Below are 53,357 nucleotides of genomic sequence, written 5' to 3' on the forward strand. Positions count from 1 at the left end.
TCTCAAACAAGTCACGTGATAGATCCGGCAATGCCATCAACTGCTGCAGTCGGGCTTTAATCAGCCCCTGGCGCGCATCATCCAGCCGTGCAAACTGGATCAGCGGGGTGATCAGCCGTGACGCCACCTGAGGATTGCTCTTGTTAAGCTGCATAAGTACCGATACCAGCAAGTCATAACCCGCCCCGTCCAGTCGATGAAACTGCAACGGATTCCCCATGATGAAGGCGCCCACGACCGCCCGCACTCTATTGGGATTATTCATGCTGAAAGTGGGGTGTGCCATCAGCTGTTCGATGCGTGCCAGGGTATCATCACCCGGCGCAGTGGCTTGCAGGCGGAACCAGTTGTCCAGCACCAGACCATCTTGTTGCCATTTGCCTTCAAAGTCCGCCAGCATGGCGCCCGCTTCTCCAAGCTCGGCCTTGACCGCGGCTTTCATGGCCGCCAGGGTATCGGTCATGTTATCGGCAGCCTGATACTGCTGCTGCACCCGATGCGCCTCGCCGGCCAGCGCCAGATATCCCAGCGCGACATTTTTCATGGCGCGTCTGGCAATATCCTGATGATCGATACGATATTCGCCCGTCTGGTTCTGTTCATAGATCTGCAACCATAATGGCTGCAAGGCCATGGCCAGCTCTTTATGCAAGAGTTCGTGCACCTGGCCCAGCAAGTCGATATCCACCTGCTCAAACAGCTCCAGCAAACTGCCGATATCAGGCAGAGTCAGCATTTGAGCCTGCAAGGCCTTATCGAGAGTCGGGTCTTCCAGTGTAGTGCGAAACACGTCCAGCAGCGGCCTGGGGATCACTGCCTGCTCCTGGCGTTGCAAGCGCAAAACATTATCACGCACCGCCTTGTTAATTAGCATTTGTACTGCGTCCCAGCGCACGAACTCGTCAATGCTGTGTTTGGCCAGCAAGGTGAGCTGTTCGTCGCTGTAGGGATAATCCAGCTTCACCGGCGCAGAAAAGCCCTGCAGCAAGGCGGGTGTCGGCTTAGACGGCACCTGTTCAAACACAAACTGCTGCTCGTCTTCCTGCACGTCCAGCACAGGCCCGACAAGCTCGCCAGCCATCATCAGTGTGAGCGGCTCGCCCTGCTCGGTATACAGAGCCAGACTCAGGGGAATATGCAGCGGCAGCTTTTGCGGCTGGTCAGCCGTGGCCGGGGTGTGCTGGCGAACGGTCAAGGTATAGCGCTGCCGTGCGGCATCGTACTCATCGGTAACGGTCAACACCGGCGTGCCTGCCTGACTATACCAGCGGGAAAAACGAGCAAGATCACGGCCACTGGCTTCACTCATGGCCGCCACAAAATCGTCACAGGTCGCCGCCTGACCGTCAAAACGCTGTAAATACAGCGCCAGTCCGCGCTGAAATGCCTGCTCACCCAACAGGGTATGCAGCATGCGGATCACTTCAGCGCCCTTTTCATACACGGTCAGGGTATAGAAATTGTTCATTTCTATCACCGCATCGGGGCGTATGGGGTGCGCCATGGGGCCGGCATCTTCGGCAAACTGGGGACCACGCATGATACGCACATTCTGAATGCGGTTGACGGTACGCGAGCCCAGATCGGACGAGAATTCCTGATCACGGAACACCGTCAGCCCTTCTTTCAGTGACAACTGAAACCAGTCACGACAGGTAACGCGATTACCAGTCCAGTTATGAAAGTATTCATGGCCGATCACCCGTTCAACATCCAGGTAATCGTTATCGGTGGCGGTCTTGGGATCGGCCAGCACGAACTTGGCGTTAAAGACATTCAGGCCCTTGTTTTCCATGGCGCCCATATTGAAAAAATCCACCGCCACTATCATGTAGATATCGAGATCGTATTCCAGATGGCAGCGCTGCTCATCCCAGGCCATGGACGCTTTCAGGCTGTCCATGGCGTGTCCGGCGCGGTGCAGATTGCCCTGATCGACAAAAATTTCCAAGGCCACTTCTCGGCCACTCAGGGTGGTGTAGCTATCGCGTAATACATCAAAGTCACCGGCTACCAGGGCAAATAAATAGGCAGGTTTGGGAAATGGGTCTTGCCACTGTACCCAATGACGACCATCGTCCAGACTACCCTGATCGATTCGGTTACCGTTGGACAGCAGATAAGGATACGCCTCGGCATCGGCGGTAATACGGGTACTAAAGCGCGCCAGTACATCGGGGCGGTCCAGATAAAAAGTAATGCGCCGAAAGCCCTGAGCCTCGCACTGGGTACAAAAGGCCGAGCCTGACTTGTACAGCCCTTCAAGCGCCGTATTGGCGGCCGGATCGATCAGGGTTTTAATGGTCAGAACAAAGGTTTCCGGCAGCTGAGACAAAATAAGGCTGTTGTCGGTCTGCTGGTATTGAGTAATGTCTACGCCATTGACGGCCACCTGCAACAGCTCAAGCTGTTCGCCATCCAGCACCAGGGGCTCATCGTGCTCACCATTGCGCCGCACCCGACTGATGGCCACCACTTCGGTGGCATGGTCGTGCAGCTGAATGTCCAGATCCAGAGTATCAATCCAGTAATGAGGGGGCTGATAATCTTCGCGATATTGTACTTGCGGTTTTATTTGAGTCATGGCGGAGATCTCGTCAAAGTCGTAGCAGGGGCTTTAAATAGGAAGCCCAGCCGGCAAGGTACCGGCTGGGCAAAGGGGATTAGCCAAGCAGTTGTGAAAGATCGGCGGTAATACGGGCCGCTTCTTTCAGATAGCTGTCTTCTGGCTCAAAGTCACTGGGAGTGTCATCCAAAGAAGTGACCGTATCCAACCCGGCACGTCGTAACCGATCATTCAGGCGAGCCAGGGCTTTGGCATCCTGCTCTTCCATTTCGGTTTTGCGTTCAGCCAGGTTAAGCGATACCGAATTTTTATCTTTGAGTTTTTTGTACTCTTTAATGTCTTCGAACACATAAACAAACTCGGGATCCTGCTCTATTCTTGCCTGATGGCGCTGACGCAACTGCCCCAACAGCGGCGTTAGATCATGAATAGTATTGAAATCCAGGCTGTCTACCTGATCCCAGGGCAGCGCGTTTTTCTCCAGGCTTTCACCGGTTTCGTCGGCCACTATCGGCGTTGGGAACGGGATATCCGGTTTGACACCCTTGTTTTGAGTACTGCCGCCGTTAATGCGGTAGAACTTGGCAATGGTAAACTGCACAAACCCCATGGGATGTTCATACAAATCGTAAATACGCGACAAACTGCGATGCTGTTGTACTGTGCCTTTACCAAAGGTGTTTTCACCCAGAATAACGGCGCGACCATAGTCTTTCAGCGCGGCGGCAAAAATTTCGGACGCCGAGGCGGAATAACGGTCTATCAATACCGTCATGGGGCCATCGTAGGCGAGCAGACCATCATCGTCCCCGTTCACAGAGATACGACCCATGCCATCACGAATCTGTACCACGGGGCCGCTGTCGATAAACAGCCCGGTCAGGCTGGAGGCTTCGGTCAAGGCACCACCGCCATTACCGCGTAAATCGATCACCAAGCCCTGAATATTGTCTTTTTTGAGCTTGTTGATTTCTTCGGCAACATCAACGCTCAAGTTGACATAAAAACTCGGTATTTCAATCACGCCGACGTTTTCACCGTCAACCTCTATCACCTTGCCGCTGGCCGCTCTGTCTTCGAGCCTGACCGTATCCCGGGTGAGCTGAATCACTTTGGGGGTCGCCGTCACCGCCTTGCCCCGTTGAATTTGCAGCCAAACGTCTGTGCCTTTACGGCCCTTGATCAGATCAACCACTTCGTCGAGGCGCCAGCCGATCACATCGGTAATTTTGTCGGCATCCTGCCCCACCCCTATGATGCGATCATCGGGTTGCAGCTCCCCGGATTTGGCCGCCGGCCCGCCCGGTACCAAAGAGCGGATCACCGTATAATCATCTTCCGCCTGTAATACCGCGCCTATCCCTTCGAGAGACAGGTTCATTTCGGTTTCGAAACGCTCGGCATTACGAGGGCTTAAATAACTGGTGTGGGGCTCTATGGTACGGGCGAAGGCATTGGCAAAGCTCTGGAACGCATCTTCGCTTTCACTTTGTGCCAGACGCTTGATGGCATTATTGTAGCGTTTGGCCAGTGTTTCGCTGATTTCATCCCAGTCTTTGTCGGTCAGTGCCAGGCTCAAGGCATCGTACTTCACTCTTTGATACCAGAGTTTGTCGAGCTCGGCCTGGTCTTTCGGCCATGCGGCTTCACGCCGGTCAAACTGATACTCTTCGCTACCATCGAACGTCATCGGCGTGTCGAGCAACGACAGTGCATACACCAAGCGCTGATAGCGCAGTTGCAGACTCTCGTTGTACATTTCGAAGGCGATATCAAGCCGACCCGCCTTGAGCGAATCATCGAAACCGGTTCGATAACGCTTGAAGCGATTAATGTCGCCCTGAGTGAAGATATTCTTGCCGTAATCCAGACTTTCAACAAAACGGTCGAATATCTGGCCGGAAAAAGCATCATCCAATTGAAACTGGCGATAGTGGGAACGGGTGAACAGCGCGGTAACCCGCTTGCTGGCAGCCGCATGCTGACTTTCTGGTGCCAAAACAGGAATGGCTGAGGCATCAGTAGTCGGTGGCACTGCCCAGGCAATACCTGCCGCCATCATGCCTGCGGCGACCAAAGACAAACGAATTCCGTGACTGATCAAACCCTACTCCTTAAAGAATAAGATGCTCGAATTTAACACGCACCGACATACCGGTTTTCAGCTCTACCTGAACATCATCACGAGTAATTTCTTTAATGGTAGCGGGTACTGGAGACTTGCCCAGCAATACTTTTACGTCTTGCGCCACTGCCAAAGTGGTTGGATCAACCTTGCGATGCTGTGGTTGCGGCTTGGGCTTGGACTTTTTGGCTGCCGGTTTGTCTTTCCGCTGGCCAAAGACTTTGTCCTTGCTTTCTTTCAGTGCTCCCTTGGCATGATCGACATGCTCCTGGGTCAACTCGCCACAAGGCTCACCATCCAGGTCGACTCGGCTTTGTCCCGCTTTCAGGCCATGCAGATAGCGCCAGCTGGAGGTATATTGGCGCAATGCCGTACGCAACAGCGTCTTGGACACCTTGGGGTCTTCACCCAAGCGGCTGGCCAAATCCTGAAAAATACCGATTTTCAGCGGCTTGGCTTCACCGGTGGCAATAAAGCACTGGGGAAAGCGTTCGGCCAGGTAGGCGATGACTTCTTTACTGTTTTTCAATTTTTCCGAGTTTTCCATGAAATACCTTGGTTTAAGACCTAAGGGCGCACTGCCCACATTGATACATGCATATTATAAAGAGCACACAGACAAAAGCGACCCAAACGTTACAGCAAGGGCTGAACTGCCGCGACCCACTGGCTCAGACCTGCTTCATCTTCTTCATCAAAACGATCATATCGAGGGCTGTCAATGTCCAGCACACCCCATATGTTATCCCCATCACGCAACGGTAATACAATTTCTGAATTACTGGCACTGTCGCAGGCGATATGGCCAGAAAATTCATGTACATTGGCAACACGCTGAACCTGGCCGCTGGCGGCAGCCGTGCCGCACACGCCCTGCCCCATGGGAATCCGCACACAGGCGGGGTTGCCCTGAAAAGGCCCCACAACCAGGTTGTCTTGCTCACACAAGTAGAAACCGACCCAGTTGATGTCTTCCAGTGCCAGGTTAAGCAAGGCAGACAAGTTAGCCAGTTTGGCAATGCGGTTGGGTTCGCCTTCGCACAAGGCCCGAGCCTGGGCGGTAAGACTTTGGTAAAATGCAGCTTTTTCAGACATGGTCATATAATCACGTTAATTTTTGCTTAACTTACCTGCCCTTTCTCCAAATGAAAACCCGATGATGGTGATTGATGGATAAAAAAAATCTGCAGACCCCGCTTTTGCAATGGTCGGATATCGTCAACATGATGAAAAAACGACGCACGGCGCTGATATATGCGCACTTGTTTGCCCTGTGCGGCACTGTGCTGGCCGTGCCCGTACCCTTGTTGATGCCTTTGCTGGTAGACGAAGTGTTACTCGATAGCCCGGGTCATTTGCTTGAAGGATTAAGCTGGTTTTTGCCGGCCGACTGGCAAACCGGTGTCGGTTTTATATTAGCCGTGCTGGTGATCACCCTGCTGCTGCGTACCTTGTCATTGGTGTTCAATATCATTCAGGGCCGTCAGTTCGCCCGCGTGGCCAAGCACCTGACGTTTCAAATCAGACAATTACTGGCGCGTCAGCTGTCTCGTACGCCGCTGCGCGCGTTCGAGTCGGTGGGAGCCGGCAGTGTCAGCTCACATTTCGTGACCGATGTAGAAACCCTGGATAAATTTTTGGGCGAAACCCTCAGTCGTTTGCTGATCAGCTTGTTAAGCGTGATTGGCACCGCCGTGGTATTGCTGCTGCTGAGCTGGCAACTGGGGTTGTTTATTTTACTGCTCAATCCGGTGGTGGTGTATTTTTCCAGCCGTTTGGGTGCCAAGGTCAAATACCTGAAGCGCAACGAAAACAGCGCCTTTGAATTGTTTCAGCAAGCCTTGATAGAAACCCTGGACGGCATTCACGAAATCAGGGCCGCCAACCGCGAACGGCATTACCTATTGCGTGTGACCGACCGCGCCCGTGGCGTACGGGATACCGCCATAGATTATGCCTGGAAAAGCGAAGCGGCCAGCCGCGCCAGTTTTTTGCTGTTTTTATCCGGCGTTGAGCTGTTTCGTGCCACCGGCATGATCATGGTGCTGTATACGGATTTGACCGTGGGTCAGATTTTTGCCGTATTCAGCTATCTTTGGTTCATGATGGGTCCGGTACAGGATTTGCTGAATATGCAGTATTCCTTTTATGCCGCCAGCGCCGCCCTCAAGCGAATAAACAGCATGCTGGCCCTGGGGGGCGAGCCCGAGCCACAAGGCACTGTCAATCCATTTGCCAACGCCACCACCCTGCCGATTACCGTAGACAACCTCAGCTTTTCCTACAATGGTGAACGCAAGGTGTTGGACGATGTCAGTCTGCAGATCCAGGCCGGGGAAAAAGTGGCCCTGGTGGGCGCCAGCGGGGGGGGCAAGTCGACCTTTATCCAGCTATTGCTGGGGTTGTATCCTGCCGACAGTGGCGTGATTTGCTTTGGCGGCGTGAGCAGCAAGGAAATTGGCTTTCCGACCATACGAGAGCACGTGGCCACGGTGTTGCAACAACCGGTATTGTTCAACGATACGGTACGCTCCAACCTGAGCCTGGGTGATGAGCACAATGACACCGCCTTGTGGCAGGCCTTGAAGGTGGCACAACTGGAGGATGTAGTCGCGGCCATGGAAGACGGCCTGAATACCCAGGTTGGCCGACGCGGAGTCAAGTTGTCGGGAGGACAGCAACAACGATTGGCCATTGCCCGTATGGTACTTAAAAACCCGGCCATCGTGGTCCTGGATGAAGCCACCTCGGCATTGGATACCGACACCGAGAACCGGTTGCACGCGGCCTTGTCTACCTTCTTAACAGGCAGAACCACGCTGATAGTGGCACACAGACTCAGCTCGGTGCGCCAGGCAGACCGCGTCTTGGTATTTGAAGATGGCAAGATCAGCCAGTCGGGTACCCACCACGAACTGCTCGAGCAGGATGGCTTGTATCGCACCCTGTATAGCTAGTTCGGGGAGGAGAAAAAGAAACATAATATCGATGGTAGGGTCGAATTCATTCGACCAGCGCCATACTGTGAGCTGAATCGGTCGAATAAATTCGATCCTACAAAAGATCTGGGTCTTGATGTTTGGTGCTCGTATTGATATCCCGTTCCGATATTACGCGACGGCCTGAGTATCGTCGCTGTCAGTAGCAACATCAGCGGGGGCGTCAGTCGCCTTGTCTGCAGCCTTCTTGTCGGTTTTTTTGGCGGGTTTCTTTTTTGGGCCGCTGAGCAGATCCTGATTTTGTGCCAGATACAGTGCCAGTACTTCACGGTCGGCTTCATTCAAGCTAATGGGAGCATCGGCCAGCACCTCGTCGAGGTGTTCGGCCAGATCGAGCAGGCGATCATAGGCATCGGCTTCTTTTTTATTGGTAAACGTCATTTTTTCGATTCCGTTTCTTACTACAAGATACTGTATTGTGACTGCCATAACTGACTCCTATTCTGTATATATATACAGTAATATCATACCGCGTTGGTTGCAAGACCCGATCCGGTATTTACGGTTGGACACCCGGGCGTTCAACCCTTAATGTGGGGTTGATTTTTAAGCCTGCCTTGTTGGATGTTCCCGGTTGTTAAACTTTTTTACACCTTCGCTGGCGAGCTGGGCCATTCTGGCCGATAGTTTATAGGTGAAGTGCGCTTTTTAGCGCCTTCGCACTAGCGCACGGCTCAGCAAATGAGCCATTCCCCTAGGCCAGGTACACGGATTTCGTACCTGGCTTTTTTTGTGTATCACCATTGACCGACAACAAGCGGCTGGGAGCCACCTTGTTATCCTGGAGGAACCAGCTGCGTTATGCCATCCAATGCTACTTTACCACTGATCATCTTGCTGGGCGCCGTGTCGGCCCTCACGCCTCTCGCCATCGATATGTATTTGCCCGCCATGCCGGCCATTGCCGAGACATTGGCCACCAACTCCCATCGTGTACAAGCTACACTGGCAGCCTATACCGGTGGCTTTGCCATTGGACAATTGCTGTTTGGCCCCCTGTCTGATGCCAAGGGCCGCCGCCCCGTGTTGCTGGGGGGGATGCTGGTGTTTGGCATCACCGCCATGTTGTGTGCCATGGCAGAGAGCGTGGAAAGTCTGACCTGGCTGCGCGCCGCACAGGGTTTTGCCGGTGCCGCCTCTGCAGTCGTGGTGCAGGCGCTGGTGCGTGATTTGTTCAACCGGGAAGACTTTGCCCGCACCATGGCCTATATCACCCTGGTAATGACCCTGGCGCCCCTGGTGGCTCCCATGCTGGGCGGCCACCTAGCCCACTGGTTTGGCTGGCGATCCATTTTTTGGGTGCTCACCGGCTTTACCATTTTAATTGCACTGTTCAGCAGTCTCAAATTGCCCGAAACACTGCCTCAAGAGCGACGCCAGCCATTGCACCTGGTGTCGATTATCCGCAGTTATCTGCGCCTGCTGTCTACTCCAGAAGCGCTGGGTTTTATGCTCTGTGGTGCCTTCTCCTTTGCCGGCATGTTTGCCTTTTTAACCGGGGCGTCGTTTATTTATATCGAACTTTACGGCGTGTCGGCACAACACACCGGGTATTTGTTTGGGCTAAACGTCATCAGCCTGATGCTGTTTACCACGCTTAATGGTAAATGGGTACATCGGCTGGGCTCACGTACCATGTTGCGTGTGGCCTTGAGTTTACAGTTATTGGCGGGACTACTGATGCCGATAGGGCCGTTGCTGGGGTGGGGGCTCTGGTCGGTGGTGTCGCCCATCATGCTGTATGTGGGCGTAATTTCCACCATCGGCAGTAACAGCATGGCCAGTTTGCTGAGCAGTTTGCCCAATCTGGCGGGCACCGCCTCGTCACTGGCCGGCACGCTGCGCTTTGGCATCGCCGCCCTGGCCGGTGCCTTTGTGGCCATGTTACCCGACAGCTCGCCGTTATATATGCTGTTGACCATGAGTGGCTGTGCCCTGCTGTCGGCACTCACCTACGGTTTGTTGTGTGAGTATAAGAAAAGTGCAGAATGAAACAGAGCGTCCCGTGCCTGGCTAACAACTAAAACCGAAAGCTAACAAAAACACCGGGTCAATTGACCCGGTGTTTTTGTTTTAGCTGACCGTTTTACTTGCCAGGACCTTTCAACAGCGCCTCTATGCTGCCGACGGCACCCAGTACGCTACTGGCTTCAAAGGGCAGGAAAATGCGATCGCCCTCTTTGCCGATGTCCGGCAGGGTCTTCAGGTATTCCAGCCCCAGCAAATAGCCGATCACCAATTGCGGATCCAGTCGGTCGTCTCCTGCCGACAGCACCTCGTCAATGGCCTTGCGTTGGCCTTCGGCCATCAGAATAGCGGCTTCTTTACTCCCCTCTGCCACCAGAATACTGGAGCGTTTTTCACCCTCGGCCTTGGCAATGGCTGCTTCACGCTCACCGCTGGCACGCAGCACCAGGGCTCTGCGTTCACGCTCTGCTGCCATTTGCTTGCGCATGGCGTCCTCTACCTCGGTCGGGATCAAGATATCCTGAATTTCAACCCGCGTGACCTTGACGCCCCACTTGTTGCCCGCCTCGTCCATTACCAGTTGCAACTTGTCATTAATTTCCTGACGAGACTCAAACAGCTTATCGAGCTCCATTTTACCCATTTCGGAACGCAGCGACGTTTTAGCCAGTATCTCGATGGCCTGGATCAGGTTTTCGGTTTGATACACGGCACGCTCGGGATCGATGACCTGAAAATACAGCGCACCGTTGACGGTCACACTCACGTTATCGGCAGTAATGACCGACTGGCCGGGAAAGTCGAGCACGGTTTCACGACGGTCGATGCGGGTTTCTTCCTGCACTATGGCCACATTTTCTCCGCCAATCGCCTGATAGCGACGTACCTTGATGGAGCGCGGTTTGTCGATGAAAGGGATCACCCAGTTCACCCCGGGCGTCAATGTTTTGTTATAACTGCCCAGCCGTTCAATCACTACCGCCTCGGACTGTTGCACTATCATGAGTCCCTTAACGATAAACACCAGAATCAGCAGCGTAAACACCAGTGCGATCACTAACATTGCATCCATACCCTTCCCCTTTTAATCAATAATGGCGGTAATGCCATCAAATCGACACACTTGGACCTGAGCGCCTACCGTCAAGGGCGCGCCCGAAGCACTGCGTACCATAAACAAATCCCCTTCCAGCTTAAGACGATATTCGCCTGAAGACAGCTGCACGATTTCACCTTGTTGCCTACGTCCTTCACCGGCCAGTGAGCTGGTGCGGCGCGAGGGTGCAAAACGACGAAACAGATACTTGAGTGAAGGAGCCAGTACCAGGGCGGCGATGGCAAAAATAAACCATTGCCCCGCCAACCCAACCTCAAACCAGGCTGCCGCCATGGTGATCAGCGCCGCCAGTCCCAGAGCAAAGGCAAAAAAGCCGGTGCCGGTCAGCTCGAGTAGCAAGAGTAACAAGGCGGCAATCAGCCACCCATGCCATGCAAGCAAGATTCACCTCCAGAATAAGACACAATTGAAACAGCTTGGTTGTTGAATAGCCACTATAGAGGAGGGACGAACAGAAAGGAAACAGGGAAAGACAGCGGTAAGCCATACGCCATACGCTTTACGACCAGGTAAGCAACCAAAGACGGATATCGTCATTGTTTACTTACAGCGTATAGCGAACGGCGTACAGCGCCCGAAGGGCTTACAGCTTACCGCTGCCCGAGGGGTGGGGTTTGGCCAGTTTGAACAATTCGAAGAAATTGGCAGTGGTTTGGGCGGCGACTTCTTCTACCGTCACGCCTTTCAGCTTGGCGATAAACTCTGCCACGGTGCGAGTGTAGGCAGGCTCGTTTTCTTCACCGCGAAACGGCACCGGAGCCAACCAGGGGGAATCGGTTTCCACCAGCAAACGCTCCAGCGGCAAGGCTTTGACCACCTCGCGCAGGGCTGAGGCGCTATTGAAGGTGACAATACCGGAAATAGAAATATAAAAGCCCAGCTCGATGGCGGCTTCGGCCATTTCCAGCGACTCGGTAAAACAATGCAATACCCCGCCTACCTTGTTGGCGCCGCCTTCTCGTAAAATATCCAGGGTATCTTGCTGGGCATTACGGGTATGAATAATCAGCGGCTTGTTCAATGCCACGGCGGTTTCTACATGCTGCTTGAACGAACGTCGCTGCAACTCGGCCGATTCGGGGGCATAAAAATAATCCAGCCCGGTCTCACCAATGGCCACTACCGCAGGATCGGACGCCAGCTGCTGCAACAGCGCAGGATCATTGGGCTCATCATCATGATGCAACGGATGCACGCCACAAGAAGCAAACACCTGAGGAAAAGGCTTGATGGCCGCCAGCATGTCGGGAAAAGTGGATAAACCCACACTGATGCACAGCATATGATTGACACCGCGGTTGGCGGCCTTGCGAATCGCCTCGGCCATATCGCCATGTTTTTTACCGTATTCGAGTTTGTCCAGGTGGCAATGAGAGTCAACCAGCAAAACCGTCTCCTTTATATCATTCGTGAAGGGGGAAGCGTGAGGAGTCAAGGAGCTGTATTTCCACCTCACTCTTTACTCTTCATCTTGTATTAATTAATCAACCAGTCGTTCAGCCACTGGGTGAGCTGCAGCCCGGCATTGACCGGCCGACCGGTGCTGGTTTGCAAAGTACGGCGCAATTGCACCAGCTCGCCGAGGGCCTGAGTGAGCTTTGCCGTACCTAACGCGCTCACACCGCGGCATAGAGATTCACTATCCACCAGGCGCAAGCTGGCGGACGACAAGCCCAGTGCCAGTTGCAGCGCATCTTGCAGCAGCAATTGCAGCCACAACAAATGCACCGCCTGCTCCAGCAACCCCGCCTGTATATCGGTTAACAATTGCGGTTGTTGCCTTAGCTGGGCAAACTGCCGTAGCAATTGCTGACGCCGCTGGTCGGTACCTGCAGTCAAGTAGTCACGGGTATTCAACGGCGAGCCCTGATTCACATTCAGCGCGCTCAAAATTGCCTGCTCGCCCGTCGCGGCCAGCCCCTGCTCTTCCAACCAGCCAAGCACCAAGGACGAGTCCGGCACCGGCAACAGCCACTGTTGACAGCGACTGCGAATGGTAGGCAACAAGCGCTCGGGTTGAGAGCTTATCAGCAGCAGACTGGACTGCCCCGCCGGTTCCTCCAAGGTTTTCAGCAGGGCATTCGCGGCCGCTTCGGTCATTTTTTCGGCCTGCTCGATCACCGCCACCTTGCCATGGCCCAAGCGGGCGCTTTCACTTAATACCTGAGTGAGCTGGCGAATGGTATCTACGCTGATACTGCGTTGCTCGGTGCGAATAATATGCAAGTCGGAGTGGTTGCCGGCCAATACCAACTGACAGGCATGACAATGACCGCAAGGAATGGCAGTAGTAGCTTGCAGAGTTGCGACTTCGGCCTCAATATTGGTATGTTGGCATAACAAAGCCTGGGCAAGATGCCGGCCCAGTTCGCGCTTGCCCAAACCGTCTATGCCCTTCAGCAATAGGGCGTGGCCCAATTGCTGTTGTGCAATAAGCCGGGTAAGTTGCTGTGCCTGCTCCTTTAACCAAGGGTACACAAGCGACGCTCCAAACAAGCCAATACCGCCGCCTTTACCTCGGCCTCGCTCTGGCTGGCATCAATCACTTCACAATGGGGGTCGTTCTGGGCCAGCTGTAGATACCCGGCACGAGTGCGTTCAAAAAAGCCCAACTGCTCCTGTTCGATACGATCCAGCTCCCCCCGAATGCGGGCTCGCTCCAGCCCCTGGGCCGGATCTATGTCCAGATACAAAATCAGATCGGGAGCAAAATCCCCCAATACCGCCTGCTTGATTTGCCTGATCAGTGCAATATCAATACCCCGGCCACCGCCCTGATACGCCAATGACGACCAGTCGTGACGGTCTCCAACCACCCAGGTATCGGCAGCAAGTGCCGGTTGAATACGGTTTTTGACCAATTGCACCCGTGCCGCATACATCAGCAACAGCTCGGCTTCCATGGTCAGCGGCTCTTCATGTACTTCTTTTACCAGGCCACGCATTTTTTCGGCCAGGGGCGTACCGCCCGGCTCCCGGGTGCGCATCACCGACAGTCCCCTGGCTTCAAGCCAGGCGACCACATGACCTTGTACCGTGCTTTTACCGGCGCCTTCGAGCCCTTCAATCACAATAAACTGGCTCATTGTTTACCTTTTCAATATGTAGCGGCGTACCGCATTGTTATGTTCGCGCAGCGATTTGGAGAAATAATGACGCCCTTCGCCCATGGCCACGAAATAATAATAATTGCTGTCTACCGGCTGAAGCGCTGCAGTAATGGCTTCTTTGCTTGGCATGGCAATGGGGCCCGGGGGCAAGCCATCTATCATGTAGGTATTGTAAGGGGTATGAGTCTGCAAATCCTTTTTACGGATGTTACCGTCATAGTCTTCGCCCATGCCATAAATCACCGTAGGATCGGTTTGCAGTCGCATGCCGACTCGCAGCCGATTGACAAATACCGAGGCAATCAACGGACGCTCTTCGGCAATACCGGTTTCCTTTTCGATAATAGAGGCCAAAATCAAGGCCTCATCGGGCGTTGCAATCGGCAGGTTGGGTCGCCGCTCGGCCCAGGCTTTTTCTAAAAAGCGCTCCATTTCCTCATGAGCCCGCAGCAAGATAGACAGGTCGGTATCGCCGGGCGTATAGCTGTAGGTTTCCGGCAACAGGCGACCTTCCAGCTTGTCACTGCTTAACCCCAGTTGGTTGGCAATCTCCGCCTCGGTCGCATTTTCGTCAAGTGTCACATCCAGATATTCAGCCCCGGCCAGTCGTTGCTGCCAGTCACTCAGGCGCAGGCCTTCAATCAGCGTTACCTGCAATCGATATACATCACCATTGACCATGCTCATCAGCGCAGAGCGCAGCCGGGTATCGGCGTCAAACTTGTAGGTACCCTGGCGCACGGCGGCCAGTTCAGGATGAAAGCGCAGCCACAGCTTGCGCGTTAGCGCAGGTACAGGTTCATCAGTCAGGCGATTAATCAAATGAAAGGTCGTTTCACCGCGTGCCACCACAAACAGGGGCTCTTCTGTGGTGGCCACCGTCATTTTCTCTAATGCTTGCCACTGTTGATAACCATAAACGGCGATGCCGCCGATGACCAACACCGCCAGTAAAAACAACCGAGCCAGCCATTTAATAAGAGTCTTCATAAGCCTGCTGTAATTCCCTTGTCATAATAAAGTCCCGTGTAAAACGCTGTTCACCCATCGTCGCCACCGGTACCAGGCCCATTAATGCATTGCTCAGCCAAATTTCATCAGCCGCAAGCAATCGTTCAAGCCTGGTGTCGGTAATGGTGAGCCGCGGTCCCAAATAATCCCGGCACCAGGCACGCACGGTGCCGCATACCCCCGCCATCGACAGATCCGGGGTGTAAATGTGTTCACCTTCACGCCAGAACAGGTTGGCGGTCACCGCTTCGATCACCTTGCCATCGTTATCCAGCACCACGGCCTCGGGCCAGTTATTGGCATCCAGCTCGGCTTTAAGCAACACCTGCTCTAACCGATTAACGGTTTTCAGGCCCGCCAGCAAGGAACTGCGTCCCAATCGTCCGGTGCACACCCCCAGAGGAATGCCCTGGCTGCGCCATTGATAATAATGAGCAGGAAACGGCGCACAGTTTAACACCACTGTGGTGTCGCCACAGCCGGTTATGCTGTATCCGCGACCACCACTGCCCCGCACCAGCGTAATACGCAATACCTGATCGCCATCCGGATCAATGGTCTCCTGCGCCGCCGTTTTAACGGCCTGCCAATCCGGCATCGGCATCTGCAAGCGCAGACAGGCATCCTCTAAACGCGCCTGGTGATAACGCCAGTGGCGCAAGTTCCCATGATGCGCATGTAATGTCGAGAAATGCGCATCGCCCAGCTGCCAGGCGCGGCTCAGTGCGGTTAACGCCGGAGCATCGGTCAATTGGGTATCGGACATCAGGTTAGTGATTATAAGGTTTTGCATCATATCCCCATAAAAAAGCCCGGCACTAGGGCCGGGCTCGGGATTGGCCAACGGCCATTATATGCGTTTGAAAATCAATGAGCCATTGGTGCCGCCAAAACCAAAAGAATTGGACAGGGCATAGTCAAATTGACCTTTTTTCGCTTGATGAGGCACCAGATCCAGGTCGCATTCCTCATCCGGGTTATCCAGATTGATGGTCGGCGGCGCAATTTGATCACGCAGCGCGAGGACGCTGAAAATAGCTTCTATCGCGCCGGCCGCACCCAAAAGGTGACCGGTCATCGATTTGGTAGAGCTCACCATCATTTTGTAGGCATGATCCCCGAATACCAGTTTCAGGCCACGCAGTTCGGCCACATCACCCAGGGGAGTAGATGTACCGTGAGCATTCACATAGCCGATAACAGCAGGATCGATGTCCGCATCTTTAATGGCATTGGCCATCGCCTTGGCAGCCCCACTGCCGTCAGCAGGTGGAGCCGTCATGTGGTGCGCATCACCACTCATACCAAAGCCAACCAGCTCGGCATAAATGGTAGCGCCACGGGCCTTGGCGTGCTCATATTCTTCCAGCATCATCACGCCGGCACCATCACCCAGCACAAAGCCGTCACGGTCCTTGTCCCAGGGACGACTGGCCTTTTGCGGCTCGTCGTTGCGGGTAGACAGCGCACGAGCCGCGGCAAAGCCACCCATACCCATGGTGGTAGAGGCTTTTTCGGTGCCACCTGCCAGCATGGCGTCGGCGTCACCGTAGGCAATCATGCGTGCAGCCAGGCCAATGCTGTGCGTACCCGTGGTACAGGCAGTGGTGGCTGCAATATTAGGGCCGCGCAAGCCGCTCATAATCGATAAATGTCCAGACACCATATTGATGATGGTGGAAGGCACAAAAAACGGGCTTAATTTACGCGGGCCACTGGCCAGTAGATTGGTGTGGTTTTGCTCAATCAAGCCAAGCCCACCAATACCGGAACCAATAGATACACCAACGCGATCGGCATTAGTGTCATTAATCTCTAGACCGGAATCGGCCATAGCCTGTAAACCGGCTGCTACCCCGTACTGGATGAACAAGTCCATCTTACGGGCTTCTTTTTTAGCGATACCATGATCTTCGGGATCGAAGTCCTTGACCAGGCCTGCGAATTTGGTGCTGTAATCGGTAGTATCAAAGTGCTCTATGTTGCTGATGCCACTTTGGCCTGCCAACAGGGCCTGCCAACTGGCATTAACCGTGTTACCGACAGGAGAGAGCATACCGAGACCAGTCACCACGACTCTGCGTTTGGACACAGGAGCGTCTCCGAATGGGGGATTAAAACGGGGAAAGAGCCGAAGTGGCGAACAGCCACTTCGGCACAGGTTTATTATTCCTGGTTTGCGTTGATGTAATCAACAGCCGCTTTAACGGTGGTGATTTTTTCAGCTTCTTCGTCAGGAATTTCAGTATCGAATTCTTCTTCCAGAGCCATTACCAGCTCAACGGTGTCCAGGGAATCTGCGCCCAGATCATCAACGAAAGAAGCTTCAGATTTTACTTCTTCTTCTTTAACGCCCAGTTGCTCGATGATGATTTTTTTTACGCGTTCTTCAATATTGCTCATGACCAGTATTATCCTTTAGAAATACGCTAGTGCGTGTCGTTGCGGTAGTGTATTAAAATAACCGTGGTTTGCAAGACTATTTACTGCTGGTCTAACCAGAAAAAGCACTAATAATGCGGCATTTTCCACCAAATAGTCTGCAACTGCGGAGATTTTCATCACACCATGTACATGCCGCCATTTACGTGCAGCGTTTCGCCCGTGATATAGGCAGCTTCTTCTGAGGCTAAAAAAGCCACCGCAGAAGCAATTTCCTTGGGGTTACCCAAACGTTGCGCCGGCACCTGAGACAAAATACCGGCCCTTTGCTCGTCATTCAATGCCTGTGTCATATCGGTTTCAATAAAGCCCGGTGACACTACATTGACGGTAATGCCGCGAGAGGCTACTTCGCGGCCCAATGATTTACTAAAACCGATGAGACCGGCCTTGGCAGCGGCGTAGTTTGCCTGCCCTGCGTTACCCATGGTACCCACTACAGAGCCGATGGTCACGATACGGCCATGACGTTTTTTCATCATGGCACGCAATACCGCCTTCGACAGACGGAATACCGAAGTGAGGTTGGTATCGATAATATCCTGCCACTCATCTTCTTTCATGCGCATCATCAGGTTATCGCGGGTAATACCGGCGTTGTTCACCAGGATATCAATATCGCCATAACGCTCTTTAATGGTCGCCAGCAGCTGCTCCAAAGAGGCAGCTTCGGTCACATTCAATACCAGGCCTGTGCCATTGTCGCCCAAATACGCGCTAATGGCCTCTGCGCCTTTTTCACTGGTTGCGGTACCCACAACGGTTGCGCCACGGCTGGCAAACAGCTCTGCTGTCGCGCGGCCAATACCTCGGCTGGCACCCGTTACCAGTACCACTTTACCGGAAAAACTCATAGTGACTCCTTCGATTATACAAAGGGCTGACAAATACAGCAGACCGGTACGCAAACGGCATTTATTTTATGCTCGTTGCAACACCATACAGGTGTTGTGCGTTGGCCCGACAACAACTGCCAGCCCCCATTAATGCAATGATTACGCCTGAACCGCTGCCAACGCCTGCTGCAAGGTGGCGTCATCATTGACTGCCAATCCTTCCACACGCTTGTCGATGCGTTTGGCCAGGCCGGATAACACTTTACCAGGCCCCATTTCCAGAGCCAGAGTCACGCCCTGCTCCACCATGATTTCAACGGTTTCGGTCCAGCGTACCGGGCTGTAAAGCTGACGCACCAGGGCATCCTTAATGGCTGCGGCACTGGTTTCCTGCTTGACGTCCACATTGTTGATGACCGGCACACTTGGCTCATTAAAGGTCATCTCTGCCAGGGTCTGCTCCAGCTGTTCGGCTGCAGAGCGCATCAGGGCGCAGTGCGACGGCACGCTGACGGGCAGCGGCAATGCACGTTTGGCGCCACTTTCTTTCATCAACACATTGGCGCGCTCTACGGCGGCCTTGTTACCGGCAATCACCACCTGGCCTGGTGAGTTGAAGTTCACCGCCGAGACCACTTCGCCCTCTTCCGCTTTAACGCAGTTGGCAATGATGGTGTCATTATCAAGGCCGATAATGGCCGACATGGCGCCGGTGCCTTGTGGCACGGCTTCCTGCATCAACTGCCCGCGCAGCTCAACCAGCTTGACTGCATCGCTCAAGCTCAATACGCCGGCGCAGACCAATGCCGAGTATTCACCCAGGCTGTGGCCCGCCATTACGGATGGCTGAGCGCCTCCCTGTTGCTGCCACAGGCGCCAAATAGCGACCGATGCGGTCAGCAAGGCAGGCTGGGTGCGCCATGTTTGATTGAGATCCTCGGCCGGACCGTTAACCACCAATTCGGCCAGGTCATAACCCAGGGCGTGGGACGCTTCGGCAAAGGTCTCTTTAACGCTGTCATGCTCGGCCAGCAGGCCGGCCAGCATGCCCACGGTTTGAGAACCCTGGCCGGGAAAGGTAATGGCAAATGTCATTGTCTGTCCTTTTTAAAAACGCACTAGGGCTGAACCCCAGGCAAAACCACCGCCAAAGGCTTCAAGCAGCACCAGATGGCCTCGCTGAATACGGCCGTCCCGCACCCCTTCGTCAAACGCGATAGGAACACTGGCGGCCGACGTATTACCGTGTCGGTCCAGCGTCAGGATCACTTTGTCCAGCGACATGCTCAGCTTGCGCGCGGTGGCATTAATAATACGGTAATTTGCCTGATGCGGTACCAGCCAGTCCAGTTCGGATTTATCAATTCCGTTCGCTTCCAGGGTCTGGGTCACAATTTCGCTTAAACGTGATACCGCAACCTTGAAAACATCGTTACCTTTCATGCTCATATAGGCATTCATTTCGTCACCGCTGATACCGCGCTGACGATGGGGTAACTTGAGCATGTCGCCGTAACGGCCATCTGCGTGCAAATGGGTCGACAAAATGCCCGGCTGTTCGCTGGCACCCAGCACCACGGCGCCGGCACCATCACCAAATAGGATGACGGTGCCGCGGTCTTCTGGGTCGCACATGCGTGATAGTGCATCGGCACCTATCACTAGGATGTGACGAGCGGCGCCGCTTTTAATAAATTGATCCGCCACACTCAGGGCATAGCTGAAGCCAGCACAGGCGGCGGAAAGATCGAAGGCCGGGATGCCCGGCACGTCAAGCATGGCCTGCACTTCGCACGCGGCGGCAGGAAATGCATTGTCGCCACTGGTGGTAGCCAGCACAATCATGTCGAGTTGCTGAGCGTCAAGATTGGCCGCTTCCAGTGCGCGCAGGCCCGCCTGATAAGACATGGTGGCGATGGTTTCATCGTTACCTGCGATGCGTCGTTCCCGAATACCGGTACGATCCACTATCCAGTCGTTGCTGGTTTCTACCATTTGTTCCAGGTCGGCATTGGTACGTACCGCTTGTGGCAGGTAGCTGCCGGTTCCCAATATTTTACTGTTCATAGGCGTTATCTTGCGTGACTGTCCTGTGGGGCAGTATCAAAACGATGCGCGATGCTCGCAGGCAGGTCATGTTCAATTTCGGAAATCGCCTGCAAGATCGCATTTAAGAAGGCTGGAGAGCCAGCACTGCCATGGCTTTTAACCACACTGGCGCGTAATCCTATCAGACTTGCACCGTTATACTGGTCGGGGTTCAGATGGGATAGCCGTTTTTTTAACCAAAAAGTCAGGATTTTGCTTAAAAAACCACTTTTTATTCGTTGGCCAAGCAGCAGTTTTGCGACTCCTTCGCTGGTTTTCAGCGCGACGTTACCAACAAAACCATCACAGACGATAACGTCGGCTCGTCCCGAAAATAGCTCGTTGCCTTCTATATAGCCGCTATAGTGTAACCCAGAAAGCTCGGCAAGCCGTAATCCTGCTTCACGAACCGCCTCATTTCCCTTACTCGCTTCGGCACCCACATTAAGCAAGGCAATACGAGGCTGTGCAATATCCAGCGTGTGCTGCGCCGCTTGCTCACCCATCAAGGCAAACTGCACCAGATGATGAGCACTACAGCTGATATTCGCCCCCACATCGAGCAGCAAGGCATATCCGCCGCCCACTTGTGGCAACCGGGTAATAAGGGCGGGTCTGTCTACACCAGGCAGCGTGCTGAGTGTCTTGATGGCCATGGCCATCAATGCCCCCGTATTACCGCTACTGACGCAGGCGCTGGCACGCCCTGATGCCAAAGCATCAAGCGCATTGCGCATGGAAGAGTCGGTTAGATGGCGAAGGGCATACGCGGCTTTGTGATCATTGCCCACCTGCTGACTGCAAAATTGCACTTGCACACGGGGGTGGCAGTCTAATTGAAAACGGCTTAGCCAAGGTGCCAGCTCGTCTTCCAGACCAAACAACAGCAAATTCAGTTCAGGCAGAAGCAACAGTGCCTGCGCGGCGGCAGGCACTGTAATTGAGGGGCCATAATCGCCCCCCATCATATCTAACGCAACGGTTAGCTGCGGCAAGGCGATTGCTTACTTGGCAATAACCTTAACACCACGGTAAAAACCATCGGCAGTCACGTGGTGACGGCGATGCAATTCACCAGTGGTCTTGTCTACAGACAATGCAGCTGTAGTCAGAGAATCGTGTGAACGACGCTGACCACGACGTGAACGTGATACTTTACTCTTTTGTACGGCCATTTGACCTCACTCCTAAATCAGTTACTTACGTTTTAATTCTTCCAGAATTGCAAAAGGATTCGGACGCTCTTCCGCGACAGGCAGCTCACCAAAACTTTTATCAAACGCGCCTTCAGAACAGTGCTCATTTTCATGAGTCGGTATCTGGGGCAGGCTCAGGATAAGTTCATCCTCAACCAGTTCAACCAAGTTGATTTCGCCGACCTCGTCCACTTCAATAGTGTCGTAGTCATCCGGCACTTCTGGCACCTCTGCATTTGCACGCAGTGGCGTGTATGTAAATTCGGATTCTACAGTGGTATCAAACAGCTCATTACATCTTTGGCACTGAAGCGACACCTGAGCTCGGGCATGACCCGACATCAGGCGCAGCCCCTGGGCGTCTGTACCAAAGTCTAGAGACACGTCGATATCACCATGGATACCTTGGGTCGATTCCGCAAGTCTGGGCATTAGAGCAGCGGCATACTCGCCTTGATATTGCAGACGATTTTGCGCGCAGCGAGCGGGATCAACCTTGTTGGGCAACTTTACCTTTTCCATAAGGCGCGCATATTATAGGGAGCAGCCATCGGAGTCAAAGAGAAATGCACCTTACAGCGGAATAAATCACCGATGCCCCCCTTGTCCATGATGACGCCGCCGAGCGTGCAGATTAGAATAGCCGAATTACCCACATTCTGTGCCAAGGTGTTCATGGCCCAACTCATTCTTGCCTCTTCCTCTGCTTACCGCCAGCAGTTATTACACAAACTCAAGCTGAATTTTATCAGTATGAGTCCTGAGATAGACGAAACCGCCCTGCCCGGTGAAACCGCTTCGGACCTGGTGCAACGCCTGGCCGAGCAAAAAGCCCGCGCCGTCGCGCTACGTTACCCCCATGGGCTGATTATTGGTTCAGACCAGGTATGTGTGAACCAGGGTACCATTCTCGGCAAACCCGGCACCCTGGCCAACGCCAAGGCTCAGTTACTGGCAGCCAGTGGCCAACGACTGACCTTTTATACCGGGCTGGCCGTATTTGATGCCGCCAACGACCAGATGCGCACTTTGGTGGAGCCGTTTTCGGTGGTCTTTCGCACCTTGAGCGAAGCCCAGATTGCGCGCTACCTCGAACTGGAACCTGCACTGGACTGTGCCGGGGCCTTTAAATGCGAAGGTCTGGGGATCAGCCTGTTTGAGCGTATGGACGGCCGCGACCCGAACAGCCTGGTCGGCTTACCCCTGATAGCCCTGGTCGAGCTACTCGGCCAGTGTGGAATCCAGATCCCTTAACTGACAGCTTGTGCTACTTTACAGCCAGTTACGCAGGTGCCGGATATCATCGATCAGGGCTCTCGGGGTATGTTGGCATAACCTGCTACTGTCGTGTACCCCATAAGTCACGCCAATGCGATCCATGCCAATGGCTTCGGCCATGGCCAGATCGTAGCTTGAGTCCCCTACCATCACCGCATCGGCCGGGCTTAACTTCAGCTCGGCCAGTATTTGCTCCAGCATTAGCGGGTTCGGCTTGGACAACGCCTGATCGGCGCCACGCAGAGCATGAAAATAATCGCCTAGCCGAGTGTCTGCCAATACCCGGTCCAACCCCACCCGCTGCTTGCCCGTAGCGACCGCTAACTGATAACCGTCCTGGTGCAGGCTTTTTATCATGTCGGCAGCGCCGGCAAATAATGGCGACGGCGTGTTATTGAGTTCCAGATAATGCCGGCGGTAAGCAGCCAGCAACGCCTCTTCATCCCGCTCACTCAGCGCGCCAAACAAAATGGGAAACGCCTTGTGCAGGCTAAGGCCGATAATATCGCGCACCGCCTCCGCCGTGGGAATAGCCAGGGTGCAGTCCTGAGCGGCGGCTTGCATGCTGGACACAATGCGCGCCACCGAATCCATCAAGGTACCGTCCCAGTCAAAAATCACCAGTGAATACTTCATGACTGGGCCATTTTGGTCAGTAACTTTTTAAGCACTGGGTCTAATGGCGCTTCGACCACCATGCTTTCTTCCCGGCCGGGGTGAAAAAAGCGCAACCGGCAGGCATGCAAAAACAACCTGTTCAGCCCCAGGGCACGCATTTGCTCATCAAACCCCTGATCGCCGTATTTGTTATCACCAGCAATAGGATGCCCCGCATGCAGGGTATGCACCCGAATCTGGTGAGTACGGCCAGTAATCGGACTACATTCCACCAGAGTGGCCTGAGCAAACTTCTGAATGATGCGAAACCGGGTTTCCGACGGCTTGCCTTCTTTATCAACTCTAACGACTCGCTCGCCGGAGGCCAGCTCGTTTTTCTTCAACGGTGCCTTAACGGCTTTTTGATGTGGCTGCCACTGGCCTCTAACCAGAGCCAGATAATGTTTGTCCATGGTTTTTTCACGCAACTGCTCGTGCAGGCTGCGTAGCATGCTGCGTTTTTTTGCCACCAGCAACAGACCCGACGTATCTCTGTCCAGACGATGCACCAGCTCCAGAAAACGCGCCGTGGGCCGCAGGGCGCGCAAGCCCTCAATCACCCCAAAGCTCAGGCCGCTGCCGCCATGCACGGCTATGCCTGCAGGTTTGTTAATCACCAGCAAGGCATCGTCTTCATAAACAATGGCCGCTTCAAGTGATTGCACCTGGTTCAGCTTGGCAGACGGCAGCGATTGTTCGCGTTCGGCTACCCGCACCGGGGGCACCCGTACTATGTCGCCGGCAATCAGTTTGTATTCGGGTTTGATGCGCTTTTTGTTAACTCTTACCTCGCCTTTGCGCAATATTCTATAAATCAGGCTTTTGGGAACGCCTTTAAGCTGAGTTCTTAAATAATTATCAATGCGCTGCCCTTCATACTCAGCCTCTATGGTGAGCAGTCGCACGCTGTGTTGTTGTTCTGTTTTCATACCGGGTATTCTACCATTAGCTTGTGTGATTTGATGCAAAAAAGGCGTCTTGCTAAGGTTACAGTTAAAGTGTGATAATACGTGAGTTTTTCGTGCTTGCCGAGAACGGGGAGCACACCCTGAATACCCCTGGTTATCCGTTTTATTCGCGACCTTTGGGCTCTCCCCTTAACGTGAAAGACACCTGAATAAGCGCCTCATGCGTACCCAGCCGGGAGGCTGTATTCGTTACGCTAACAGACTCGAGGCCGGTGTCCGTCGGAATAACATGGTTGGGCCAGGGAAATACCAACACTGTTGAAACAGTAAAAACTTTATAAAAAGAGTCATCAATGAAAAGAATGCTAATCAACGCAACTCAAGAAGAAGAGTTGCGTGTTGCCCTGGTAGATGGGCAAAAACTATACGATCTGGATATTGAAAGCCCGGGTTACGAGCAAAAAAAAGCCAATATCTACAAAGGTAAAATCACCCGAGTAGAACCGAGTCTTGAAGCTGCTTTTGTCGATTATGGCGCCGACCGTCACGGTTTTTTGCCATTAAAGGAAATTGCCCGTAACTACTTTCCTGCCGGCTACACCTACCAAGGTCGCCCCAACATCAAGGAAGTCATAAAGGAAGGCCAGGAAGTCATAGTACAAATAGATAAAGAAGAGCGTGGCAACAAAGGCGCCGCGCTGACGACCTTTATCAGTCTGGCCGGCTCTTATCTGGTGCTGATGCCCAACAACCCCCGCGCTGGCGGTATTTCTCGTCGCATAGAAGGCGATGAGCGCACCGAATTGAAAGAGGCCCTTTCCAAGCTGACCCTGTCCGATGGCATGGGTCTTATTGTGCGCACCGCGGGTGTGGGCAAGTCGGCAGAAGAGCTGCAGTGGGACTTGCACGTGCTGCAAACTCACTGGGCAGCCATTCAGGATGCCGCCGATGGCGGTGCCGCTCCCTTCTTGATCCATCAGGAAAGTAACGTCATTGTACGAGCCATTCGCGATTATCTGCGTCGCGATATAGGCGAAATTCTCATCGATAACCCGGTCGTCTTCGAGCGCGCCAAGAAACACATCGAACTGGTACGTCCCGATTCAGCCAAGATCGTCAAGCTGTACGAAGGCGATGTACCCATGTTCAGTCACTACCAGATTGAAAGCCAGATTGAATCGGCCTTTCAACGCGAAGTGCGCCTGCCCTCGGGCGGCAGCATCGTTATCGACCCAACCGAAGCATTAACCAGTATCGATATCAACTCTTCTCGCGCCACCAAAGGCGGCGACATTGAAGAAACCGCGCTACAAACCAACCTGGAAGCCGCCGAAGAAATTGCCCGTCAGCTGCGCCTGCGTGACCTGGGCGGTTTGGTGGTCATCGACTTTATCGATATGACGCCAGTACGTCACCAGCGCGAGGTAGAAAACCGCCTGCGCGATGCGGTACGCCAGGATCGTGCCCGTATTCAGCTAGGCCGCATTTCTCGTTTTGGCTTGCTGGAAATGTCTCGCCAACGCCTGCGCCCTTCTCTTGGCGAGTCCAGCACCCATGTGTGTCCGCGCTGTTTAGGCCAGGGGACCATTCGCGATAATGAATCGCTGGCCCTGGCTATTTTGCGTCTGATAGAAGAAGAAGCCCTTAAAGACAACACCGGTCAGATCCACGGTCAGGTGCCGGTTGACGTTGCCGCCTATCTGCTGAACGAAAAACGCAAGTCCATTGCCACACTGGAGCAGCGTTACAAGGTCAATATTTACATCATCCCCAACGAACAACTTGAAACGCCCCATTTCGATGTGGCACGTGTTCGCAGTGGTGAAGAAGAAGCCGTGACCAGCTTCAACCTGAAAACCACGGTAGAAAAACCGGCTTATACACCCCGTGGTAGCCAGACTGCGCCTCGTAGCGAACAGCCGGCCCTGCAGGGCTTTACTGCGCCAACACCGGCTCCGGTTGCACCCGAGACCAAGCCTGCGGCTCCAGTGGTTACCGCATCAGACAACAACAATGCGCCTGGCTTGTTGAACCGGGTGTTCTGCGCTTTGGCTGGCTGGTTCAAGGGCTCACCCGAGCCACAGCAAACCACGCCGCAACCGGCCGCCGAACAAGGTACCCGCCCGGCACGCAGCCAAGAGCGAAATAATGGTAATGACCGTCCCAACAGCCGTAACGGCAATCGTAATGGTCGTAATAACAATCGCCAGCAAGATCGCGACTCTGCACGAGGTAATGAGCGTTCGGAGCGTAATGATCGCCGCGGCAATCGCAAACCTCGTGACGAAGATCGTGGTAACAAAGCGACTCCCGCTCCTCAGGAAGCTCAGTCTCAGGCTGCAACAGGCACCACTGAAGCTAGAAACGAACGTCCTCGTCGTGAACGCCGCAAGCCCCGCCGTGAGCAACCACAGCAGCCAGCGAGCATCACTGAAGAGTCTGTTCCCGAACAGGCTGCAGTTCAGTCCGCAACACCTGCGGCTCAACAGAGCGAGCAAAAAGAGCAGAATATCGCCGAACGCCGTCAACGTCGTCAGTTACGAAAGCAAGTGCGTATCGGTAACGATGCCAAACCGGCAGAGAGCGCGACCGAACAGCGTCAGAAGCCTGATGCTGCCGCCGAAGTAACGACGGGTGATAACGAGAAAACGTCTCATCATCAGCGTAGTGCCATGCCCAAGCGCAAGCGCATTAATGAAGACAGCCGTCGTCGTCGTCGCCAGGACAGCATAGCGGCATTGATTGCCTCTCAGGGTGAAGACAAGTGGGTCGCGTCGCCAGAAGCTGAAGCGGCTCAAACTCAGGTTACACCTAAAGCCGAGCTTCAGCACAAGCCCGCGCCCAAGGCTGAACCGGTTGTAGAACAAGAGCCCGTGGCCAAGCAGCAACCAGAGCCTGCCGTCGCACCCAAGGCCGAGCCTGTTGCCGAGCAACAACCCGAGCCTGCAGTCGCGCCCAAGGCCGAGCCTGTTACCAAGCAAAAGCCCGAGCCTGCAGTCGCGCCCAAGGCCGAGCCTGTTGCCGAGCAACAACCCGAGCCTGCAGTCGCGCCCAAGGCCGAGCCTGTTGCCGAGCAAAAGCCCGAGCCTGCAGTCGCGCCCAAGGCCGAGCCTGTTGCCGAGCAAAAGCCCGAGCCTGCAGTCGCCCCCAAGGCCGAGCCTGTTGCCGAGCAAAAGCCCGAGCCTGCAGTCGCGCCCAAGGCCGAGCCTGTTGCCGAGCAAAAGCCCGAGCCTGCAGTCGCGCCCAAGGCCGAGCCTGTTGCCGAGCAACAGCCCGAGCCTGCAGTCGCGCCCAAGGCCGAGCCTGTTGCCGAGCAAAAGCCCGAGCCTGCAGTCGCGCCCAAGGCCGAGCCTGTTGCCGAGCAACAGCCCGAGCCTGCAGTCGCGCCCAAGGCCGAGCCTGTTGCCGAGCAAAAGCCCGAGCCTACAGTAGCGCCTAAAGCCGAGCCTGTTGCCGAGCAAGAGCCCGAGCCTACAGTAGCGCCTAAAGCCGAGCCCGTGGCCAAGCCTCAGCCAAAAGCGAAGGCGTCCGGTTTGTACCAGCGCGCCAGGCAGACTTCGGCACCCATGGTCAAGCCAGAGGTGGTTGAACAGGCACCTTACGTCAAGCCAGAGTATCCCCCTCTGCTTCGCGATACCCCTGTCACCAGTGGTCGTCATGCCGGCAGTACCGCAGCTAAAAACACAGCGTCGGCACCCATGACCAAACCCGGCAGTCATTAATCTGCTATCACGGCACTAAAAAAGGCTCCCTCTGGGAGCCTTTTTATTGGGTGTTCAGCAGGATCTGAACCTTGGATCTGAAAGGATAGAGTGATACCAATTACATTAAAGATCTGATCAGGTATTGGGCCGGAGCGCCAGAGGTAACACAGCGTGTCGGAGGAGCTGCCCTTTATTCGACCTTTGCAGAGTAACCAAATAGATCAGTTATTTAATCTATTGGATATGATTAAACCGTTTCAAGGGAAAGCAGAATCCCATCACAAGCAGACTCGACAAGATCCAGCACATGTTCAAAACCTTGATCTCCACCATAGTAAGGATCTGGCACTTCTTGTTCACCTGTATCACTAAAACTCAGTAACAGCTTGACCTTATGTTGGTATTCATCCGGACACAGTACCTGCAAATCGGCCAGATTATTCCGGTCTGCCGCCAGCACAAGGTCAAATTTCGCAAAGTCTTCAACCTTTACCTGACGGGCCTGAATACCACTAAAATTATACCCTCGGCGCTCCCCTGCCGCACGTGAACGCGCATCGGGCGTTGCGCCCGCATGGCCACCATAAGTGCCCGCAGAATCCACTTCCAGCGTCACACCGGCTTGTCGGGCCCGAGCCCGCAGTACGGCTTCTGCCGTCGGCGAGCGGCAAATATTGCCCAGGCATACCATTAACACCTTGAGTGGCTGTGTCGTCTTCATAAAGTCTCCTTGCTCTTGTTTCAGTTATCAGTGCTGTTCAGGCAAAAAAATGGCCGCTGTAAGCGGCCTCTTATTCTCTAGTGTTCGTTTACAGCCCCAGCTTGTCCAATAAACCCGGTAATTTATCACCCAGCTTGTCACCCAATTTCTCACCGAGCTTTTCGTTAAGCTTGCGCTTGACCCGCTCGGCTTCTTTTTCGGCCTTATCACGCAAATACACATCGAATATCTGCTGCAGATCCAGACTGTACTTGGGATCCTGATAGGTGCCACTGATGCGAACCGGTAATGTTATGTTCTTAAGCTCGCTGAGCTCTTCGCCATCCTGGCCTTTCAGACTCCCCACAATCGCGGTATTCAACAGCACATCCAGTGACTCATCCAGCAAGTTGGTTTCGCCCTCGCCGTCGATACGCAGCAAAGGTGATGCCATGTGCAGGTTATTGGTACTGACCTTGCCCTTGGCGATGGCAAAATCGGCATCCAGAGCACTAAAGTCGGTTTTTTCCACCTCGTCTTCGGCTGGCAATGGCAGCCCTTTCACCTTGGCATGGGCGCGGCGGATCAGGGCCGCAATATTCACACCATTCAAGGCCCCATCGGCGACCTTGAGAGCCGCCTCTCCCTGCACGCTTTGTTTGATGGCGTCAGCCGTTAAACCGGTGCCGGTCAGGTTAAATGTTAAATCTGCGCGTCCTTCAAGATAATCGATATCTGCAGCGACCTTCAAAAGGTCATGAGCATTCACGCCTGTCAGTTTTTTTTCGACTCGAAATTGCGCTGGATGTTTTGTTACATCCAGCTCTCCTTTGGCATCGAGTGTGCCTTCGTACAATTGTGCCTGCACCGAATCGAGTACAATTTTTCCCTGGTCGTTCTGAATATGGATATCGAGCTGTTCCATCTCGATACCGCTTGCCCGCACTTTGTCTGCGGCAAGTTGGCCCTCTATCTTTATGTTTTGCAACAGGGATACATTAGGCTCTGCAGAAGGTACAGCGGCTGACAGGGTCGCGGGAACGGTACCATTGGAGGCTGCAGGCTGCTCTTGCTGTTGACTGTCAACCTTGGCTGGCGCAGCCCGCCACTCGGCTTGCAAAGCATCAATGTCGAGCAGGTCGGTATGCAGATTGAACCTCAGCTCAGGCACCGCCTGATGGCGCACCGACAGCTCACCGGTCACGTCCAGTTTCCCCAGTTCCAGCGTCACATTGGTGAATTCGGCCAGTTTCTGTTCCAGATCATAGGCCAGATTCCCCTGCAGCTTCAGTTGCTTGTTACCCGGAATGGCACGGCCGGTTGCACCCGAGGTTAACTCCAGCTCGTTTAACCTCAAGTGATCCAGCGTGGGCGCCAGCCAAAATTGGCCTGTCGCGCTGATATTGGCCTGAATATCGTCGGTAAACAGATTACCCGACAGGCTCAAAGGCACTACCTGATCCGGCGCAAAATCGTCCAGGGTAAAGTTAACGCGATTCAGGCGCGTCAGCTTGCCACTGGCATCGTTTTGCATGATCACTTCGGCATCTACTACCCGAACTCCCGCCAAACTGATACTCCACGGGGTATGGGGCTCCGTTGTCTCGGCCTGCTCTGTTGCGCCGTCATCCACGCTGGCCGCTGGGTCTTTCTCTGCAGACAAGGCGCGTAAATCGTCGATGTTGGTCATGCCGTCGGCGCGGGTAATCAAGTGCAGACGCGCCTTGCCCAATACCGCTTCGCCAATCTCCAGGCGGTTGTCAAACAAGGGTTTCAGCGCGACATCCAGGCTGATTTCTCCCACCGACAAGGTGTTGCCCACGGCAAACCCCGGTGGATTGAGTAATGCCGTGTCCGTCACGGTAAAACCGATGGAAGGAAAGAAATGCCAGCTTAAGTCGCCATTGATCACCAGGGTGCGGCCGGTTTTTTCCTGGGTCTGTTCTATTAATACTCGTTTAACTCTGTCGGCATCTATTACCTGGGTCAGAATGACCAGCGCCAGCACTATCAGCACTACCAGAAATCCAATACCGTAAAGCAGCTTCTTCATGCGTGTTTATCCCGTGTTGCTATTATTTTTAGTCTTGGTTGATACGGCTGGCATCCGCCCCTTGCTGTGCTTTGTATTTGGCATTGGCGCGGCTCATGTAAGGACGCTCCGCCGGGCCGGACATGGTTTCAAAGTTCAGCGCACCAATCACCATGCGCGGGCGCAGTGCCAGGGGCAATTTACCGCCGTTATAAAACTCCAGCACGATACGCCCAGACCAGCCCGGATCGATACGGTGTGCCGTGGCGTGCACCATTAAACCAAGGCGGGCCAGGGAAGAGCGTCCATCCAGCCAGCCGACAATGTTATCCGGCAGGGTAATAGATTCAAGTGTTACCGCCAGCGCCAGCTCACCGGGATGCAAAAAGAAGGCATCGCCATCTTTAATGAATATTTCGTCACTCATCACGCGATCGATGGCATCGGACACTTCGGCCTTGGGACCACTCAAATCGATATAAGGAGCAGTATGAGCCTGAAAAACCCGAAACTCGTTGCCCAGCAGTACATCAATGCTCACGCCACTTATCCGCTCGGGGTCCGGCTCTGGGCTGATATGAATAATACCGTCGGCCAGATAACGCTTAATATCGCGGTCACAAAGACGCATTGAAACTTCCTCATTCAATATAAGTTCGGCCACGGCAGCGACGGCTCTTGCCGTCCAGGGTGACAGTGGATGTCTAACCAACTGCCGCAGCGCTGAGATTAAACCTGCCGAGTATACAGGCGAGTAGGTATGGTGTTACCACTAAAATACAAGCCGCAGGCAATGCGCGCGGCCAGGGTTAAGTACCGTTGCGCCAAGTCGCCTTCGGGCTCGGCCACCAGAGTGGGCCTGCCACTGTCCATGTGTCGACCTATGGTGGCATCCAGCGGGAGCTGACCAAGCAGCGGTACCTGATGCTGCTGTGACACTCTCAGGCCGCCGCCTTCGCCAAACAAGGCCTCTTGATGACCGCACTGACTGCACTGGTGATAGCTCATATTTTCTATCACGCCCAGCACAGGGATATTCACCTTGCGAAACATGCTGATGCCTTTCACCGCATCGGCCAGGGCCACGTTTTGTGGCGTGGTCACCACCAGCGCCGCCGTGGTCGGCACTTGTTGCGCCATGGTAATTTGAATGTCTCCGGTACCGGGCGGTAAATCGACCACCAGATAATCCAGCTCTCCCCAGCGGGTTTCACGCAGAATTTGCGCCAGCGCCTTGCTGGCCATGGGTCCCCGCCACACGGTAGCGTCGTCGGCTCCCACTAAAAAGCCGATGCTGTTGGCCACTATGCCGTGAGCGGCCACCGGCGACATGGTTTTGCCGTCGTCACTGGCCGGTGTGGCCTGGGTGACGCCCAGCATCATGGGAATGGAAGGGCCGTACACGTCTGCATCCAGAATACCGACCCGGGCTCCCAGTTGACGCAGAGCCAACGCCAGATTAACCGCCGTGGTCGACTTGCCCACGCCCCCTTTACCCGACGACACGGCAATAATATTGCGCACGCCGGGCACATCCTGAGCATTGCTGGCATGAGAAAGGGTGGCGATGTCTTGGCCAAACTGCCATTTTACGGCCTTGGCACCGCTAACCTGACACAATCTGGCATCCAGCTGGCGCAAGTCGGACTCAAGCCCGTAATCAACAAACGGCAGCACCAACTTGATGATCAGTTGTTCCGCGGTCAGCGCAAGGTCGCGAACAAAACCGGCACTCACCGGATCCTGAGCCCAGTGTGCCGGTACAAACTGGCGCAGTACCGCCATTATCTGTTCATTATTCATCTGTATTACCCAATGATGGATCTACCCCGCACTCTATCAAAAAGCCGGCATCGGCGAAACGTTGCCGGCATGCCGAGCCACACAAACTCTGGGGCGAGCGCGTTTTAGTCAGGTAATGCTCGGACTTGCCCGCTTTAGCCGGGAAAATGCCGCCTAAGTGTGTATAACCGAAAAAAACTCGGGTAACATGGCCGGTCACAGCAAAATAACTTAACAGAATGGAAATTATGGCTACCGAACCTCGTAAGATACTTGTTACCTGCGCCCTGCCCTACGCCAACGGTTCTATCCACCTTGGCCACATGCTGGAGCACATTCAGGCTGATATCTGGGTTCGCTATCAACGAATGCGTGGCCATACCGTTCACTTTATCTGTGCCGATGATGCCCATGGCACGCCCATCATGCTCAAGGCCAAACAGCTGGGTATCGCTCCCGAGCAGATGATTGCCGCCGTGCAGCAAGAACACCAGCACGACTTTGACCGTTTTAATATCGGCTTCGACAACTATCACACCACTCACAGCAACGAGAACCGCGAATTTGCCGAGCTGATTTACGGTCGCCTCAAGAGCAACGGCTTTATTGAGAATCGCACCATTTCACAGCTTTACGATCCCGAACAGAACATGTTCTTGCCCGACCGCTTCGTAAAAGGCACCTGCCCCAGCTGCAAGGCGGAAGATCAGTACGGTGACAACTGCGAAGTCTGCTCTGCCACCTACAGCCCGGCCGAGCTGATTAATCCACGCTCTGCCGTGTCCGGTGCCACCCCGGTCATGAAAGACAGCGAGCACTTCTTCTTCGACCTGCCGCAGTTCAGCGGCATGCTCAAGGCCTGGACCCGCTCCGGCGCCCTGCAGGAAGAAATGGCCAACAAGCTGGAAGAATGGTTTGAAAGCGGCTTGCAGCAGTGGGACATTACCCGTGATGCGCCCTACTTCGGCTTTGAAATTCCCGGCGCCCCGGGCAAATATTTTTATGTCTGGCTGGATGCCCCCATCGGCTACATGGGCTCGTTCAAGAATTACTGTGATAAACGCGGCGATCTGAATTTTGACGAGTACTGGAACAAAGACAGCAGCACAGAGCTGTATCACTTTATCGGTAAAGACATCGTCTATTTCCACAGCCTGTTCTGGCCGGCCATGCTGGAAGGCAGCGACTTGCGCAAGCCCACCAATATCTTCGTACACGGCTATGTCACGGTGAATGGTGCCAAAATGTCGAAGTCCAAAGGCACCTTTATCAAGGCCGACACCTATCTCAACCACCTGGATCCCGAGTGTCTGCGTTATTACTACGCCGCCAAGCTGTCCAGCCGCATCGACGATCTGGACTTGAACCTGGATGATTTCGTAGCCCGGGTAAACAGCGACGTGGTCAACAAACTGGTCAACCTGGCCTCACGCAACGCCGGTTTTATCGCCAAGCGTTTCAATGGTCAACTGGCCGCCACCTGTGCCGAGCCCGAGCTGTATGCCGAATTTGCCGCCGCCGGCGAACGTATTGGCCAGTTTTACGAGCAGCGCGAATTTGGTCGTGCCATTCGTGAAATCATGGCACTGGCCGACAAGGCCAACCGTTACGTAGACGACAAGGCTCCCTGGGTGCTGGCCAAGCAAGAAGGTAAAGACGACGAGCTGCAAGCCATTTGCTCGATGGGCATCAACCTGTTCCGCGTACTGATGACCTATCTCAAGCCGGTCATGCCCAAGCTGACCGAGCGCACCGAAGCCTTCCTTAACACCACCTTGAGCTGGGATGCGGTTGCCGAGCCGTTGCTGGATCATACGGTCAGCAAGTTCAGCGCCCTGTTCAGCCGTATTGACGCCGACAAGGTAACCGCCATGGTAGAAGCCTCAAAAGAAGATCTGGCCGCCGAACAGGCCCAGGTCAAGCAGGTCACGGGCCCGCTGGCGGACGACCCCATCAGCGACACCATCAGCTTTGATGATTTTGCCAAAATCGATCTGCGCGTGGCCTTGATCACCAAAGCCGAAGCCGTGCCAAAAGCTGAAAAACTGCTGCGCCTGGAGCTGGATCTGGGTGGCGAAACTCGCCAGGTGTTTGCCGGTATCAAGTCGGCGTATAACCCGGAAGACCTGGAAGGCAAGCTCACCGTCATGGTGGCCAATCTGGCACCGCGCAAAATGCGCTTTGGCGTGAGTGAAGGCATGGTACTGGCCGCCGGCCCCGGCGGTAAAGACCTGTGGATCCTGGAACCCCAGGACGGCGCCCAGCCCGGCATGCGTATAAAGTAATTCCCCTGCGGGGAGCCGTCAGCCCTCCGCTTTAAGCTGTCAGTTAAAAAACAAAAACCGAGCCATAAGGCTCGGTTTTTTATGGAAAAAAAACAGCGTGGTACGCTTTACGCCATAAGCCGTACGAGAAGACCCAAGCTGGCTCTTAACGTATGGCGCAACGCGTACGGCGTACGGCTGTGTTTTCCGTTAGCATTCGATGATGTTGACCGCCAAACCACCGCGAGCGGTTTCCTTGTACTTGCTTTTCATGTCTTTGCCGGTTTCGCGCATGGTCTTGATCACCTTGTCCAGCGACACCTTGTGCTCACCATCACCACGCAATGCCAAACGGCTGGCGTTAATGGCCTTTACCGAGCCCATGGCATTGCGTTCGATGCAGGGCACCTGAACCAGACCACCCACCGGATCGCAGGTCAGTCCCAGGTTATGCTCCATCCCGATTTCGGCGGCGTTTTCCACGTGCTCTATGGTCCCGCCCACCACTGCGGTCAGCGCCGCGGCAGCCATGGAGCAGGCCACGCCCACTTCACCCTGACAGCCCACTTCGGCGCCCGAGATAGATGCATTTTCCTTGTACAAAATACCAATGGCGGCGGCAGTCAAAAAGTACTGTACCAGTACATCGTCATCCACCGGCTGCACAAATTTATCGTAGTAATGCAGTACCGCCGGAATAATACCCGCGGCGCCGTTGGTGGGTGCAGTCACAACTCGGCCACCGGCGGCGTTTTCTTCGTTCACCGCCATGGCGAACAAATCCACCCACTCCATAACACTCAATGGATCCTTGTTATAAAGGGACTCGCTGTTCAAACGACGCAACAACGAAGGAGCCCGACGCCTAACCTTGAGACCACCAGGCAAAATGCCCTCGGTTTTGCAGCCACGCGCCACGCTGTCTTTCATCGTTTGCCACAGCTTGCGCAGCCCGGCAATCACTTCTTCTTCACTGCGGTTCACTTTTTCGTTGGCCATCATCAGGCTGCTGATCGACATGCCATTTTCACGGCATAGCTGCAGCAATTGATCACCACTTTTAAAAGCAAACGGCACCGGCTTGGCGCTGGACTCGGCGGCGGCGCTGGCTTTGGTGTTGGCAAACTCTTCCGCCTTGACGATAAAACCGCCACCAATGGAATAATAAGACTGCTCAAACAGAACTTTTTCGCCGTTATCCGTGCTGGCATCCGAAGCAAAGGCACGGCAGGTCATGCCATTGCTGTGCAGCGGCAAAGTTTTGCGGCGATGAAAAACAATCGCACCGGTACGCGGAAAATCCGCCAGGTGGCTTTGATTAAGCAGCAGCTGCTGGCTGCTTTCTACCTGCTCCAAAAAGCCCGGTATCATGTCTATGTCAACGGTTTCGGGATCAAATCCCCCCAGGCCCAGTATCACCGCCTTGCCGGTTCCGTGACCTACGCCGGTTTGCCCCAAGGAACCAAACAACTCTACTTCTACACGACGAGCCTGGCTCAGTATGCCCTGCTCCTCCATGGCGGTAACAAAGGCATGTGCCGCTCGCATCGGCCCCACCGTATGGGACGAAGACGGACCGATACCAATACTGAACATATCGAACACGCTGATCATGAGCATACTCCAAAGCACAACAGGGTTTACAATCTGTAATGATTAACTGACAGAGCCGACGGCGGCCGGAAAGGCTCAGGCCATCCGCTCAACTATTTTTGAATAATAGTAGAGTTATTTGAAAGACAACCCAACATAAATTTAACAACGAAAAAAAATGAAGTGGAATTTGTGATATGGATCCCGTGTTAGCGGGCAATCTGTTGCGCAAATTGATGAATGACGGCGGCGGTAATACCCCAAATCCACAAGCCGTGCCAGCGAATGAACACCACCTGGTGGCTGCGGCCCTTGCGGCGCAGGTGAAACAGATGGTGGTGGCGCAAGTCCAACAGATAATCGAGTGGTACTCGAAACAGTTCGTCGACCTCGCCAGGATTAAGCTTGAACACAGGCGAGCCGTCTATCAGACCCACAAAGGGGGTCAGCGCAAAGCCGGATATCGTATATTGCGCCTGCAGTTGTGCCAGTGGCTGGCACTGCTCGGGCAGCAGGCCGATTTCTTCCCAGCTTTCGCGTAGCGCCGTCTGCCACAGGCTGGCATCACTGCTGTCGGCACGCCCGCCCGGAAAGCTGACCTGCCCCGGATGATGACGCAAATGACGACTGCGCCGGGTCAATACCAGCTCCAGCCCCTGCCCGGTTTGCAGCAAGGGCATGAGCACCGCCGCCGGATAGGCATGAAGCGGCAAATGCGGGTCCGGCAGTGGCGGCATCAGGTTAATGCGCGTTTTTAGTTCATCCAATGTCATGGTTCAAAACCTAAAAATCCAAAGTGCTATTTTTGCCACGGAACCCACGGAAGAAAACCGAAAAATCACGCTAAGATAAGAGCGAAAAGTGACTAAACACTCAATCATGTTACAGCTTTAAGGCCGACGCTAGGTATTGGTGTTGAGTTTCCTTGGTGCGAGGGGAAGCCGAGCGCTATCTCATCCGGTATATATTTTTTGATTTTATCTTTATTTTTCCGTGAGTTCCGTGGATTCCGTGGCGAAGCAATCTTTAAGGTCTATCTTTAACCGATAACCGATAACCGATAACCGATGGCTTTAAGCTGCCCCATGGGCTATTTATAACTCAGATAGCACCGGCAGAATTTTACCCAGCTTATCAAAGAGTTCCTGATATTCATCTGCGGCGTTAGAGTCGGCCACCACGCCACCACCGGCCCAGCAGTACAACTGTTCCCGCTCGGCCACCAGGGTACGAATGGTAATACTGGTGTCCATACGGCCGTGAGCACTAATGTAACCTATGCTGCCGCAATAGGCGTGGCGGCGATGGGTTTCCAGTTCCTCGATAATCTGCATTGCTCGTACCTTGGGCGCGCCGGTAATGGAGCCGCCAGGAAAAGTCGCCGCCAGCAAGTCGGCACCAGTCAGGCCCGCCGTCAGCTCGCCGGTAATGGTCGACACCAGATGATGCACCGCCGGAAACGACTCTATGGCAAATAACGACGGTACCTTGACCGTGCCCGGCACACACACCCGGCCAATATCATTGCGCAACAAGTCCACTATCATCAGATTTTCGGCGCGATCTTTGGGGGCTGCCGCCAGTTCGGCGGCCAATTGCTGATCTTGCTCGGCCGTGGCACCCCTTGGCCGCGTGCCTTTAATGGGCTTGGTTTCTACCTGCCGCCCCTCCAGCGCAATAAAGCGCTCTGGCGACAGGCTTAGAATGGTACTGGTGGGCAATTGCAAAAAGGCCGAAAACGGCGCCTGATTATGGGCACTTAACTGTCGATACGCCTGCCAGGTGTCTCCGCTGAAACCACTGTTAAAACGCAGCGTCAAATTTATTTGATAGCAATCTCCCGCCGCCAGATATTGCTGCACACGATCAAAGCTGGCTTCATATTGTGCCGCACTCTTATTGGCCTGCCAGTCTCGGGTCAGCTTGAAAGGAGTAACCGAGGCGGATGTGGCTGCACACTGCGCCTGCCACCAGGACAAGCGTGTACTCAAGGCGGCGGCATCGCCCAGCACCAGCAGGTGTGCCAGTTCCTGTTCGCAATCTATTACCCAGGCCCAATTGACCAGGGCGACCGCCATGTCCGGCGTGGCCAATTCATTAATGGCCTCATTGGGCAGGCATTCCAACCGTCGTCCCAGGTCGTAACTGAACAGGCCCAATGCGCCCCCGGCAAAGGGTAAATGTTGGTACGCTTGAGGCAAGGTGACCGGACCGATCAACTCGTCTTGCCAGGTTTTTAACAGGCTAAAGGGCGAATCGGTTGACGTATGGCGCCCGCTAGGATGATCGATCACCGTTTCTTCCCCCCGAGTCACCAGGGTCGCGAGCGGCTCGGCACTGATTATATGAAAACGGCTATCATCCCCTTTGGTTGCTCCCGATTCCAGCAACATGGCCCAGGGTAAATGGGCAACAGGCGAAAAAAAATCATGCACCGAGCCGTTAAACGGCTGGCTGTGAATGTGCAAAGACAGTCCCATTATGTAATCCACTCGACAGTTTTGGCATCTGGTCTGGCGCTCAGGCTGGCCAGCCTAGGGCCGCGAAGCGTATCATAGCGGGCATTATAACAATACCGAGCATAGTCTGGGTGCATTGTTCTTAGGTCGTAAATAATAAAAAACCAATGCGCCTGTCACAGAGCCAACGCTACACCTCGTGAGGAAGCCATGAGCATTATCAAGAAACAAGACTTTATCGACTCCATTGCCGATGCCCTGCAATATATTTCTTACTATCATCCACTGGACTTCGTGCAGGCGCTGGAAAAAGCCTACAACAAAGAACAGAGTCAGGCCGCCAAAGACGCCATCGCACAAATTCTCATCAACTCGCGTATGGCCGCCGAAGGTCAAAGACCTCTGTGCCAGGACACCGGCATAGTGACCTGCTTCGTTAAAATCGGCATGCAGGTACAGTGGGACAGTGACCTGACCGTGCAGGAAATGGTGGATGAAGGGGTACGTCGCGCCTACAGCGATCCCGATAACCCGCTGCGCGCCTCTATCGTGTCCGACCCTGCCGGCCGGCGTATCAACACCAAAGATAACGCCCCTGCCGTGGTGCACATCGACATGGTACCCGGTGGTGACGTGGAAGTGGCCATTGCCGCCAAGGGCGGCGGCTCCGAAAACAAGTCCAAGATGGTGATGCTCAACCCGTCCGACGACATAGTGGAATGGGTACTCAATACCCTGCCTACCATGGGCGCCGGCTGGTGCCCTCCGGGCATGCTCGGTATCGGCATTGGCGGTACCGCCGAAAAGGCCGCCGTACTGGCCAAGGAATCCCTGATGGATCCGGTAGATATTCACGAGCTGATGGAACGTGGCGCCGAGACCACCGAAGAACAGCTGCGTCTGGACATTTTCGAAAAAGCCAACAAGCTGGGTATTGGTGCCCAGGGCCTGGGGGGCTTGACCACAGTAGTGGACATCAAGATCAAGTCGGCGCCCACACACGCCGCCTCCAAGCCGGTGGTCATGATCCCCAACTGTGCCGCCACCCGCCACGTGCATTTTCACCTCGACGGTTCGGGCCCTGCCGAGTTGACCCCGCCGAAGCTGGAAGACTGGCCACAAGTCACCTGGGAAGTGGGTGAAAACGTGCGCCGCGTCAACCTGGATACCGTGACCCGCGCCGACATCAAAGAGTGGAAAATGGGCGAAACCGTGTTGCTGTCCGGCAAGCTGCTCACAGGCCGTGACGCCGCCCACAAGCGCATTCAAGAGATGCTGCACAATGGCGAGCCATTGCCGGTGGACTTTAAAGACCGCTTTATCTACTACGTGGGTCCGGTGGATGCCATTGGTGATGAAGCCGTGGGCCCTGCCGGCCCTACCACGTCTACCCGCATGGACAAGTTTACCGACATGATGCTGGAACAGGCCGGCCTGATGGGCATGGTCGGCAAGGCAGAACGCGGGCCGGCCACCGTTGAATCGATCAAGCAGCACAACGCCGTGTATCTGATGGCCGTTGGCGGTGCCGCTTATCTGGTGGCCAAGGCGGTGAAGAAAGCCCGCGTGGTGGCGTTCGAAGACTTGGGCATGGAAGCCATCTACGAGTTTGACGTAGAAGACATGCCGGTCACGGTGGCGGTAGACTCTGAGGGCAACAACGCCCACGTATCGGGCCCCGCTATCTGGAAAGCCAACATCGCAGAGCTGGATGCGAGACTCCGTGAAGTGTAAAGCGTAAAGCCTAATGTTCAAAACACCGAGCTGATGCTCGGTGTTTTTTTCGCCTTGTAAATTGCGTTTAATACTAACCCGTATCGAAATGGCGGTGCTGAGCCAGCTCCACGTCCTGCTCGCTAATGTTATCTACGCTGGCATTGCTGGGACCCTGGCGTAACCAGTGCACCAGCTGTCTGACTTTGGCTGCTTCGCCCTCGGCCCAGACCTCTACCCGGCCATCGGGTAAATTTCGGGCGTAGCCGGTCACCCCCAACCGTTCAGCTTCGCGCTGGGTATTGAAGCGAAAGCCAACTTCCTGCACCTTGCCGCTTACTAAAATTATTTTTGCAATTTCAGTCATTTTTCTCGCTCCCTGTTTGTGCTTTCGTCCGCATATCTCTAAAATTATCGCCCTTTTCTTATAAACAGCCAAGCCTATGACCACCTCAGTGACGCTTATCGCCGGACGTGAAAAATCCCTTCTTCGCCGCCACCCCTGGGTATTTTCTCGTGCCGTAGACAAGGTACAAGGCCAGCCTAATGCCGGTGATACCGTAGACATTTTAAGCAGCAAAGGCCAGTGGCTGGCCCGTGGTTTTTACTCGCCGCAATCACAAATTCGTGCGCGGGTATGGAGCTTCGATAAAAACGAAACCATAGACGACGCCTTCTTCTTGCGCCGCCTCACCCGCGCCAAAGACAGCCGCCAGCCGCTGATCGACGAGCAAGGGCTGACCGGTTATCGCCTATGTGCCGCCGAATCCGACGGTTTACCCGGTGTGACCATAGACGTGTACGCCAATGTCGTGGTGTGTCAGCTGCTAAGCACCGGTGCCGAGCGCTGGCGCTCGGCCATTGTCAGTGCCTTGACCAGCTTGTATCCCGAGTGCTGTGTGTATGAGCGCTCCGACGTGGCGGTACGCAAAAAAGAAGGCCTGAAAGAGCAGAAAGGGTTACTGGCCGGCACCCTGCCCAGCCAACCGGTAGTGATAGAAGAAAACCAGGGCGTAAAAATTCTGGTCGACATAGAGCAAGGCCATAAAACCGGCTTTTATCTGGATCAGCGCGATAATCGCCGTATTGCCGCCCGTTATTGCCAGAATAAACGCGTACTCAACTGCTTTAGCTACACCGGTACCTTTGGCGTGTATGCCCTGAAAGGCGGCGCTTCTGAAGTGGTTAACGTGGATATGTCCGAGTCTGCACTGGCCCTGGCCAGGCAGAATGTAACGCTCAACAAGCTGGACTTAAGCCGCGCCAAATTTGAACAGGCCGATGTATTCAAACTACTGCGCAGCTATCGAGACCAGGGCCAGCGCTTCGATGTGATCGTACTGGATCCGCCGAAGTTTGCCGAAAGCAAAGCACAACTCAATGGTGCCTGCCGCGGTTATAAAGACATCAATATGCTGGCCTTTCAGTTACTGAATGCCGGTGGCATCTTGCTGACTTTCTCCTGCTCGGGATTGATGACTCAGGATCTGTTCCAGAAAGTGGTGGCCGACGCCGCCCTGGATGCCGGCCGCGATGCACAAATTCTGGAGCGGTTGAATCAAGCCGCCGACCACCCCATTGGCACCGCCTACCCGGAAGGTCATTACCTGAAAGGTCTGGTAGTCCGCGCCTGGTAACCCGCTCACCCTGCACCTGACGGTGCTTTGCTGAGCATGAATCGACTCTGCACACAAGACGCTGTTTATTCGGGTGTCGCGGAGTCGATTGTCCAATCCTTTACCCACAATCTCGTTCTGTTGCTCCAGATGCACCCCAGGGTAATTAGGAGTAACATAGTGCCTTTACGTCAGTGATCTCAAGGAAGCCCAAGTGGAACCTATTCGCCTCACTCAATACAGCCATGGCGCCGGCTGCGGCTGCAAAATTTCCCCCAAGGTGCTCGACACCATATTACACAGTCAGTTACCCCGCTTTAATGATCCTCGGCTGATCGTCGGCAACGACAGTCGTGACGATGCCGCCGTAGTGGATGTAGGCAATGGCATGGGGATTATTTCGACTACTGATTTCTTCATGCCCATTGTTGACGACCCCTTTACCTTTGGCCGCATTGCCGCCACCAACGCCATCAGCGATGTCTATGCCATGGGCGGCACCCCTGTGGTGGCGATTGCCATTCTAGGCTGGCCGGTGAATCTGCTGGCCCCCGAAGTGGCACAACAGGTCATTGATGGTGGCCGTCAGGCGTGCAGGGATGCCGGTATTTCGCTGGCCGGCGGCCACAGCATAGATGCCCCCGAACCCATTTTCGGCCTGGCGGTCACTGGGCAAATCGCCTTGGATAAAGTCAAGCGCAACGACACCGCCGCCGCCGGTGACATCCTGTTTTTGACCAAACCGCTGGGCATCGGCATTTTGTCGACTGCACAAAAGAAAGGCGTCCTGCTGCCCGAGCACGCTACCCTGGCCGCCGACGTCATGTGCCAGTTGAACAAGCCCGGTCAGGACTTCGCTCAACTGTCTGGCGTCAGTGCCATGACAGACGTCACCGGTTTTGGCTTGATGGGCCATTTGGTGGAAGTCTGCGAAGGGGCCAATGTGAGCGCCACGCTGCATATGGACAAGATACCGCTGCTGCCCGCGGTGGATCACTATCTGGCCGCCGGCGCCGTGCCCGGTGGTACCCTGCGCAACCTGGATGCCTATGGTCACAAGCTGGCAACGCTGACTCAGCGCCAGCAGCATATTTTATGCGATCCACAAACCAGTGGCGGCTTGCTGGTAGCCGTTAACCCCGGTGCCGTTCATGACTTTTTGCAACTGGCCGAGCAACATGACTTGCAGCTCACTGCCATTGGCGAATTAACCGCGCCCGGAGCACATCGCATCGAGGTGCTGGGTGAGTAATGTGACCCATTCCCTTGAGCTGACCGCCGATTATGATCATCTGCTGGCCAACGATATCCCGCTGCTCGACCTGCGGGCACCGGTTGAATTTATTGAAGGGGCTTTTCCCTGTGCCACCAACCTGCCGTTGATGACGGATGACGAGCGGGCTCAGGTAGGCACCTGTTATAAGCAGCAGGGGCAAGCCGCTGCCATTACTCTGGGCCACGATTTAGTCAAGGGCGAGCTGCGAGAGCAGCGCCTGCAAGCCTGGCTTACCTGGTTGGCAGAACACCCCACGGGCGTGATTTATTGCTTTAGAGGCGGGCTGCGCAGTCAAACCGTACAACAGTGGCTGGCCGAGGCCGGTCGCCCGGTGACGCGGGTGCAGGGGGGCTATAAGGCGCTGCGTCGGCGCTTGCTGCAAGAAATAGAAACCGGCTTCGAACAACCCGGCTTTGTATTATCGGGCCTCACCGGTAGCGGCAAGACCGACTGGCTGACCCGCACACCGCTGGCACTGGATCTGGAAGGCTATGCCCACCATCGCGGCTCCAGCTTTGGCCATTGGGCCGAGCCGCAGCCTACGCCCATCGACTTCGAAAATCGCCTGGCCATTGCCCGTCTCAAACAGCGTCGAGCTGGTATCAACAGCTGGCTGGTAGAAGATGAAAGCGCCATGATTGGCCGCTGTGCCCTGCCCAAGCGGGTATATGAGCGCATGCAGCAAAGTCCGATCCTGCTGCTGGAAGTGCCCTTCGAGCAAAGAGTACGACAAATTCAGCACGATTATGTTGAGGTCATGCTGGCTCACTTTAGCGGCGATATCTCGCGTCTCAGCGACTATCTGCAAGACAGTCTCAAACGCTTGTACAAGCGCCTGGGCGATAGAGATTGGCGTCGCTTGTCACAACAAATGACCGATGCCATCAACCAGCAATTGCTGGGCTATGACTGTGACGGCCATCAGGAATGGATAAGCGAACTGCTCAATCGCTATTATGACCCCATTTATCGCCGCCATCAGGTCAATAAAGAAGACCGGATCGTACAACGCGGTAACGAAGAAGAACTGGCCCACTGGTTGGCCAGGCAGCCGCCGAGCATCACTGCGTAAGTAAACAGATTATGTTAAGTATAAAGGACTGATAACATGCTAAACCGCGTTACCCTGCCAGTGACCGCCTTTGCCCAAAACTGCTCTCTGGTGTGGTGCAGTGCCACCAACAAGGCCGCCCTGATCGACCCCGGTGGCGAAACCGACCGTTTGCTGGCCGAGATCAGGCAGCGTAACCTTACCCTGGAGTCCATTTTGCTGACTCACGGTCATCTGGACCATGTGGGGGCCACCGGTGAGATCATTGCCACCCAGCCGGTGCCGGTGATTGGCCCGGGCAAGGAAGATGCCTTCTGGATAACCGCACTGGACCAGCAAGTGCAGATGTTTGGCTTTGCTCCCGTGCCCGGTTTTACGCCGGATACATGGTTGGCTGCCGGTGATAGCGTGACTGTCGGCAACGAAACCATGGAGGTATACCACTGCCCCGGGCATACGCCAGGCCATGTGGTATTTGTGCATCAGGCACAAAAACTGGCCTTTGTGGGAGACGTGCTGTTCAACGGTGGCGTGGGCCGCAGTGATTTTCCGCGCGGCGACCATGCCACCTTGATCCATTCTATTATGCACACCTTGTTGCCCCTGGGAGACGCGTTCACCTTCGTGCCCGGCCATGGCCCGGAAAGTACCTTTGGCCATGAACGACAGCACAATCCCTATCTACGCTGAGACCCGGAACCATCAACACTAACAAGCTGACGAACTGTTTCCGTATGATCTGAAGATCATGCTCGAGCCTGTCGTTTTATCTTTTATCTGTTTGCAGATAATCACCGAGATCATCAATGAAAATAAAGCATAAACTGGGGCTCAATACCCTGCTGGTCATGCTCGCCATGGCCGCCCTCTTCGTATTGTTCGCCAGGACCCTCAGTACCATCAAGCAGTTGAATCATGGTACCGAGCTGGCCATGTCGCTCGAAACCGGCATGCTGGGCCTGCGCAGGGACGAAAAGGACTTTCTCGGCCGCCTGGATATGAAATACGTCACCGAATTTCGGCAGACGCTGGTGCAAAACCAGCACGTGGTGAACGAGCTGGAACAACTACTGGCAGAATTCGACTTCGATACTCAGGCACTCGAGACGCTGCGCCAGCGGTTCAGCGAATACGGTCAGAATTTTGAACAGGTGGTACAAGCCCATCAGCTGATGGGGCTCGACCATGAATCCGGTCTCAACGGTGAACTGCGGGCCGCGGTACACGGCATCGAAAAGGCGCTGGCACAATATAATGCCGATTCAATACTGGTCACCATGCTGCAGCTGCGCCGGGCAGAAAAAGACTTCATTCTGCGCCAGGATCCCCGTTATCTCGACAAATTCGACACTCTGTTCGTTACTCTGGAGCAACAGCTGCGCGCGGCGGCCATGCCTACGCAGATGCTGGCACTGGCCAACACCTATCAGGATCGCTTTCATCGTTATGCAGACGGCGCTCGTCGGCTCGGTTTCAGCAGCGATCAAGGCCTGCAGCTGACCATGCGGCAAACCATTCATAGTACCGAAAGTTTGCTGGAAAATACGGTACGGGACGTAGAGGCTCTGACTCACCAGCACGCCGATCGGGCCGGTACCCTTGCCATGGTCATGTTTATCACCATGTTGCTGCTGACTTCGGTGATCGCCCTGCTGATCGCACGCTCGATTTTCATACCGATCAGCCGAATTCAGCAAGGAGTGCAGAAAATCCACGAGAGCCACGATCTCAGCCTGCGGGTCGAAGAACAGGGCAAGGATGAACTCACCGAGATGGCACGGGCGCTCAATACCATGCTTGCCGGCTTTCAGCGGGTGATCCGCCAGGTCAACGAGGCGGTCGAGACCATGAATCATACCACCGAGGTGTTATCCGAAAACGCGGCCCGTACCAGTACCGATATCGAACGCCAGCAGGCAGAAACCGAAATGGTGGCTACCGCCGTCACGGAAATGGTTTCCACCATCGAAGAAATTGCCCATAACACCGAAAACACCGCGCTCAAGGCTGGCTCTACCCACAGCGGGGCACAGCAGGGACAACTGCAGGTGCAGGGCTCCATCGGTCGCATTCGCCACTTGTCCGATACCCTGGACAACACCGTCGGCAGCATGGAGGCGCTCTCAACCCAGAGCAATACCATAGGTAACGTGCTGGGAGTGATTCAGGGGATTGCCGAGCAGACCAATCTGCTGGCCTTGAATGCGGCCATTGAAGCGGCGCGAGCCGGCGAGCAAGGCCGCGGCTTTGCCGTGGTGGCCGATGAAGTGCGCGCCCTCGCCGGTCGCACCCAGGAAGCCACGCTCGAAATCTCCCAGATCATCACCTCCCTGCAGGCCAACACAGGTGCCATGGTCAAGATGATACACAGCAGCAGTGAAGAAGGCCGGGAAAGCAGTAAGCAGGCAGGAATGGTCGAAACCGTGCTCAATAACATCACCCGGGAGATCACGGAAATCTCGGACATGGCTACACAAATCGCCACCGCCATAGAGCAGCAAAGCAGCGTCGCCAGCGAAGTGGGGCAAAATGTGGTCGTGATACGAGATATCACCGAAGATGCCGCCCAGGCCGTGCGCGATAATTCCCGGGCCAGCAGCGACATTGCGGCTCAGGCTCGGGAACTGCGTCAGGTCGTTGCCGCGTTTCGGGTATAACCCGCTTCAATCATCCCACTCATCGTCGTCATCCTCGTCCGCTACCGCAGCGGGGGTGATGACGGCGGGTGCCAGCACCGACACCGCGGCCAGCAATTGACGGCGGTTTTGCCAATTCCCCACAAAGCCAAAACGATAACGGTCTTCTTCCAGTTTAAAACGGTCTTCAACCTGAGTGCCCAACGTCTCTTGCACCAATGCCAGTTCGGCATCGTTTAATGCCAAATCCAGCGTAAAGGCAATAATGGCACCATCGTGGCCCGGTAATTTACCCTTGTTGACCGCACACACCCGCTCGCGCGGCAAGGCAACGGCCTGTTTGCCAAGACCATTCACCAGATACAGCTGTTGCTCATCAAAGGCCAGGTTGATGAGTCGCTGCCGACTCCAGCTGGGTGGCCACAAACTCAGTAACAGCACTGTCCCCCCAAACAAGATACCGACCCAGTGAATCAAACCAAAACCGCTTTGCCCGTCCCATAACGCCGCTCCTACCGCCAGCAAACTGGCCAGCAACACCAGACTGTGCGTAAGATAAAAACGCAGCGCCGGGGGGCATAACACAAAAGTCAAAGGTTGCGCTAATAGCGAGGATAAAGGCAAGCGCTGCACTGTCATGGGATATTCCAATAAACAAAAGGTGGCATACCCTAGCAAAAAAACATGTCGCCATAAATAATGGTGCCTAGAGGGCTCAAAATCTGTCATGGTTAACCATGACTTTTACCGGCTCAAAACGCGGATTTTGACCAATAATATCGTTACAAATCAAGTGCGTGTTCAGCACAAGGAGCAAACATATGTATAAAGGGATTAACCCGCTGTGGCTGGTGTTACTGGTCGGCCTGATGCCTGCCTTTAGCTGGGCGCAGGCGGTGGGTGGCTATGCCGCGGGGTGCCAGTTTGATGCCAGAGCCTTGCCGGCCAGCGGCACCGGCTTTCATGTGATCCGGAGCAGTAGAGAACGCTTTTATGGCCAGCCAACCCTTATCAATTATCTGCAAGCACTGGGTAAAAAAGTCGAACAGGCACAGTTGCCGCCCATGCTGGTAGCCGATATTGCCATGAAACGGGGCGGCCCTTTTGCCTATGGTCATCGTAGCCACCAAACGGGGCTGGATGCCGATATCTGGCTGCGTACACCGCCCACGCAAACCTCACCCCGGCAGTTAGAAAACGTCCCGGCGGTTGATATGGTGAATCACTCGCTTTATATCTTAAGCCCCCAGTTCAAGGACCAGCAGCGCCAGCTGATCGCCCTGGCGGCACAAGACCCTCGAGTCAGTCGTATTTTCGTGCATCCATTGATCAAGCAGGCCATGTGCAATACTTATGGCAAGGCGCCCTGGCTGAACCGTTTGCGCCCCTGGTTTGGGCATTCAAGCCATTTTCATGTTCGCCTGCATTGTCCACCCGGCGATAAGCACTGCGAACCCCAAGCCAAAGTGGCACCTGGTACAGGGTGTGGCAGTGAACTCGCCAGCTGGATAAAAGATAAAAGCGGAGCCATCAGCAGTGGTGGCGCGCGCAAGCCCTATCGCCCCGTGCTACCCGCGCAATGCCAACGCTGGGTTGCTCAGAAACCATAAAGGAGCGCATCATGTCATCGACACCAGCCTATGTGATCGCACTGGATCAAGGCACCACCTCGTCGCGCGCCATTATTTTTAACGACAAAGCACAGGTCGAAGGCAGCGCCCAGCGGGAGTTTACCCAGATTTATCCTCAACCCGGCTGGGTCGAACACGATCCCATGGAAATATGGGCCAGCCAGCGCGCAACCCTTACCGAGGTACTGGCCAAAACCGGCATCAGCCCCCAGCAGATTGCCGCCATCGGTATTACCAATCAGCGTGAAACCACCGTCATCTGGAACAAACACACCGGACGCCCCATTCACAACGCCATTGTCTGGCAATGCCGGCGTACTGCCGATCTCTGCGAGCAATTAAAAGCAGAGGGGTTGAGTGACTATGTGCAGGACAATACCGGCCTGGTGATCGATGCCTATTTTTCGGCCACCAAGATAAAATGGCTACTGGATAACGTGGAAAATGCCCGCGAACAGGCGGAGCAAGGCGAACTATTGTTTGGCACCATAGATACCTGGTTGATCTGGAAACTGACCGAAGGCCGGGTGCACATCACCGACTACACCAATGCCTCGCGCACCATGTTGTTTAATATCAATACCCTTGAGTGGGACAGCACCCTGCTGGACGCGCTGGATATTCCGGCGTCACTCTTGCCTGCAGTCAAACCTTCCTGCGAGATATATGGCTATGCCCAGCTCGGTGGCAGCTTGGGTGGCAAGATCCCCATTGCCGGTCTGGCCGGTGATCAGCAAGCCGCGCTGTTTGGTCAGCTGTGCGTTCATAAAGGCATGGCCAAGAATACCTACGGCACCGGCTGCTTTTTATTGATGAACACCGGAAACAAGCCGGTTCGATCCCAGCATGGCCTGTTAACCACCCTGGCCATAGGGGCCAAGGGCGAGGTCAATTACGCGCTCGAAGGCTCGGTATTCATGGGCGGTGCCATTATTCAATGGCTGCGTGACGAGCTAGGCTTAATCCGGTCGGCTGAAGATACCGAGTATTTCGCCAGTAAGGTTGAAAACAGCAACGGCGTGTATCTGGTTCCCGCCTTTGTGGGGCTGGGTGCCCCCTACTGGGATCCTTACGCCCGTGGCACCCTGATGGGCTTGAGCCGAGGCGCCAATCGTAATCATATTATTCGCGCCGCCCTGGAAGCCATTGCCTACCAGAGCCGCGATATGCTGGATGCCATGCAACAGGAAGCCGATGTGAACTTGACGGAGCTGAAAGTGGACGGGGGCGCCGTGGCCAACGAGGTATTAATGCAGTTCCAGGCCGATATCAGCCATATCGACGTTATTCGGCCCAAAATACTGGAAACCACCGCCCTGGGCGCGGCCTTTCTGGCCGGGCTGGCCGTTGGATTATGGCAAGACACCGGGCAATTGGCGCGCACCTTGGTCCAAGATAAACGTTTCTCCCCTGCCATGAGCCAATTGCAGCGTGACACCCTGTATCAAGGTTGGCAAAAAGCGGTAGCACGGTCCCGGCACTGGATTGAATAAAGGGGTGTAGTACAACGGCGGCGTTAAAAGGAAACAGTATGCCAGCAGACGATAAGGCAGTAGATGTGTTGGTCATTGGTGGCGGCGTGAATGGCGTGGGTATTGCCATGGATGCTGCCGGCCGCGGCCTTAAGGTGGCGTTGTGCGAAATGCATGATCTGGCGTCGGCTACCTCGTCCAACAGCAGCAAATTGATCCATGGCGGGCTGCGTTATTTAGAGCATTACGAATTTTGTCTGGTTAAAAAAGCCCTCGCCGAACGAGAAATATTATTGGCCAGCGCGCCCCATATTATGTGGCCGCTGCGTTTTCGCCTGCCCCACCAACCCCATTTACGCCCAGCCTGGATGTTGCGCCTGGGTCTGTATCTATACGATCATCTGGCCAAACGCGAGCAATTACCCCGCTCGCGCAGCCTTATTTTCAATGCCGCCAGCCCACTGAAAAGCAGCATTAACATCGGCTTTGAATATTCCGACGGCTGGGTGGATGATGCACGGCTAGTGGTGCTGTGCGCCATGGCGGCCCGCCAGCATGGCGCCGAAATAAAGCCTCGCACCCGCTGTATTAAAGCCGTACGCGAACAGGGCCAGTGGCGGGTGACGCTGCAACAGTCCGGTCGCGGCACTCAAGACGCTCCGCAAGAGCAATATCGCTGCAAGGTGTTGATCAATGCCGCGGGCCCCTGGGCCAGTTCGTTGTTTGACGAAGTGCTAACCCAGCCTGCTCCCAAGCAGCTGCGCCTGGTCAAAGGCAGCCATATCGTGGTGCCCCGGCTGCACGATGAACCCAACGCCTATATTCTGCAGCATACCGATCAACGTATCGTGTTTGTCATTCCCTATGAACAGCAGTTCTCACTGATAGGTACCACGGATGTCGACTACCAGGGAGATCCGGCCGAGGCAAAGATAGAGGCCGCAGAGATAGACTATTTATGCCAGGTGGTAAACGATCACTTCAAGCGGCAAATCGCCCCCGCAGAGGTGGTATGGAGTTATTCCGGCGTACGCCCCCTGATGAGTGATGAAAGCGTCAGTCACGAAAAGGTCGATAAAGAGAAGGGCGCTGACACACAAAACGATGCGCAAACCGCCTCTCGGGATTATACCTTTACTCTGGACGCCCCCAAGGGAAGCGCCCCACTGCTCTCGGTCTTTGGTGGCAAGCTCACCACTTATCGATTATTGAGCGAAGCCGCCGTTGACGCCATAGCGCCGTTCTTTTCCAAACCCCGAGCCCCCTGGACCAAAAATGCCATACTGCCCGGTGGGCATTTCAGCTCGCAGCCCGCACTGATTGCCGAATTACGGCAACACTATCCCTGGTTGAGTCACTCAATGCTGCAACGCTTCGCCCGCAGCTACGGCAATCTATGTCAGCATTTTTTACACGATTGCCACGATTTGGCCGCACTGGGCGAGCACTTTGGCGCAGAGTTATATCAAAAAGAAGTGGATTACTTGATGGACGAAGAATGGGCTTATAGCGCCGAAGATATTCTTTGGCGCCGCAGCAAGCTGGGGCTGGTGCTTGGCGAAGAGCAACAAGCCCGTCTGCAACAATATATGGAGGCAAAGCAATCTCGCTAATCCAGGAAAAAGCGACACACGCTCAACTCCCCAAGCCTTCATCTTCAACAATATGTACCGGCAAGGCGGTAAAGGCCGAGACCGCCTTAATGTTCTATATCACTGCCGTTGTTGGCTGCCACTTGCTTTCGCTCCGGATTAAGCCAGGGCTCCAGACCTTTGGCTTCATCAATAAACAGCTGCAAATGCGGAAACGGCATTTCAATATTCGCATCATCCAGCCCCTGCTTGATGCTTTCCAGCAGCTCGCAAGATATGCGCCCTTTCACTTCCACATCTTTGGAATGCACCCACACCTGGGCACTCAGGTTCAATGACGAGTCCGCCAGCTCGCGCAACTGCAGCCGTGGCTGCATTTGGTCGTTGGTAATCACCATGGGGTGCGCAGACAACAAGGGCATAATCACCTCACGGGCATGGGCCACCGACTCTTTATAGGCAATGCCCAATGGTATGCGAATGCGGGTCGGCCCTTCCACACTGAAGTTGACGATATCCGAAGTGGCCACGCGCTCGTTGGGGATCATGGTAAACACGTTGTCACGGGTGCGCAGCCAGGTCGTTCTGAAGGCAATGCGGATCACTTTGCCCTCTTCACCGTTAATTTTCACCCAGTCGCCAATGCGAAACGGCCGCTCTATCAACAAGGTAATACCGGCAATAAAGTTGGCCAGGGTCGACTGTGCCGCAAAGCCCACGGCAATACCCACTATGCCCAAACCGGCCACAATCGATAACACATCAAAACCAAACTGCGCCAATACCGTAATGGTACCCATGGCAATCAATGCCACCGACAGCGTATTTTTACACAACTGCTCTAATGACGAGTCAATATGATGACGGGACAGATTCGAGGTCAGCCCCCGTGACAGCAACAGCCAGAGCACGTAAAAGGCCAGCGCCATCAATCCGGCTCGGGCCGCTCCCTTAAGCATCGCATCGGGAGCGTTATATTGCGCCAGAATGGCAATAATCACCGCCAGCCCCAGTAAATAGCGCAACACCATGCGTCCGGCAATAAAGGGTTTTTCTCCGTAACGGGATCGCCCCAGCACCAGTTTAAGCAGGCTGGCCAACAACCAGTACAAGATCCCAAACAGCAGCAGTATCATCACCGACACCAACAGCTGCCCCACCACCATAACGGCAAGCTCCTGCCAGTTAAGCCCACTCATGCCCAGGGCATTACTGGTATCCAGCAGGCTTTCTTGAAACTGCTTCCACAGCAGGGTAAAACTTGAAGTCGCCATCTGCACATCCTTGTTGACAGAGTAGATTCATCATTTAACCACTCTTTATACTATAGCGGTTAGCACTCGGTCGAACGATCATTGGTCAGGTTTTAGTCTCGCCAACTTCTACATTGGGCTGGCATAAAACATAAGGCCCCGTCAGGGTAACGGGGCCTTAAGCAATCACGTATAACGTATGTGGAATTCACTTCCTACTCCCTTTAGCAACATTGAAACTTCAGTCAGTAGCTGATCTTTTCTCCAGGAAATAAAGCTGCG

General features: G+C 54.7%; 46 protein-coding genes (1 of these 46 cut by a window edge). 14 read left to right on the forward strand and 32 right to left on the reverse strand.

The features are described 5' to 3' along the window. The 4 genes from pepN to msrC form a co-directional block, all read right to left on the reverse strand. On the reverse strand, nucleotides 1–2,584 hold the 5' portion of the coding sequence (pepN, locus tag IEW52_RS04685) for an aminopeptidase N (protein ID WP_188628905.1). 23 nt of this gene lie to the left of the window's left edge; the window shows 2,584 of its 2,607 coding nt (coding positions 1–2,584); it begins with the start codon at nucleotides 2,582–2,584; its stop codon lies off the left edge, out of view. A 79-nt stretch (nucleotides 2,585–2,663) separates the two neighbouring features. Further along, a complete protein-coding gene (gene prc / locus IEW52_RS04690) occupies nucleotides 2,664–4,670 on the reverse strand; it encodes a carboxy terminal-processing peptidase (RefSeq protein ID WP_188628906.1) in 2,007 nt (668 codons plus the stop codon). Nucleotides 4,671–4,680: 10 nt separating this feature from the next. Further along, nucleotides 4,681–5,238 (reverse strand): RNA chaperone ProQ, encoded by a 558-nt coding sequence (proQ, locus tag IEW52_RS04695; protein ID WP_188628907.1) that lies wholly within the window; start codon nucleotides 5,236–5,238, stop codon nucleotides 4,681–4,683. Nucleotides 5,239–5,327: 89 nt separating this feature from the next. After that, the gene (msrC, locus tag IEW52_RS04700) at nucleotides 5,328–5,786 is read right to left on the reverse strand and encodes a free L-methionine (R)-S-oxide reductase MsrC (RefSeq protein ID WP_188628908.1); all 459 of its coding nucleotides are present in this window, start codon (nucleotides 5,784–5,786) and stop codon (nucleotides 5,328–5,330) included. 74 nt (nucleotides 5,787–5,860) lie between these two features. Between msrC and IEW52_RS04705 the strand changes: the two genes are divergently transcribed. Then, nucleotides 5,861–7,648: an ABC transporter ATP-binding protein gene (locus IEW52_RS04705; protein ID WP_188628909.1), complete on the forward strand. Its 1,788-nt coding sequence runs from the start codon at nucleotides 5,861–5,863 to the stop codon at nucleotides 7,646–7,648. A 153-nt stretch (nucleotides 7,649–7,801) separates the two neighbouring features. Here the strand turns inward: IEW52_RS04705 and IEW52_RS04710 are convergent, their stop codons facing one another. Next, nucleotides 7,802–8,119 (reverse strand): YebG family protein, encoded by a 318-nt coding sequence (locus IEW52_RS04710; protein WP_188628910.1) that lies wholly within the window; start codon nucleotides 8,117–8,119, stop codon nucleotides 7,802–7,804. A 372-nt stretch (nucleotides 8,120–8,491) separates the two neighbouring features. Here IEW52_RS04710 and IEW52_RS04715 point away from each other — a divergent pair, with 372 nt between their 5' ends. Continuing rightward, a complete protein-coding gene (locus IEW52_RS04715; RefSeq protein ID WP_188628911.1) occupies nucleotides 8,492–9,682 on the forward strand; it encodes a Bcr/CflA family multidrug efflux MFS transporter in 1,191 nt (396 codons plus the stop codon). 94 nt (nucleotides 9,683–9,776) lie between these two features. Here the strand turns inward: IEW52_RS04715 and IEW52_RS04720 are convergent, their stop codons facing one another. The 15 genes from IEW52_RS04720 to yceD all read right to left on the reverse strand — a co-directional run bounded on the left by IEW52_RS04720 (nucleotide 9,777) and on the right by yceD (nucleotide 21,980). Then, nucleotides 9,777–10,730: an SPFH domain-containing protein gene (locus IEW52_RS04720; RefSeq protein ID WP_188628912.1), complete on the reverse strand. Its 954-nt coding sequence runs from the start codon at nucleotides 10,728–10,730 to the stop codon at nucleotides 9,777–9,779. A gap of 12 nt (nucleotides 10,731–10,742) precedes the next feature. Beyond that, the gene (locus tag IEW52_RS04725) at nucleotides 10,743–11,156 is read right to left on the reverse strand and encodes an NfeD family protein (RefSeq protein ID WP_188628913.1); all 414 of its coding nucleotides are present in this window, start codon (nucleotides 11,154–11,156) and stop codon (nucleotides 10,743–10,745) included. A gap of 202 nt (nucleotides 11,157–11,358) precedes the next feature. Next, entirely contained in the window at nucleotides 11,359–12,162 is an 804-nt protein-coding gene (locus tag IEW52_RS04730) for a TatD family hydrolase (protein ID WP_188628914.1), read from the reverse strand. A gap of 89 nt (nucleotides 12,163–12,251) precedes the next feature. Next, complete coding sequence (gene holB / locus IEW52_RS04735) at nucleotides 12,252–13,253, reverse strand: DNA polymerase III subunit delta' (protein ID WP_188628915.1); 1,002 nt, start codon at nucleotides 13,251–13,253, stop codon at nucleotides 12,252–12,254. Beyond that, nucleotides 13,238–13,861, reverse strand: coding sequence for a dTMP kinase (gene tmk / locus IEW52_RS04740; RefSeq protein ID WP_188628916.1), 624 nt, complete (start codon nucleotides 13,859–13,861; stop codon nucleotides 13,238–13,240). The genes holB and tmk overlap by 16 nt, the downstream gene beginning before the upstream one ends. A gap of 3 nt (nucleotides 13,862–13,864) precedes the next feature. Next, nucleotides 13,865–14,875, reverse strand: a complete 1,011-nt coding sequence (gene mltG, locus IEW52_RS04745; RefSeq protein ID WP_188628917.1) for an endolytic transglycosylase MltG — start codon at nucleotides 14,873–14,875, stop codon at nucleotides 13,865–13,867. Next, complete coding sequence (gene pabC, locus IEW52_RS04750; RefSeq protein ID WP_229667792.1) at nucleotides 14,859–15,689, reverse strand: aminodeoxychorismate lyase; 831 nt, start codon at nucleotides 15,687–15,689, stop codon at nucleotides 14,859–14,861. The genes mltG and pabC overlap by 17 nt, the downstream gene beginning before the upstream one ends. 57 nt (nucleotides 15,690–15,746) lie before the next feature. Further along, on the reverse strand, nucleotides 15,747–16,988 hold the full coding sequence (gene fabF / locus IEW52_RS04755; RefSeq protein WP_188628918.1) for a beta-ketoacyl-ACP synthase II: 1,242 nt from the start codon (nucleotides 16,986–16,988) through the stop codon (nucleotides 15,747–15,749). Between the two features lie 74 nt (nucleotides 16,989–17,062). Beyond that, nucleotides 17,063–17,299 carry an acyl carrier protein gene (gene acpP, locus IEW52_RS04760; protein ID WP_086963052.1) on the reverse strand — a complete coding sequence of 79 codons (237 nt, stop codon included), beginning with the start codon at nucleotides 17,297–17,299 and terminating at the stop codon, nucleotides 17,063–17,065. 158 nt (nucleotides 17,300–17,457) lie between these two features. Next, the gene (gene fabG / locus IEW52_RS04765) at nucleotides 17,458–18,192 is read right to left on the reverse strand and encodes a 3-oxoacyl-ACP reductase FabG (protein ID WP_188628919.1); all 735 of its coding nucleotides are present in this window, start codon (nucleotides 18,190–18,192) and stop codon (nucleotides 17,458–17,460) included. Nucleotides 18,193–18,333: 141 nt separating this feature from the next. Next, complete coding sequence (gene fabD / locus IEW52_RS04770) at nucleotides 18,334–19,269, reverse strand: ACP S-malonyltransferase (protein WP_188628920.1); 936 nt, start codon at nucleotides 19,267–19,269, stop codon at nucleotides 18,334–18,336. Nucleotides 19,270–19,281: 12 nt separating this feature from the next. Continuing rightward, nucleotides 19,282–20,241 carry a beta-ketoacyl-ACP synthase III gene (locus IEW52_RS04775; protein ID WP_188628921.1) on the reverse strand — a complete coding sequence of 320 codons (960 nt, stop codon included), beginning with the start codon at nucleotides 20,239–20,241 and terminating at the stop codon, nucleotides 19,282–19,284. 5 nt (nucleotides 20,242–20,246) lie between these two features. Beyond that, nucleotides 20,247–21,257 (reverse strand): phosphate acyltransferase PlsX, encoded by a 1,011-nt coding sequence (plsX, locus tag IEW52_RS04780; protein WP_188628922.1) that lies wholly within the window; start codon nucleotides 21,255–21,257, stop codon nucleotides 20,247–20,249. Between the two features lie 9 nt (nucleotides 21,258–21,266). Next, nucleotides 21,267–21,437 (reverse strand): 50S ribosomal protein L32, encoded by a 171-nt coding sequence (gene rpmF, locus IEW52_RS04785; protein ID WP_188628923.1) that lies wholly within the window; start codon nucleotides 21,435–21,437, stop codon nucleotides 21,267–21,269. A 21-nt stretch (nucleotides 21,438–21,458) separates the two neighbouring features. Further along, entirely contained in the window at nucleotides 21,459–21,980 is a 522-nt protein-coding gene (gene yceD / locus IEW52_RS04790) for a 23S rRNA accumulation protein YceD (protein WP_188628924.1), read from the reverse strand. Between the two features lie 153 nt (nucleotides 21,981–22,133). Between yceD and IEW52_RS04795 the strand changes: the two genes are divergently transcribed. Further along, nucleotides 22,134–22,712 carry a Maf family protein gene (locus tag IEW52_RS04795; protein WP_188628925.1) on the forward strand — a complete coding sequence of 193 codons (579 nt, stop codon included), beginning with the start codon at nucleotides 22,134–22,136 and terminating at the stop codon, nucleotides 22,710–22,712. An 18-nt stretch (nucleotides 22,713–22,730) separates the two neighbouring features. Here IEW52_RS04795 and IEW52_RS04800 read toward each other — a convergent pair whose 3' ends face one another. Together IEW52_RS04800 and rluC are read right to left on the reverse strand one after the other, a co-directional pair. Continuing rightward, on the reverse strand, nucleotides 22,731–23,372 hold the full coding sequence (locus IEW52_RS04800) for an HAD family hydrolase (RefSeq protein ID WP_188628926.1): 642 nt from the start codon (nucleotides 23,370–23,372) through the stop codon (nucleotides 22,731–22,733). Next, nucleotides 23,369–24,322, reverse strand: a complete 954-nt coding sequence (gene rluC, locus IEW52_RS04805; RefSeq protein ID WP_188628927.1) for a 23S rRNA pseudouridine(955/2504/2580) synthase RluC — start codon at nucleotides 24,320–24,322, stop codon at nucleotides 23,369–23,371. Before rluC ends, IEW52_RS04800 begins: the two co-directional genes overlap by 4 nt. A gap of 332 nt (nucleotides 24,323–24,654) precedes the next feature. Between rluC and rne the strand changes: the two genes are divergently transcribed. Next, nucleotides 24,655–28,023, forward strand: a complete 3,369-nt coding sequence (gene rne / locus IEW52_RS04810) for a ribonuclease E (RefSeq protein WP_188628928.1) — start codon at nucleotides 24,655–24,657, stop codon at nucleotides 28,021–28,023. Between the two features lie 229 nt (nucleotides 28,024–28,252). Here rne and IEW52_RS04815 read toward each other — a convergent pair whose 3' ends face one another. The 4 genes from IEW52_RS04815 to apbC form a co-directional block, all read right to left on the reverse strand. Next, nucleotides 28,253–28,726 carry a low molecular weight protein-tyrosine-phosphatase gene (locus IEW52_RS04815; protein ID WP_188628929.1) on the reverse strand — a complete coding sequence of 158 codons (474 nt, stop codon included), beginning with the start codon at nucleotides 28,724–28,726 and terminating at the stop codon, nucleotides 28,253–28,255. 88 nt (nucleotides 28,727–28,814) lie between these two features. After that, complete coding sequence (locus tag IEW52_RS04820; RefSeq protein ID WP_188628930.1) at nucleotides 28,815–30,758, reverse strand: AsmA family protein; 1,944 nt, start codon at nucleotides 30,756–30,758, stop codon at nucleotides 28,815–28,817. Between the two features lie 28 nt (nucleotides 30,759–30,786). Next, on the reverse strand, nucleotides 30,787–31,368 hold the full coding sequence (gene dcd, locus IEW52_RS04825; RefSeq protein WP_188628931.1) for a dCTP deaminase: 582 nt from the start codon (nucleotides 31,366–31,368) through the stop codon (nucleotides 30,787–30,789). Between the two features lie 98 nt (nucleotides 31,369–31,466). Beyond that, on the reverse strand, nucleotides 31,467–32,540 hold the full coding sequence (apbC, locus tag IEW52_RS04830) for an iron-sulfur cluster carrier protein ApbC (RefSeq protein ID WP_188628932.1): 1,074 nt from the start codon (nucleotides 32,538–32,540) through the stop codon (nucleotides 31,467–31,469). Between the two features lie 227 nt (nucleotides 32,541–32,767). Here apbC and metG point away from each other — a divergent pair, with 227 nt between their 5' ends. After that, entirely contained in the window at nucleotides 32,768–34,804 is a 2,037-nt protein-coding gene (gene metG, locus IEW52_RS04835) for a methionine--tRNA ligase (protein WP_188628933.1), read from the forward strand. Nucleotides 34,805–34,993: 189 nt separating this feature from the next. On the opposite strand, the gene IEW52_RS04840 is transcribed toward metG, so the two are convergent. From IEW52_RS04840 to pabB, 3 genes are all read right to left on the reverse strand, one after another. Continuing rightward, nucleotides 34,994–36,397, reverse strand: coding sequence for an L-serine ammonia-lyase (locus tag IEW52_RS04840; protein ID WP_188628934.1), 1,404 nt, complete (start codon nucleotides 36,395–36,397; stop codon nucleotides 34,994–34,996). A gap of 188 nt (nucleotides 36,398–36,585) precedes the next feature. Further along, entirely contained in the window at nucleotides 36,586–37,149 is a 564-nt protein-coding gene (locus tag IEW52_RS04845) for a CoA pyrophosphatase (protein WP_188628935.1), read from the reverse strand. 321 nt (nucleotides 37,150–37,470) lie between these two features. Further along, complete coding sequence (pabB, locus tag IEW52_RS04850; RefSeq protein WP_188628936.1) at nucleotides 37,471–38,856, reverse strand: aminodeoxychorismate synthase component I; 1,386 nt, start codon at nucleotides 38,854–38,856, stop codon at nucleotides 37,471–37,473. A 189-nt stretch (nucleotides 38,857–39,045) separates the two neighbouring features. On the opposite strand from pabB, the gene IEW52_RS04855 reads away from it, so the two are divergent. Beyond that, nucleotides 39,046–40,569, forward strand: coding sequence for a fumarate hydratase (locus IEW52_RS04855; protein ID WP_188628937.1), 1,524 nt, complete (start codon nucleotides 39,046–39,048; stop codon nucleotides 40,567–40,569). Nucleotides 40,570–40,642: 73 nt separating this feature from the next. Here IEW52_RS04855 and yccX read toward each other — a convergent pair whose 3' ends face one another. Beyond that, nucleotides 40,643–40,915, reverse strand: coding sequence for an acylphosphatase (yccX, locus tag IEW52_RS04860; protein ID WP_188628938.1), 273 nt, complete (start codon nucleotides 40,913–40,915; stop codon nucleotides 40,643–40,645). A gap of 76 nt (nucleotides 40,916–40,991) precedes the next feature. Between yccX and IEW52_RS04865 the strand changes: the two genes are divergently transcribed. From IEW52_RS04865 to IEW52_RS04885, 5 genes are all read left to right on the forward strand, one after another. Continuing rightward, a complete protein-coding gene (locus IEW52_RS04865; protein WP_188628939.1) occupies nucleotides 40,992–42,185 on the forward strand; it encodes a class I SAM-dependent methyltransferase in 1,194 nt (397 codons plus the stop codon). Nucleotides 42,186–42,378: 193 nt separating this feature from the next. Further along, the gene (gene selD / locus IEW52_RS04870; RefSeq protein WP_188628940.1) at nucleotides 42,379–43,416 is read left to right on the forward strand and encodes a selenide, water dikinase SelD; all 1,038 of its coding nucleotides are present in this window, start codon (nucleotides 42,379–42,381) and stop codon (nucleotides 43,414–43,416) included. A gap of 1 nt (nucleotide 43,417) precedes the next feature. Next, nucleotides 43,418–44,512: a tRNA 2-selenouridine(34) synthase MnmH gene (gene mnmH / locus IEW52_RS04875; protein ID WP_373286215.1), complete on the forward strand. Its 1,095-nt coding sequence runs from the start codon at nucleotides 43,418–43,420 to the stop codon at nucleotides 44,510–44,512. Nucleotides 44,513–44,548: 36 nt separating this feature from the next. Beyond that, nucleotides 44,549–45,181 carry an MBL fold metallo-hydrolase gene (locus IEW52_RS04880; protein WP_188628941.1) on the forward strand — a complete coding sequence of 211 codons (633 nt, stop codon included), beginning with the start codon at nucleotides 44,549–44,551 and terminating at the stop codon, nucleotides 45,179–45,181. Nucleotides 45,182–45,297: 116 nt separating this feature from the next. Further along, complete coding sequence (locus tag IEW52_RS04885; protein WP_188628942.1) at nucleotides 45,298–47,148, forward strand: methyl-accepting chemotaxis protein; 1,851 nt, start codon at nucleotides 45,298–45,300, stop codon at nucleotides 47,146–47,148. 6 nt (nucleotides 47,149–47,154) lie between these two features. Here the strand turns inward: IEW52_RS04885 and IEW52_RS04890 are convergent, their stop codons facing one another. Next, complete coding sequence (locus IEW52_RS04890) at nucleotides 47,155–47,766, reverse strand: hypothetical protein (RefSeq protein WP_188628943.1); 612 nt, start codon at nucleotides 47,764–47,766, stop codon at nucleotides 47,155–47,157. A gap of 182 nt (nucleotides 47,767–47,948) precedes the next feature. On the opposite strand from IEW52_RS04890, the gene mepA reads away from it, so the two are divergent. Genes mepA through glpD form a run of 3 tightly spaced genes read left to right on the forward strand, consistent with a single transcriptional unit; the run spans nucleotide 47,949 to nucleotide 51,843 of the window. Beyond that, nucleotides 47,949–48,737, forward strand: coding sequence for a penicillin-insensitive murein endopeptidase (gene mepA, locus IEW52_RS04895; RefSeq protein WP_188628944.1), 789 nt, complete (start codon nucleotides 47,949–47,951; stop codon nucleotides 48,735–48,737). A gap of 11 nt (nucleotides 48,738–48,748) precedes the next feature. Next, entirely contained in the window at nucleotides 48,749–50,251 is a 1,503-nt protein-coding gene (glpK, locus tag IEW52_RS04900) for a glycerol kinase GlpK (protein ID WP_188628945.1), read from the forward strand. Between the two features lie 38 nt (nucleotides 50,252–50,289). Further along, nucleotides 50,290–51,843, forward strand: coding sequence for a glycerol-3-phosphate dehydrogenase (gene glpD, locus IEW52_RS04905; RefSeq protein ID WP_188628946.1), 1,554 nt, complete (start codon nucleotides 50,290–50,292; stop codon nucleotides 51,841–51,843). Between the two features lie 86 nt (nucleotides 51,844–51,929). Here the strand turns inward: glpD and IEW52_RS04910 are convergent, their stop codons facing one another. Continuing rightward, nucleotides 51,930–53,096: a mechanosensitive ion channel family protein gene (locus IEW52_RS04910; protein ID WP_188628947.1), complete on the reverse strand. Its 1,167-nt coding sequence runs from the start codon at nucleotides 53,094–53,096 to the stop codon at nucleotides 51,930–51,932. Between the last annotated feature and the right edge of the window lie 261 nt (nucleotides 53,097–53,357).

Origin of the sequence: Oceanisphaera marina, assembly GCF_014643915.1 — a bacterium.
Lineage (GTDB): Bacteria > Pseudomonadota > Gammaproteobacteria > Enterobacterales > Aeromonadaceae > Oceanimonas > Oceanimonas marina.

What these genes read in the sequence shown, in the direction of transcription:
- proQ (WP_188628907.1), bottom strand. Translation starts at nt 5,238, where the DNA reads ATGGAAAACTCGGAAAAATTGAAAAACAGTAAAGAAGTCATCGCCTAC.
- msrC (WP_188628908.1), bottom strand. Translation starts at nt 5,786, where the DNA reads ATGTCTGAAAAAGCTGCATTTTACCAAAGTCTTACCGCCCAGGCTCGG.
- IEW52_RS04705 (WP_188628909.1), top strand. Translation starts at nt 5,861, where the DNA reads ATGGATAAAAAAAATCTGCAGACCCCGCTTTTGCAATGGTCGGATATC.
- IEW52_RS04710 (WP_188628910.1), bottom strand. Translation starts at nt 8,119, where the DNA reads ATGGCAGTCACAATACAGTATCTTGTAGTAAGAAACGGAATCGAAAAA.
- IEW52_RS04715 (WP_188628911.1), top strand. Translation starts at nt 8,492, where the DNA reads ATGCCATCCAATGCTACTTTACCACTGATCATCTTGCTGGGCGCCGTG.
- IEW52_RS04720 (WP_188628912.1), bottom strand. Translation starts at nt 10,730, where the DNA reads ATGGATGCAATGTTAGTGATCGCACTGGTGTTTACGCTGCTGATTCTG.
- tmk (WP_188628916.1), bottom strand. Translation starts at nt 13,861, where the DNA reads ATGAGCCAGTTTATTGTGATTGAAGGGCTCGAAGGCGCCGGTAAAAGC.
- mltG (WP_188628917.1), bottom strand. Translation starts at nt 14,875, where the DNA reads ATGAAGACTCTTATTAAATGGCTGGCTCGGTTGTTTTTACTGGCGGTG.
- pabC (WP_229667792.1), bottom strand. Translation starts at nt 15,689, where the DNA reads ATGCAAAACCTTATAATCACTAACCTGATGTCCGATACCCAATTGACC.
- acpP (WP_086963052.1), bottom strand. Translation starts at nt 17,299, where the DNA reads ATGAGCAATATTGAAGAACGCGTAAAAAAAATCATCATCGAGCAACTG.
- fabG (WP_188628919.1), bottom strand. Translation starts at nt 18,192, where the DNA reads ATGAGTTTTTCCGGTAAAGTGGTACTGGTAACGGGTGCCAGCCGAGGT.
- fabD (WP_188628920.1), bottom strand. Translation starts at nt 19,269, where the DNA reads ATGACATTTGCCATTACCTTTCCCGGCCAGGGTTCTCAAACCGTGGGC.
- IEW52_RS04775 (WP_188628921.1), bottom strand. Translation starts at nt 20,241, where the DNA reads ATGAACAGTAAAATATTGGGAACCGGCAGCTACCTGCCACAAGCGGTA.
- rpmF (WP_188628923.1), bottom strand. Translation starts at nt 21,437, where the DNA reads ATGGCCGTACAAAAGAGTAAAGTATCACGTTCACGTCGTGGTCAGCGT.
- yceD (WP_188628924.1), bottom strand. Translation starts at nt 21,980, where the DNA reads ATGGAAAAGGTAAAGTTGCCCAACAAGGTTGATCCCGCTCGCTGCGCG.
- IEW52_RS04795 (WP_188628925.1), top strand. Translation starts at nt 22,134, where the DNA reads ATGGCCCAACTCATTCTTGCCTCTTCCTCTGCTTACCGCCAGCAGTTA.
- IEW52_RS04800 (WP_188628926.1), bottom strand. Translation starts at nt 23,372, where the DNA reads ATGAAGTATTCACTGGTGATTTTTGACTGGGACGGTACCTTGATGGAT.
- rluC (WP_188628927.1), bottom strand. Translation starts at nt 24,322, where the DNA reads ATGAAAACAGAACAACAACACAGCGTGCGACTGCTCACCATAGAGGCT.
- rne (WP_188628928.1), top strand. Translation starts at nt 24,655, where the DNA reads ATGAAAAGAATGCTAATCAACGCAACTCAAGAAGAAGAGTTGCGTGTT.
- IEW52_RS04815 (WP_188628929.1), bottom strand. Translation starts at nt 28,726, where the DNA reads ATGAAGACGACACAGCCACTCAAGGTGTTAATGGTATGCCTGGGCAAT.
- IEW52_RS04820 (WP_188628930.1), bottom strand. Translation starts at nt 30,758, where the DNA reads ATGAAGAAGCTGCTTTACGGTATTGGATTTCTGGTAGTGCTGATAGTG.
- dcd (WP_188628931.1), bottom strand. Translation starts at nt 31,368, where the DNA reads ATGCGTCTTTGTGACCGCGATATTAAGCGTTATCTGGCCGACGGTATT.
- apbC (WP_188628932.1), bottom strand. Translation starts at nt 32,540, where the DNA reads ATGAATAATGAACAGATAATGGCGGTACTGCGCCAGTTTGTACCGGCA.
- metG (WP_188628933.1), top strand. Translation starts at nt 32,768, where the DNA reads ATGGCTACCGAACCTCGTAAGATACTTGTTACCTGCGCCCTGCCCTAC.
- IEW52_RS04840 (WP_188628934.1), bottom strand. Translation starts at nt 36,397, where the DNA reads ATGATCAGCGTGTTCGATATGTTCAGTATTGGTATCGGTCCGTCTTCG.
- IEW52_RS04845 (WP_188628935.1), bottom strand. Translation starts at nt 37,149, where the DNA reads ATGACATTGGATGAACTAAAAACGCGCATTAACCTGATGCCGCCACTG.
- pabB (WP_188628936.1), bottom strand. Translation starts at nt 38,856, where the DNA reads ATGGGACTGTCTTTGCACATTCACAGCCAGCCGTTTAACGGCTCGGTG.
- IEW52_RS04855 (WP_188628937.1), top strand. Translation starts at nt 39,046, where the DNA reads ATGAGCATTATCAAGAAACAAGACTTTATCGACTCCATTGCCGATGCC.
- yccX (WP_188628938.1), bottom strand. Translation starts at nt 40,915, where the DNA reads ATGACTGAAATTGCAAAAATAATTTTAGTAAGCGGCAAGGTGCAGGAA.
- IEW52_RS04865 (WP_188628939.1), top strand. Translation starts at nt 40,992, where the DNA reads ATGACCACCTCAGTGACGCTTATCGCCGGACGTGAAAAATCCCTTCTT.
- IEW52_RS04880 (WP_188628941.1), top strand. Translation starts at nt 44,549, where the DNA reads ATGCTAAACCGCGTTACCCTGCCAGTGACCGCCTTTGCCCAAAACTGC.
- IEW52_RS04885 (WP_188628942.1), top strand. Translation starts at nt 45,298, where the DNA reads ATGAAAATAAAGCATAAACTGGGGCTCAATACCCTGCTGGTCATGCTC.
- IEW52_RS04890 (WP_188628943.1), bottom strand. Translation starts at nt 47,766, where the DNA reads ATGACAGTGCAGCGCTTGCCTTTATCCTCGCTATTAGCGCAACCTTTG.
- mepA (WP_188628944.1), top strand. Translation starts at nt 47,949, where the DNA reads ATGTATAAAGGGATTAACCCGCTGTGGCTGGTGTTACTGGTCGGCCTG.
- glpK (WP_188628945.1), top strand. Translation starts at nt 48,749, where the DNA reads ATGTCATCGACACCAGCCTATGTGATCGCACTGGATCAAGGCACCACC.
- glpD (WP_188628946.1), top strand. Translation starts at nt 50,290, where the DNA reads ATGCCAGCAGACGATAAGGCAGTAGATGTGTTGGTCATTGGTGGCGGC.
- IEW52_RS04910 (WP_188628947.1), bottom strand. Translation starts at nt 53,096, where the DNA reads ATGGCGACTTCAAGTTTTACCCTGCTGTGGAAGCAGTTTCAAGAAAGC.